The organism is Streptomyces armeniacus, assembly GCF_003355155.1.
In the GTDB taxonomy this organism is placed as follows: Bacteria; Actinomycetota; Actinomycetes; order Streptomycetales; family Streptomycetaceae; genus Streptomyces; species Streptomyces armeniacus.
This window is the reverse complement of sequence record NZ_CP031320.1, coordinates 7,593,383-7,650,537: the sequence shown is the minus strand read 5'-3', so window position 1 is coordinate 7,650,537 and position 57,155 is coordinate 7,593,383. Positions and strand designations below refer to the sequence as shown.

Annotated in this window: 47 protein-coding genes and 4 pseudogenes (1 of these 51 cut by a window edge); 22 read left to right on the top strand and 29 right to left on the bottom strand. The window is 72.1% G+C overall.

All coding sequences use genetic code 11. From position 1 onward, the window contains the following. The 3 genes from DVA86_RS33220 to DVA86_RS33210 all read right to left on the bottom strand — a co-directional run. Positions 1-1,346 carry the 5' portion of an SPFH domain-containing protein gene (locus tag DVA86_RS33220; protein ID WP_245997815.1) on the bottom strand. It extends 229 nt beyond the left edge of the window, so only the first 1,346 of its 1,575 coding nucleotides appear in the window; the start codon lies at positions 1,344-1,346; the stop codon falls past the left edge of the window. A gap of 738 nt (positions 1,347-2,084) precedes the next feature. Next, the gene (locus tag DVA86_RS33215; protein WP_208883863.1) at positions 2,085-2,855 is read right to left on the bottom strand and encodes an ABC transporter; all 771 of its coding nucleotides are present in this window, start codon (positions 2,853-2,855) and stop codon (positions 2,085-2,087) included. Then, positions 2,852-4,255 (bottom strand): ABC transporter permease, encoded by a 1,404-nt coding sequence (locus DVA86_RS33210; RefSeq protein ID WP_208883862.1) that lies wholly within the window; start codon positions 4,253-4,255, stop codon positions 2,852-2,854. Before DVA86_RS33210 ends, DVA86_RS33215 begins: the two co-directional genes overlap by 4 nt. 157 nt (positions 4,256-4,412) lie before the next feature. Between DVA86_RS33210 and DVA86_RS33205 the strand changes: the two genes are divergently transcribed. Genes DVA86_RS33205 through DVA86_RS33190 form a run of 4 tightly spaced genes read left to right on the top strand, consistent with a single transcriptional unit; the run spans position 4,413 to position 6,340 of the window. Beyond that, a complete protein-coding gene (locus DVA86_RS33205; RefSeq protein WP_208883861.1) occupies positions 4,413-4,829 on the top strand; it encodes a roadblock/LC7 domain-containing protein in 417 nt (138 codons plus the stop codon). 3 nt (positions 4,830-4,832) lie between these two features. Then, positions 4,833-5,213, top strand: coding sequence for a DUF742 domain-containing protein (locus tag DVA86_RS33200; protein ID WP_208883860.1), 381 nt, complete (start codon positions 4,833-4,835; stop codon positions 5,211-5,213). Then, a complete protein-coding gene (locus DVA86_RS33195) occupies positions 5,191-5,781 on the top strand; it encodes a GTP-binding protein (protein WP_208883859.1) in 591 nt (196 codons plus the stop codon). Before DVA86_RS33200 ends, DVA86_RS33195 begins: the two co-directional genes overlap by 23 nt. Continuing rightward, entirely contained in the window at positions 5,771-6,340 is a 570-nt protein-coding gene (locus DVA86_RS33190) for a GAF domain-containing protein (RefSeq protein WP_208883858.1), read from the top strand. Before DVA86_RS33195 ends, DVA86_RS33190 begins: the two co-directional genes overlap by 11 nt. Before the next feature lie 227 nt (positions 6,341-6,567). On the opposite strand, the gene DVA86_RS33185 is transcribed toward DVA86_RS33190, so the two are convergent. Further along, positions 6,568-7,770: an acyl-CoA dehydrogenase family protein gene (locus DVA86_RS33185; RefSeq protein ID WP_208883857.1), complete on the bottom strand. Its 1,203-nt coding sequence runs from the start codon at positions 7,768-7,770 to the stop codon at positions 6,568-6,570. A 502-nt stretch (positions 7,771-8,272) separates the two neighbouring features. On the opposite strand from DVA86_RS33185, the gene DVA86_RS33180 reads away from it, so the two are divergent. Then, complete coding sequence (locus tag DVA86_RS33180) at positions 8,273-9,247, top strand: alpha/beta fold hydrolase (protein ID WP_425471014.1); 975 nt, start codon at positions 8,273-8,275, stop codon at positions 9,245-9,247. Positions 9,248-9,290: 43 nt separating this feature from the next. Here the strand turns inward: DVA86_RS33180 and DVA86_RS33175 are convergent, their stop codons facing one another. The 5 genes and pseudogenes from DVA86_RS33175 to DVA86_RS33155 all read right to left on the bottom strand — a co-directional run. Then, entirely contained in the window at positions 9,291-10,184 is an 894-nt protein-coding gene (locus DVA86_RS33175; RefSeq protein WP_208883854.1) for a transketolase family protein, read from the bottom strand. 84 nt (positions 10,185-10,268) lie between these two features. Beyond that, positions 10,269-10,973 carry a thiamine pyrophosphate-dependent enzyme gene (locus DVA86_RS33170; protein ID WP_208883853.1) on the bottom strand — a complete coding sequence of 235 codons (705 nt, stop codon included), beginning with the start codon at positions 10,971-10,973 and terminating at the stop codon, positions 10,269-10,271. A gap of 368 nt (positions 10,974-11,341) precedes the next feature. Next, positions 11,342-13,513: a putative bifunctional diguanylate cyclase/phosphodiesterase gene (locus tag DVA86_RS33165; RefSeq protein ID WP_281279341.1), complete on the bottom strand. Its 2,172-nt coding sequence runs from the start codon at positions 13,511-13,513 to the stop codon at positions 11,342-11,344. Further along, positions 13,510-14,331: an SAM-dependent methyltransferase gene (locus DVA86_RS33160; protein ID WP_208883851.1), complete on the bottom strand. Its 822-nt coding sequence runs from the start codon at positions 14,329-14,331 to the stop codon at positions 13,510-13,512. The genes DVA86_RS33165 and DVA86_RS33160 overlap by 4 nt, the downstream gene beginning before the upstream one ends. 639 nt (positions 14,332-14,970) lie before the next feature. Further along, positions 14,971-15,339: pseudogene (locus DVA86_RS33155) on the bottom strand (PHP domain-containing protein); the annotation flags it as partial. Positions 15,340-15,682: 343 nt separating this feature from the next. Here DVA86_RS33155 and DVA86_RS33150 point away from each other — a divergent pair. Then, positions 15,683-16,246 (top strand): dihydrofolate reductase family protein, encoded by a 564-nt coding sequence (locus DVA86_RS33150; RefSeq protein ID WP_208883849.1) that lies wholly within the window; start codon positions 15,683-15,685, stop codon positions 16,244-16,246. Between the two features lie 254 nt (positions 16,247-16,500). Continuing rightward, entirely contained in the window at positions 16,501-17,916 is a 1,416-nt protein-coding gene (locus DVA86_RS33145; RefSeq protein ID WP_208883848.1) for a VanZ family protein, read from the top strand. On the opposite strand, the gene DVA86_RS33140 is transcribed toward DVA86_RS33145, so the two are convergent. Then, positions 17,888-18,751, bottom strand: coding sequence for a helix-turn-helix transcriptional regulator (locus DVA86_RS33140; protein ID WP_208883846.1), 864 nt, complete (start codon positions 18,749-18,751; stop codon positions 17,888-17,890). The two genes, DVA86_RS33145 and DVA86_RS33140, sit on opposite strands and share 29 nt — an antisense overlap. Positions 18,752-18,998: 247 nt before the next feature. On the opposite strand from DVA86_RS33140, the gene DVA86_RS33135 reads away from it, so the two are divergent. The 3 genes from DVA86_RS33135 to DVA86_RS33125 all read left to right on the top strand — a co-directional run bounded on the left by DVA86_RS33135 (position 18,999) and on the right by DVA86_RS33125 (position 22,821). Continuing rightward, positions 18,999-19,691, top strand: coding sequence for a type 1 glutamine amidotransferase domain-containing protein (locus DVA86_RS33135; RefSeq protein WP_208883844.1), 693 nt, complete (start codon positions 18,999-19,001; stop codon positions 19,689-19,691). A 245-nt stretch (positions 19,692-19,936) separates the two neighbouring features. After that, positions 19,937-21,460 carry an NAD-dependent succinate-semialdehyde dehydrogenase gene (locus tag DVA86_RS33130; RefSeq protein ID WP_208883842.1) on the top strand — a complete coding sequence of 508 codons (1,524 nt, stop codon included), beginning with the start codon at positions 19,937-19,939 and terminating at the stop codon, positions 21,458-21,460. Next, entirely contained in the window at positions 21,457-22,821 is a 1,365-nt protein-coding gene (locus DVA86_RS33125) for a class-II fumarase/aspartase family protein (protein WP_208883840.1), read from the top strand. Before DVA86_RS33130 ends, DVA86_RS33125 begins: the two co-directional genes overlap by 4 nt. Before the next feature lie 55 nt (positions 22,822-22,876). Here DVA86_RS33125 and DVA86_RS33120 read toward each other — a convergent pair whose 3' ends face one another. From DVA86_RS33120 to kdpF, 11 genes and pseudogenes are all read right to left on the bottom strand, one after another. Continuing rightward, on the bottom strand, positions 22,877-23,785 hold the full coding sequence (locus DVA86_RS33120) for a Vgb family protein (RefSeq protein WP_208883838.1): 909 nt from the start codon (positions 23,783-23,785) through the stop codon (positions 22,877-22,879). 153 nt (positions 23,786-23,938) lie between these two features. Beyond that, a complete protein-coding gene (locus DVA86_RS33115; protein ID WP_245997455.1) occupies positions 23,939-25,192 on the bottom strand; it encodes an MFS transporter in 1,254 nt (417 codons plus the stop codon). 113 nt (positions 25,193-25,305) lie between these two features. After that, positions 25,306-25,491 (bottom strand): annotated as a pseudogene (locus tag DVA86_RS33110) (flavodoxin-dependent (E)-4-hydroxy-3-methylbut-2-enyl-diphosphate synthase); the annotation flags it as partial. Continuing rightward, complete coding sequence (locus tag DVA86_RS33105) at positions 25,488-27,329, bottom strand: 1-deoxy-D-xylulose-5-phosphate synthase N-terminal domain-containing protein (RefSeq protein ID WP_208883836.1); 1,842 nt, start codon at positions 27,327-27,329, stop codon at positions 25,488-25,490. The pseudogene DVA86_RS33110 and the gene DVA86_RS33105, both read right to left, overlap by 4 nt. Positions 27,330-27,438: 109 nt before the next feature. Further along, complete coding sequence (locus tag DVA86_RS33100; protein ID WP_208883834.1) at positions 27,439-28,956, bottom strand: ABC1 kinase family protein; 1,518 nt, start codon at positions 28,954-28,956, stop codon at positions 27,439-27,441. Between the two features lie 9 nt (positions 28,957-28,965). Then, positions 28,966-29,352: a hypothetical protein gene (locus DVA86_RS33095; RefSeq protein WP_208883832.1), complete on the bottom strand. Its 387-nt coding sequence runs from the start codon at positions 29,350-29,352 to the stop codon at positions 28,966-28,968. A 143-nt stretch (positions 29,353-29,495) separates the two neighbouring features. Then, positions 29,496-31,040 (bottom strand): NsdA family TPR-like regulatory protein, encoded by a 1,545-nt coding sequence (locus DVA86_RS33090; RefSeq protein WP_208883830.1) that lies wholly within the window; start codon positions 31,038-31,040, stop codon positions 29,496-29,498. Positions 31,041-31,185: 145 nt separating this feature from the next. Continuing rightward, entirely contained in the window at positions 31,186-31,794 is a 609-nt protein-coding gene (gene kdpC / locus DVA86_RS33085; protein WP_208885499.1) for a potassium-transporting ATPase subunit KdpC, read from the bottom strand. 5 nt (positions 31,795-31,799) lie between these two features. Next, positions 31,800-33,914 carry a potassium-transporting ATPase subunit KdpB gene (kdpB, locus tag DVA86_RS33080; protein ID WP_208883828.1) on the bottom strand — a complete coding sequence of 705 codons (2,115 nt, stop codon included), beginning with the start codon at positions 33,912-33,914 and terminating at the stop codon, positions 31,800-31,802. Then, positions 33,914-35,575: a potassium-transporting ATPase subunit KdpA gene (kdpA, locus tag DVA86_RS33075; RefSeq protein WP_208883826.1), complete on the bottom strand. Its 1,662-nt coding sequence runs from the start codon at positions 35,573-35,575 to the stop codon at positions 33,914-33,916. The genes kdpB and kdpA overlap by 1 nt, the downstream gene beginning before the upstream one ends. A gap of 6 nt (positions 35,576-35,581) precedes the next feature. Further along, positions 35,582-35,680 (bottom strand): K(+)-transporting ATPase subunit F, encoded by a 99-nt coding sequence (gene kdpF / locus DVA86_RS33070; protein ID WP_208883824.1) that lies wholly within the window; start codon positions 35,678-35,680, stop codon positions 35,582-35,584. A gap of 472 nt (positions 35,681-36,152) precedes the next feature. On the opposite strand from kdpF, the gene DVA86_RS33065 reads away from it, so the two are divergent. The 8 genes and pseudogenes from DVA86_RS33065 to DVA86_RS33035 all read left to right on the top strand — a co-directional run bounded on the left by DVA86_RS33065 (position 36,153) and on the right by DVA86_RS33035 (position 42,282). Next, positions 36,153-36,791, top strand: coding sequence for a TetR/AcrR family transcriptional regulator (locus DVA86_RS33065; protein WP_208883822.1), 639 nt, complete (start codon positions 36,153-36,155; stop codon positions 36,789-36,791). Between the two features lie 33 nt (positions 36,792-36,824). Continuing rightward, positions 36,825-36,923 (top strand): annotated as a pseudogene (locus DVA86_RS36370) (RNA polymerase subunit sigma-24); the annotation flags it as partial. 138 nt (positions 36,924-37,061) lie between these two features. Next, positions 37,062-38,216 (top strand): LmeA family phospholipid-binding protein, encoded by a 1,155-nt coding sequence (locus DVA86_RS33060; protein ID WP_245997454.1) that lies wholly within the window; start codon positions 37,062-37,064, stop codon positions 38,214-38,216. After that, a complete protein-coding gene (locus DVA86_RS33055) occupies positions 38,105-38,644 on the top strand; it encodes a flavoprotein (protein WP_208883820.1) in 540 nt (179 codons plus the stop codon). The genes DVA86_RS33060 and DVA86_RS33055 overlap by 112 nt, the downstream gene beginning before the upstream one ends. A 62-nt stretch (positions 38,645-38,706) precedes the next feature. Continuing rightward, complete coding sequence (locus DVA86_RS33050) at positions 38,707-39,261, top strand: hypothetical protein (RefSeq protein WP_208883819.1); 555 nt, start codon at positions 38,707-38,709, stop codon at positions 39,259-39,261. Positions 39,262-39,344: 83 nt separating this feature from the next. Beyond that, complete coding sequence (locus DVA86_RS33045) at positions 39,345-39,893, top strand: hypothetical protein (protein WP_208883817.1); 549 nt, start codon at positions 39,345-39,347, stop codon at positions 39,891-39,893. Positions 39,894-39,902: 9 nt separating this feature from the next. Further along, positions 39,903-41,738, top strand: coding sequence for an alpha/beta hydrolase (locus DVA86_RS33040; RefSeq protein ID WP_208883815.1), 1,836 nt, complete (start codon positions 39,903-39,905; stop codon positions 41,736-41,738). 52 nt (positions 41,739-41,790) lie between these two features. Then, positions 41,791-42,282, top strand: coding sequence for a hypothetical protein (locus DVA86_RS33035; RefSeq protein ID WP_208883813.1), 492 nt, complete (start codon positions 41,791-41,793; stop codon positions 42,280-42,282). Between the two features lie 21 nt (positions 42,283-42,303). Here DVA86_RS33035 and DVA86_RS33030 read toward each other — a convergent pair whose 3' ends face one another. The 5 genes from DVA86_RS33030 to DVA86_RS33010 form a co-directional block, all read right to left on the bottom strand. Then, positions 42,304-44,226: an Hsp70 family protein gene (locus tag DVA86_RS33030; protein ID WP_208883811.1), complete on the bottom strand. Its 1,923-nt coding sequence runs from the start codon at positions 44,224-44,226 to the stop codon at positions 42,304-42,306. Positions 44,227-44,231: 5 nt separating this feature from the next. Continuing rightward, positions 44,232-46,367 (bottom strand): Hsp70 family protein, encoded by a 2,136-nt coding sequence (locus DVA86_RS33025; RefSeq protein ID WP_208883809.1) that lies wholly within the window; start codon positions 46,365-46,367, stop codon positions 44,232-44,234. A gap of 811 nt (positions 46,368-47,178) precedes the next feature. Further along, positions 47,179-47,487: a hypothetical protein gene (locus DVA86_RS33020; RefSeq protein WP_208883808.1), complete on the bottom strand. Its 309-nt coding sequence runs from the start codon at positions 47,485-47,487 to the stop codon at positions 47,179-47,181. Positions 47,488-47,722: 235 nt separating this feature from the next. After that, positions 47,723-48,298 carry a transcriptional regulator gene (locus tag DVA86_RS33015; protein WP_208883806.1) on the bottom strand — a complete coding sequence of 192 codons (576 nt, stop codon included), beginning with the start codon at positions 48,296-48,298 and terminating at the stop codon, positions 47,723-47,725. Continuing rightward, the gene (locus tag DVA86_RS33010; protein ID WP_208883804.1) at positions 48,298-49,716 is read right to left on the bottom strand and encodes a helix-turn-helix domain-containing protein; all 1,419 of its coding nucleotides are present in this window, start codon (positions 49,714-49,716) and stop codon (positions 48,298-48,300) included. The genes DVA86_RS33015 and DVA86_RS33010 overlap by 1 nt, the downstream gene beginning before the upstream one ends. 198 nt (positions 49,717-49,914) lie before the next feature. Here DVA86_RS33010 and DVA86_RS33005 point away from each other — a divergent pair, with 198 nt between their 5' ends. The 3 genes from DVA86_RS33005 (at position 49,915) to DVA86_RS32995 (ending at position 52,984) form a co-directional block, all read left to right on the top strand. After that, positions 49,915-51,186 (top strand): M24 family metallopeptidase, encoded by a 1,272-nt coding sequence (locus DVA86_RS33005; RefSeq protein ID WP_208883802.1) that lies wholly within the window; start codon positions 49,915-49,917, stop codon positions 51,184-51,186. A 136-nt stretch (positions 51,187-51,322) separates the two neighbouring features. Next, positions 51,323-52,702, top strand: coding sequence for a Gfo/Idh/MocA family protein (locus DVA86_RS33000; protein WP_208883801.1), 1,380 nt, complete (start codon positions 51,323-51,325; stop codon positions 52,700-52,702). 138 nt (positions 52,703-52,840) lie between these two features. After that, positions 52,841-52,984 (top strand): hypothetical protein, encoded by a 144-nt coding sequence (locus DVA86_RS32995; RefSeq protein ID WP_208883800.1) that lies wholly within the window; start codon positions 52,841-52,843, stop codon positions 52,982-52,984. 96 nt (positions 52,985-53,080) lie between these two features. Here the strand turns inward: DVA86_RS32995 and polX are convergent, their stop codons facing one another. The 3 genes and pseudogenes from polX to DVA86_RS32980 all read right to left on the bottom strand — a co-directional run. Then, positions 53,081-54,817 carry a DNA polymerase/3'-5' exonuclease PolX gene (gene polX, locus DVA86_RS32990; RefSeq protein ID WP_208883798.1) on the bottom strand — a complete coding sequence of 579 codons (1,737 nt, stop codon included), beginning with the start codon at positions 54,815-54,817 and terminating at the stop codon, positions 53,081-53,083. A gap of 43 nt (positions 54,818-54,860) precedes the next feature. Then, on the bottom strand, positions 54,861-55,274 hold the full coding sequence (locus DVA86_RS32985; RefSeq protein ID WP_222623394.1) for an HIT family protein: 414 nt from the start codon (positions 55,272-55,274) through the stop codon (positions 54,861-54,863). A 95-nt stretch (positions 55,275-55,369) separates the two neighbouring features. Further along, positions 55,370-56,434 (bottom strand): annotated as a pseudogene (locus DVA86_RS32980) (N-acetylmuramoyl-L-alanine amidase); the annotation flags it as partial. Positions 56,435-56,804: 370 nt separating this feature from the next. Between DVA86_RS32980 and DVA86_RS32975 the strand changes: the two are divergent. Then, positions 56,805-57,041 carry a hypothetical protein gene (locus DVA86_RS32975; RefSeq protein WP_208883795.1) on the top strand — a complete coding sequence of 79 codons (237 nt, stop codon included), beginning with the start codon at positions 56,805-56,807 and terminating at the stop codon, positions 57,039-57,041. Positions 57,042-57,155: the final 114 nt, after the last annotated feature.

Sequence of the window (57,155 nt, the reverse complement as noted above, 5' to 3'; positions counted from 1 at the left end):
GCCGAGAACAGCTCCGCGCCGTGCTCGCCGACGAGTTCGCGGGCGAGCGCGAGGAAGTCCACCCCGGCCGCACCGGCACCCGTACCAGCGGCACCCGTACCGGCAACGGCGGCGTTCCCGTCGCCGGCTCCGCCGATGCGTACGACGCGCGGCAGGTGCCCGGCCATCTCCTCCAGCGTGTCCAGCACCTGCTGCTGGTAGCGGTACTCGAGGATCTCCGGCGCCTCGGCCGCCGTCACCGCGCGGATGTCCAGCGCCTGGGCCTCCAGCAGCGCCGCGTTGGCCTTCGCCTCGGACTCGGCCTGTACGTAGCGCTGGCGGGCGAGCGCCTGTGCGCGGTTGGTCTCGCGCTCCACGGCGGTGTCCATGCGCGCCTGGTGCTGGGCGATGTCCGCCTGGATCGACGACAGGGTCTCCTGCCGGGTGGCCAGCTCCTTGCTGAGGTCGCCCTCGTCCTGCTCCTTGCGCAGCTGGAGCGCGTACTCGTGGGTGTACGCCTCCTTGGCGAGCCGCACCATCTCCGGGGCGGCCAGGTCCATGCGGTAGTTGCGGTCGGCGGGCTCGGCGTGCGTGATGTTGGCGTTGGTCAGCTCGACGGCGGGCCGGAACTGCTGGTTCAGCTGCTCCAGCAGCCGTCCGGTGTCCTCGCCCACCATGTCGTAGATCGTCGCGGCCTCCTGCTCGTAGATGAGGCTGCGGATCGTCTCGCTGACGGCGTTGCTGAGCTTCTCCTGGAAGCCGCGCACGGCGCCCAGCGTGTAGACGAACTCGACCGGGTCGCTGATCCGGAACTGGATGAACAGATCGATCGACGCCTTCACGCCGCCCTTCGTCGGGGCCTCCCGTACGGGCGCGTTGAAGGGGTACTCGCGCGTGGTGTTGATGATGTACGACACCCGCTTCCACGGGTTCAGCAGGATCACCCGGCCCGGGCCCACCACCTGCTCCAGCTTCCCGAAGCGGGTGATCAGCGCGTGGCAGCCGTCGGGGACCATCACCATGCCCTGCCGCCACCACACGAAGCCGACCGCGAGCAGCGACATCAGCCAGTAGTGCCAGCCGAACAGCGGGTTGGTGAAGGCGCTGCCGGACGAGACGGCCGCGACCGACGCCGTACCGATGACGCCGACCACGAGCAGCAGCGACACCGGCAGCATGCTTAGGAACGAGCGTCCGCGCGGGATCACCATCGGGCAGATGGCGTGCACCTTCTGGCCGTCCTCGCGGCGCTGTTCGCTGCGGTTGAGCGTTTCGCCCGCCTCGTCCAGCGGGACGGTCTGCTCCGACATCACCGTGTCGATGTCGCCGCCCTGCTCCTTGGCGGCCGGGAAGTCGGACGGGTCCATGCCGTCCTCCTGGGGCTCCCGTTGCTGGCCGCCGTCGCCGGCGGAACCACCCCTGTCTGATCCGCCCGATCCGCCCGATCCGCTGCCTGCCGCTCCGACGCCCGTACGGCGGCGGATTTCCTCCTCGGCCACCTTCCGCGGGTCGGCTCCTCCGGCCACCGCGCGGGCGGCTCGCCTTACGTCCTGGGTACGTGCCACACGATCCCCCTGTTGCCGCTGTTCTGCCGTACGTGCGTGCCTGCCGTGACCGGCGTACGCACCGTACGTGCCGTCGTTCTCTGCGTGCGGTACGCGGAACGGGCGCGCGTCGGCTGCGACTCCGCCCCCGCCCTCCGTACGGCTTCCTGCCGCACGCGGCGTCGTACCGCATGGGCACCACAGGGGCTTACGGAGGGCGCCCGGCCGAGCCGCTCTCCCACGGCTTCCGGCCCGGTGCCCGCTGCCTGCTCAGGGGTGCCCGGCAGGAGTCATCGTGTCAGCGGCGTGACGCGGGGCACAGTGCCCGAACCTGGCAGACATGTGCATGACGGGGCTGCCGGATCGTACGCACGTCGTACGCGCGGGGCGAGGCGGTTTCCGGCCTCGTTCCGGGCCCTCTTCCGGCCCCGGACGGGCCTGTCCGGGCCTGTCCGGGCCCACGGCGGCGCGGCTCAGCGGCGGTTCAGCTGCGGCTCCCGCGCGGCTCAGCGGCGGTTCAGGCGCGTCTCAGCGGCAGCGCAGGCGCGGCTCCCGTGCGGTTCAGGCGCCGGAGCGGCGCGCGCGGGGGCCGCGGCCGAGCCGCCCGAACGGGCGCGCGCCCCCCGCGCGCAGCGGCTCCGGGCCGCAGGCGGCCCACGCCGCGGCGGCCAGGACCAGCAGCGCGGCCCACAACGCGTGGGCGCGGTCCCAGCGTTCGTCGCCGAGCGGCACGAACAGCGCGACGCCGTCCGGCAGCAGCGTGAGGCCCGCCACCGCGGCCGCCAGTACGGCGCCCACGACGGCGGGGCCCGGAGCGGTCACCCCCGTGAACCGCACCACCCCCGCCGCCAGTCCGAGCGCGAGCGCGGACAGCGCGGCGCCCTCCAGCGTCACGTCCGCCAGCGGTACGCCCGTACTGCCGCCGGCCATGCCGCCCGCCCGCGCCAGGCCGAGCACGGCCAGCCACCACGCGGCGGCCGGCGGCAGCAGCAGGCACAGCCGCAGCTGCTGCCGCAGCGGGCGCGGCACCGGCAGCACACCCGTGGTGTGCCGGGCCGGGTCGTCCAGCGCGAACGAGACGGCCATCGCGCCGCACAACGCCGCCACCCGCAGCAGGTTGACGCCCACGCCCGGCCCGGCGTCCAGCGAGAACACCAGCGGTACGGACACGAGCAGCAGCCCGAGGACGGCGCCCGTCGCCATAGGCCCCCAGGGCAGCGCACGCGCCTCCGGCCGCAGCAGGCCGCGGACCACGATCCGCCTCCGTACGATCCGCCTCCCTACGGAGCCGCCTCTCGCCACTTCCGCCTCCGCGCGCGCGGGCGCCGTCACGCGCAGTTCCACTCGCGGTCGGCGGCGGTCTCCGCCGGGGCCTTGACGCCGAGCAGTCCTGCGGCGCGTTCCGTGGAGGTGCCGGGGCGTACGAGCTCCGCCCAGGAGTCCTTGACCCGCTGCGCCACGTCCTCCCGCGGCCTGTCCAACAGCGCCCGCAGGACGCCGTGTTCACGGTCCCGCATCTTGACCGCGTTGACCGGGGACAGGATGGTCGCGCCGCCGCCGGACACGTTCGACTGCGTGGTCTCGAACGCGTCCTCGCCGTCCGGTGTCCCGTTGACCGCCAGCCACATGATGAGGACCGACCGCGCGTCGCAGTACACCGCGCGCTCCGACTCGTCGTCCGCCACCAGCCCGCGTGCGTAGCTCGCCGCGAACTCCAGGGAGCGTTCGCCGCCCCACGTCGTGTCCGCCGTCACCTCGCCCGGCGGTCCCGGCAGGAGTTCGCGGCCCGGACCGCTCTCGTCCAGCGCGTACACCCGCTGCCGTACGGTCACGTGCCGCTCCGCGGCCTCGCCGCCCGCCAGCGCCCGTACGCCGTCCGCCACCTTCCGCCACTCGCCGGTCCAGGACGTGAACTCGGGGAACGCGCAGTACGTCGTCACCCCGTGCCGTACGCACTCCTGCTGCGCCGCCGCCGGATCGCGCGTCGCCCGCTCGCGTTCCGCCGTCAACTCGTCCGAGGGGCCCACGCCCTGCCCGACCGCGCCCACCACCGTGAGCACCAGCGCACCGGCGGTGGCCCGTACGACCGCCGTACGGCCGCCGCTCAGCAGCAGCGCGCCGGCCGCGGCGAGCAGCGTCAGGCCCAGCAGATACAGCACGTGCCAGTCCGCCGGGCGGCCCAGCAGATCGGACGGGAGCGGGCCCGCCTCGCGCTCGTCCGCGGTGAGCGGCGTCAGCCACCGCGCGGCACCCGACGTCGGCATGATCACGAACGTCAGCGAGATGACCACCATCGCCGCCATCGGCGCCGCGTACGCCGAACGCACCAGCTTCCCCAGCAGCACCCCGAGCGCGCCGAAGCACAGCACCAGCACCGGCCCGGTGGCCAGTTCGAAGAACGAACCGTTCCCCACCGCGTGCGGACGCGCCGCCTCCCGTGCGTACTGGCCCGCCACCACCACCGCGACCAGCAGCGCCAGCGGCACGACGGACAGCGCGTGCGCCGCCGTACGCCGCCACTCCGCCAGGACGAGCACCCCGAAGTGCGCCTCCGTGCCGTGCCGGCGGGCGCGCAGGACCGCGTAGTTGGCCGCGAGCAGACCGGCGAGGCCGATCAGCAGCGCGCCGAGCTGCGTCTCCTGGTCGGCCTGCTGCAGCACCGGGTAGTCGTCCTCCGGGCCGCCGCCCGGCCACACCAGGAACGCGAGGTAGCCGAGCAGCGCGAGGAGCACCAGCGGGTGCAGCAGGAGACGGCGCGCCTCGACGCGCGCCAGCTGTCTCTTATACTCATATTACCCTGCCCACTTATGCCGAGGGGTAGACAGCGCGGGTAGCCCCCCGGGGACACCCCCTAGCGGCCCCTCGCCCCTCAAGGAGAAGAACGCGATCATGGTGAGCGAAGCGCCCATCGGCCAAACTCCGGATCTGTCCTGGCTGCTGACCGGACTCGTCCAGCGCGTACCGCACTCGCGGAGCGCGCTCCTACTGTCGTCCGACGGCCTGGTGAAGGCCGCGCACGGACTGGAGCCGGACACCGCTGACCACATGGCGGCCCTCGCTTCCGGTCTCTACTCGCTGGCCCGCAGCGCCGGAGTCCGCTTCGGTGACGGCGGCGAAGTACGGCAGGTGGTGGTCGAACTGGACACCTCGCTGCTCTTCGTCTCCACCGCCGGCCAGGGCGCGTGCCTCGCGGTGCTCGCCGGAAGCGAGGCGGACGCCGCCGTCCTCGGCTACGAGATGGCGATGCTCGTCAAGAGCGTCCGCCCGTATCTGGCCACCCCCGCGCGGCAGCCGGCAGGGCACTAAGGGATGACAGAACCCGTGGAGGGCCCGTGGCTCGACGGTGACGCGGGACGACTGGTGCGCCCGTACACGGTGAGCGACGGGCGCACCAAACCCTCGGCACACTTCGACTTACTCACCCTGGTGATGGCGACCGGCAACCGGCCGCACAGCTACCTGGGCCCGGATCACACCCATGTGCTCGGACTGTGCGGCGGCCCGCTCTCAGTGGCCGAGATCGCCGCACACATACGTCAGCCCGCGGTGGTGACCAAGGTGCTGCTGTCCGACCTCGTGGACTGCGGTGCCATCACCGCACGGGCGCCCGAACGCGCACCGCTGGGGCAACACGCGACCGACCGAGACCTGCTGGAGGCGGTGCTGGATGGGCTCCGTAAACGACTCTGATCCTTTTCCGACCGCGCTGAAGATCCTGATCGCCGGAGGCTTCGGCGTCGGGAAGACCACCCTGGTCGGCGCGGTCAGCGAGATCGAGCCGCTGAGTACCGAGGAGCTGCTGACGCAGGTAAGCGCGGGCACGGACAGCCTCGAGGGGGTGGAGGACAAGACCACCACCACCGTCGCCATGGACTTCGGCCGCATCTCGCTGAGCGCCGCCCATGTGCTCTACCTCTTCGGCACGCCGGGGCAGGAGCGCTTCTGGTTCATGTGGGACGAGCTCTCGGCGGGCGCGCTGGGAGCCGTGGTCCTGGCCGACACGCGCCGCCTCGAGGACTGCTTCGCGGCGGTGGACTTCTTCGAGCGGCGCGGCATCGGATTCATCGTGGCCGTCAACGAGTTCGACGGTTCGTTCCACTACGACCCGGAGGAGGTGCGCGCCGCCATAGACCTCAAGCCAGAGGTGCCGGTGGTGCTCTGTGACGCCCGGCAGGCCAGTTCCAGCACCCAGGTCCTGGTCGCTCTTGTACAGCATCTGATCGACTCGAGGAGTCAGCATGTCACCGATGTCATATGACCCAACCTCCCACCTGCTCCTGACTCCTGAGGACGGAGACGCGCCGAACCGCGTGGTCAGGCTGCGCGAGCTGGGGATCGGGGATGCGCCTGTCCCCGAGTTCGACGACTTCGCGCGGAAGCTCGCGAACGTGACGGGCGCGCCGTACGCGATGGTGAACTTCATCGACGAGGACCGCCAGTACTTCGCGGGCCTCTACGCGCCGGGCGCCGACCACGCCGTCGAACTCGGCACCTCGGGAAACCAGTCCAGCGGTGTGGGCCGGGTGATGGCACGCGACCACGGCTACTGCCCGCACGTCGTCGTACGGCGCAAGGCGCTGGTGCTGGAGGACGTGTGCGACTATCCGCGGTTCGCCGGCAATCCCGTCGTGGACGAGATCGGCATCCGCTCGTATCTGGGCGCCCCGCTCATCGACCGTACGGGCATGGCGCTGGGCACCGTCTGCGTGGTGGACCAGGAGCCTCGGCCGTGGGGACGCCAGGGTCTGGAGACGATCAAAACCCTGGCCGCCGAGCTCGTGGACCAGATCCACCGCCGGGAGCACGAGCGCTCCTGACGCTCCCGAACGCGTACTGAACACTTCCAGGTGCCGTGGCGGGCGTCCGTGGGCGCTGCCGCGGCGGCACGTACGCCTCGCGCCCGAGGCCGTACGTTCCGGGCACGTGCGCGGGGGCACGTGCGTGCCGGGAGCCGTACCTCGAGGGTGGCCGCGTGCCGCGGCCGGCGAGACGCTCAGCCGGTGGCGCGGTCGCGCTCAGCCGGTGGGGTCGGCCGAACGCGCCCTCAGACCGCGGGGGTCGGCTCCATCTGCACCAGATCGGAGAGCTTGTGCGACCACGAGCCCTTCGCGCTGCCCATCGCCACCTCGCCGAGCCGCAGGCGCTGGATGTCGGAGGTGCCGGCGGGCGCGAAGATGTGGTGGGCGTCCCGCAGGTAGCGCTCCACGGGACGGTCGGTGAAGAGTCCGGCCGCCGCGTGGATCTCCATGGCGGTACGGGCGGAGTCCAGCGCGTACTCGACGTTGACGAGCTTGGCGTTCATCAGCTCCGCGTCGCACGGCAGGCCCCGGTCGAGGAGGTGCACGGCGTGGTACGCCGCCAGCCGGGCGGTCATCAGCCGTGACTGCATCTGGCCGAGTTTCAGCTTGACAGCGCCCAGATCGGCCAACGGCGCGCCGTAGCGGTGCCGTTCGGCGCAGAACGCGGTGGTCTCGTCGAGCACCGCCTGGTGTATGCCGAGGGAGACGGCGGTGAGGTTGGCGCGGCCGTAGAGCACGCTCGAGGAGTACGCGACGGACAGCCCGTCGCCCTCGGCGCCGAGCAGATTTGACGCCGGCACACGGCAGTTGTCGAACCGCAGCTCGCCGAAGCTGAAGCCGTGCAGCCCCATCGAGGGCTTCTGCTCGCCCAGGCTGAAGCCGGGCCGGTCGGACTCGACGAGGAACGCGGAGAGCCCCTTGGAGCCGGGGCCCGTACGGACCACGACGCCGTGCAGGTCGCCGACGTGGCTGTTGCCGACGAAGACCTTGCTGCCGTTGAGGATGTAGTCGTCCCCGTCGCGGACCGCGGTGCTCGTCATGCCGAGGACATGACCGCCGGACTCGGGCTCGGTCACGGCGATGGTGGGGAGGCAGTCACCGGAGGCAATTGCCGGCAACCAGGCCTTCTTCTGCTCCTCGTTGCCGAAGTGAACGATTTTGGCGACGCCCAGCTGGGACGCCTGCACCATGGCGCCCATGGCGCCGCTCTCGCGGGACAGTTCCTCGATGATCACGGTCTTGGCGAGGTGACCTGCGCCCATGCCGCCGTACGCGCGCGGGACGGTCACTCCGATCCAGCCTTGACGGGCTATCAGACGGGACAGCGCGTGGGAGACGGTGCGAGCCGACTCCATCTGCGGTATCCGTGGCCTGACCTCCCGTTCTGCGAACTCTCGCACTTCGAGACGCAGCTGCTTGTGCCGCTGGTCCGTGAAGTAGCGATCCATGACGAGCCCTCCTCCGCGGGGTCCTCCGCTCGCGCACCGAGCGGGGGTCGTGCTTCGGCAGCGGTCCCGTCCCCACCGTGCCCGACGAGAATATCGTCTACGGTCATACAAATAGTTCAAGATCGTTCCGCTAGGTTGACTCAAATTCTCTCGTTGCAATCTCGTCCGGGCTGTGCGGGGCGGGTGCTGGCACTGTGCGAGTCAGGGGTGAACGGGCGTACCCCCTCAGCATTACCCAATGGCATAGACGCACTACCTTCCGGAGTCGTCAAGTATCGGTGCACTTTGGGCAGTTGATGTGAGGGTCGAGATTCGGACACCAGTCCGCCCGGCGCGCGCGCCGTGCGAAAGGTTGCGCCCGAAGCGAACGCGCTCGCTCTTGCCTCCTTCACGCCGCCTGTGCGTGCCTATACGGTTACCGGCTGCGGACGCCTGATCCACGAGGCGGAAGCCTGATCCACGAGGGAACGGCACGGGAACGACGAGAGGCGGACAAGTGGGCCTGCGCAAGGACTTCACCACGGGTGCGGCCGGCACGCCGGTGGCCACCTGCACCTGGCTGCCGGGCGATGACACGGGCGGGGAGGCGCCGGGGGAGCGGGCCGCGGAACCGAGAGCGCTGGTCCAGATCGCGCACGGCGCGGCCGAACACGCCCAGCGCTACGACCGGTTCGCCCGCACCCTCACCGCCCGCGGCTACGCCGTCCTCGCCTCCGACAACCGCGGCCACGGCGGCACCGCGCAGCACACCGGCGGCTACGGCGCCGTCGGCGCGGGCGACGGCTGGCGGGCGACCGTGGCGGATCTGAAGGCCGTGGGCGACCGCGTACGGGCCGAACTGCCCGCCGGGACACCGCACTTCCTCCTCGGCCACAGCATGGGCTCGCAGCTCGCCCGCGACTGCGCGCAGGAGTACGGCGCGGAGCTGTCCGGGCTGATCCTCTCCGGCACCTTCCGCTCGCTGCCCGGCTGCGAGCCGGAGACCGCCGTACGGCAGCTGGAGACGGAGATCGAGAAGGGCGGCCGGGACGCGCTGTCGGACTTCGTGCCGGACCTGTTCGGCGCGTTCAACAACCCGTACCCGCACCGTACGGGCTTCGAGTGGCTGTCCCGCGACGAGACCGAGGTGGACCTCTACGTCGCCGACGAGCGCTGCGGGTTCCCGTTCAGCGCGGGGCTCTCGCTGGACTGGGTGCGGGGCGTACGGAAGATCAACGACCCGGCGCAGCTGGACCGCATCCCGCGCGGGCTGCCGGTCCACGTCGCCGTCGGCGACCAGGACCCGTGTCACAGCGGGATGTCGCTGGTGTACGAACTCCTGGAGGACTTCCGGTACCTGGGCATCCGGGACCTGACCTGGCGGGCGTACGAAGACGCGCGGCACGAGATCCTCAACGAGACCAACCGCGACGAGGTCGAGGCCGACCTGGTGGCCTGGCTGGACGAACGGGTACGGGCGGCACCGCCCGTACCCTGACGCGGGGCCAGCGCCTGACGCGGGCTCACCGGGTGCTGCCGGCTCACCGGGTGAAGGCCGCGATCCGCTCCCGCAGCGACGCCGCGTCCAGCCCGTGTGCCTTCAGGTGCTCGTCCCGAGTGCCGTAGCGGCGCAGCTCCGCGCGCCCCGTGCCGAGGGCCAGCACCCGGTGCGGTACGTCGGCCAGCGCCTCGTTGGCCGCCGCCGACGACGTGCCCGCCAGATACGGCTCGACCAGCACCACGTCCGTGGCGCCTGTCGCGCGCAGCCCCGCCGCGTCGAACGGGCGCGGCGTCGTCGCGTACAGCACGGTCACGTCGAGCCCCTCCGTGGCGGCCAGTACGGCGTCCAGCATCGGCCCGACGGCGACTACGGCCGGTGCGCCGGGCCCGCCCTGCCGTACGGTGCCGAAGCTCCGCCCGTCGACCGGCTGCGGCGCCCTGTTGGACTGCTCCGACAGCCGTACGTACACGCGGTCGTCGTCCGCTGCCGCCGCGTGCCGCAGCAGCGTCTCGGCCTCGTCCGGGTGGCCCGGCACGTGCACGGTCCAGCCGTCCAGGGTGTCCAGCAGGGCGACGTCGCCCGGTGACATGTGGGTGAAGCCGCCCGCGGGCCAGTCGTACGAGCCGTACGCGCTGACCAGCACGCCGCCGACGTCCTGGTGCCCGAAGTCCAGCTTCACCTGCTCGAAAGGGCGTTCCACGAGGAAGCTGGCGAAGGTGTGCACGATCGGCCGCAGGCCGGTGAGGGCGAGCCCGGCGCCCGTACCGACCAGCAACTGCTCCCGGATTCCGACGTTCACCACCCTGTCCGGGTGTTGTGTACGGGCTTCCTCGAAGCCCGCCGCGCCGATCTCGGCCAGTACGACGGCGAGTCGCGGGTCCTCGTCCAGCAGGCGGGTGGTGACGCCGGTGAAGCGCTCGCGCATGGTGTCCATGACGGTGTCCTTCCGGTGCTCTTGTGGCTGTGGTGTGGGTGTGCTGCGGCTGTGTTGTGGCAGCGTTCGGCAGTGCCGCGGCTGTCAGTTCTTCGGTTCGACGCGGGCGACGACCGCGTGCGGGCGCCCGGGGTGCGGCCGCGTGTACGCCGCGTGGAGCGCGTCGTGGTCCCGGCCGTCGACGGTGACGGTGGACCAGCCCGCGGCCTTGAAGCGGGCGGCGATGCCGCCCGGAAGCCCGTACGTGGACGAGGAGTTGTCGATCACGAGGGTGTGCAGCCGCTCCAGCCCGTACGAGCCCGCGAAGGCGATCGCCTCGTGGTTGCTGCCCTCGTCGAGCTCGGCGTCGCCGACGAGCACCCACACGGCGGGATCCGTCAGCCCCTGCGCCCGCAGTCCCAGCGCGCTGCCGACGGCGAGCGGCAGCCCGTGCCCGAGCGAGCCGCTGCCGATCTCCACGCCGGGCACGAGGGTGCGGTCGGGGTGGTGACCGAGCGGCGAGTCGTACGAGCCGAAGCCGACGAGGGTCGCGGGGTCGAGGAAGCCCTTCGCGGCGAGGATGGCGTAGTAGGCCATCGGGCCGTGGCCCTTGGAGAGCAGGAAGCGGTCGCGGTCGGGGGAGTCGGCCGTCCCGGGGCTGACGCGCAGCACCCGGTCGTAGAGCACCCACAGCGCGTCGAGCGTGGAGGTGGCGGCGGGGCCGTGCTTCTCGGCGCCGGTCATGCGGGCCATGAGGGCGGGGAGCTCGGTGTAGCCGTACGTCTGTGTCTCTGTCTGTGTCTGCGTCATGCCGACAGCGTGCAACTTGAAGCGAGCTTCAAGTCAAGCCCGGTTTCCCGGCCCCGGCCGCGTCCGTCCCGAGCTGCGCACAGTCCAGCCCGTCCGGCGCTTGGGGGAGACCTCAGGCAAATCAGCCCGTCCGGCAATTGAGGACGGCCCTCAGCCACGGCCGTGGGGGCAGCCGCCGGTGGCGGGTCACTGCTTCGTACGCAGGCGCGGGCCCGGGAACGGGCGGGGGTCCGTCCTCAATCGCCGGACGGGCTTGATGTGGTGCGGGCTTGCTTCCAGGCGCGCCGGACAGCCCTGATGTGGTGCGGGCCCGTCCCCAGCGACAGCTGGTCGCGGGCCGAGGCGCCGGACGGGCTTGATGTGGTGGCTCAGGCCGAGTCCGCCCAGCAGGCCGGGATGTCCTTCGGGGCCGCGGGCCGCGCGTAGTACCAGCCCTGTGCCGTGTCGCAGTCCAGCTGCCGCAACTGGTGCGCCTGCGCCTCAGTCTCCACGCCCTCGACCGTCACGCGCAGCCCGAGCGCGTGCGCCAGCGAGATGATCCCGCCGACGAACGTCACGTCCACCGGGTCGGCCGGGTGCCGTTGCAGCCCCTGGGTGAAGGAACGGTCCAGCTTGAGCGTCGTGGCGGGCAGCCGGCGGAGGTTGGCCAGGTTCGAGTAGCCGGTGCCGAAGTCGTCCAGCGCGATGTCCACGCCCAGCTCGGCGAGCTGCCGCAGCGGCTTGAGCTCGTCCTCGTCGGCTCCTATGAGGGCGCTCTCCGTCACTTCCAGGCACAGCGAGTCGGGCGAGACGCCCGCGGCCTCCAGGACGGCGACCGTGTCCGGTACGAGGTCGGGGTGGTGCAGCTGGCGCGGGGACAGGTTGACGTTCACCCGCAGCGGTTCCTTGAGGGACCGCTCGATGCCCGCCTCCTTGAGCTCCCGCTGCCAGCGCCGCGCCTGCTCCACGGCCTGCTCCAGCACCCAGCGGCCGAGCGGCACTATCAGCCCGGTGTGCTCGGCGAGCGGGATGAAGCGGTCCGGGCCGAGCCGCCCGTGTACCGGGTGCCGCCACCGGACCAGCGCCTCGGCGCCGTCCACGCGGCCGTCGCTCATCCGGATCAGCGGCTGGTACTCGAGGAAGAACTCGTCCCGCTCCAGCGCGCCCGGCAGGTGGTTGGTGAGGCTGTGCCGGTCTATGGCGCGGGCGTCGGAGTCCGGGTCGGCCAGCTCGTAGCGGTTGCCGCCGCCGTCCTTCGCCCGGTACATGGTGATGTCCGCGCTGCGCATCACCTCCGCCGGGCCCAGCTCGCCGCTGGGGCCCTCGACGATGCCGATGCTCGCCCGTACGGACAGCTCGCGGCCGTCGATCGTGATGGGCGTCGCCAGCGCGGCGAGCGCCTGCCGGGCCAGCTCGGTGACCTCGTCACGGCCCGACGGGTCGGTGATCAGCGCCACGAACTCGTCGCCGCCTATGCGCGCCACGAGATGGTCGGGGGAGGTGGCGCAGGACTGGAGCCGTTCGGCCACCGAGATCAGCAACTGGTCGCCGACGGCGTGCCCGAGACTGTCGTTGACGGCCTTGAAGCCGTCGATGTCGAGGTAGCAGAGGCCGAACCGGCCGCTGCCCTCGCCCGCCGCCAGCACCCGCTCCAGGCGCTCGGCGAACAGGGTGCGGTTGGGCAGTCCGGTGAGTTCGTCGTGGGTGGCCTCGTAGCGCAGCCGCAGATGCAGCAGCCGGCGCTCGGTGATGTCCTCCATCAGAGCCAGCTGGTAACGCGGTTCGCCCTCCGCGCCACGCAGCAGCGACACCGTGAGGTTCGTCCACAGGACGGTGCCGTCGGGGCGCGGGTACGGCTTCTCCACCCGGAAGTGGTCGCGTTCGCCGCGGACCAGCTCGCGGTGCATGCGCCACACCTCCGGCGCGTCGCCCGGGTGCACCCAGTCGTTGACGCTGCGCCGCCGCAGCTCGTCCTCGGAGCGGCCGAACATCCGCGCCAGCGCGCCGTTCACGTCCCGTATCCGGCCGTCCATGTCGGCGATGCCTATGCCGATGGTGGCGTCCTTGAACACGGCGCGGAACCGCGTCTCGCTCGTGTGCAGCGCCTCCTCCACGGCGGTCTGCGCGGCCAGCGCGGCGCGCGACAGCGCCTCCTGCTCGGACCGCGTACGCTCGCGCAGCGCGCGCGAGAAGCCCGCCGCGATCGCGTGCTGGAGGCGTGAGCAGCGGGCGCGGCCCTCGTCGACCGGCAGCGGGTCGGACTCCGTGCTGTACAGCACGAGATACGACTCCACGACCCCGAGGATCTGCGGCAGCGCCTCCGGGTCGGTGCAGTGCGCGGCCACCAGCGCCTCGCCGACCTCGCGTCCGGCCGCGGGCGAGAAGGGGTGCGAGTGCAGGGCGTCGCCGAGGAGTTCGGCCAGCGGGTGGAGGTGGTCCTCGAACTCCGCGCGGGTCATGGACGTCGCGGTCACCGGATAGACCGCGCGACTCCAGATCGTCGCGAAGCGCCGGAGCCCGTCTCTTGCGGCTCCCTTCAGGTCCTGCGCGGCGGAGTTCACCCGGTGAGTCCCGACTTGCGGCCCACACCTGCGTACCCGTGGAACGTCACCGGCTCCTCCTGCTCGGGCGGACTGTCGGGGCGCCAGCGGGGCATCGAGACCAGGCCGGGCTCGACCAGTTCGCAGCCGTCGAAGAACCGCAGCACCTCGTCGCGCGAGCGCAGCAGCAGCGGGGAGCCGATGTTGCGGTAGACGTTCACGGTCTCCTCCGCGCCCGCGGGCTTGCGGGTCTCGCCCTCACCGGCGTGCGTCAGCACGACGAGACTGCCCGGGGCAAGTGCGTCGACGAACTCGCCGACCGTCTTCCACGGGTCGTCCTTGTCCTCGATGAAGTGCAGCAGCGCGACCAGCATCAGGGCGACCGGCTTCTCGAGGTCCAGCAGCCGTTCGACCTCAACGCTCAGCAGCACGTCCTGCGGGGAGCGGAAGTCCGCGGAGACGACGTCCGCCTGCTCGCAGTCCTGCAGGACGGCCTGGCTGTGGGCGACGGCGACCGGGTCGTTGTCGACGTAGACGACGCGGGCGTCCGGGGTGGCGGCGAGCGCGACCTCGTGTACGTTGCCGAACGTCGGTATGCCGGAGCCGATGTCGAGGAACTGGGTGACGCCCTCACCCACCGCGTAGTCGATGGCGCGCCGCATGAAGGCACGGTTCGCCTGCATGATCTTGGGGAGTCCCGGCCAGCCCTCGATCGCCTTCCGTCCGGCCTCGCGGTCGACCTCGAAGTTGTGCGACCCGCCGAGGTAGTAGTCGTAGATGCGCGACACACTCGGAACGGTCAGATCTATGCCCTGTGGGGCCCAGGCGGGACGTTCCATCAAGGTCTCCAGCTTTTCATCGGCTTGCCGGTCGGGTCCGAGGTTACTGACCCCGGGGCGGCAGGGGTGAGGAAACAGCGACTCAACGGCTGGATCTTGTCACGAAGTCAGGGCCTTCGAACCCGTGTGGGGGGAAACTCCTTGCGACGCTTGTCCCTTGTCTTCCGTTTTTCCCTCCTGAAGCCCCACGCACTCGTACAGGACGGATAACCGAGTCGTCCGATTGTGGCCCATTGTGGAACACCGGGCGGCAACAGGCGGCGAACGAGGCCGAGTTCCGGCCCTCGGATGGTCAAGTGCTGGTCAAGCAGGGGTCATACGAGCGTACGCCGTGCCCGCACGGTCGTCGCACGCGGCGTGCCGGGCGGCGCACGCGCCGCGCGCCGGACCCGGTGGACGGGGCCCGGCGGGCGGGCCCGCGGGCGAGGGCCGGGGGCTGTCGCTGCTCCCTAGCTCCAGCGCACGCCGAAGGCCGGGGTGCAAGTCCCGTCGGGCAGGGTGGGCGTGCGGCGCGGGGGCACCGGTGGCGGCGGGTGCGCGTACGGGGTCGGCGTGCGCCGGGTCGGCATGGGCCGGGTGGGCGTGCGCCGGGTGCGTGTGCGTCGGGTCGGCGTGGACCGGGTGCGCGTGCGCCGGGTCGGCGTGGGCGGCGGTCACCAGGCGGCACAGCTCCGCCCACCCGGCGGCGCCGTCCCGCGCCAGGAAGACGGCGCGCTGTGCCGACTCGTCGACAAACGCACCGCCCCTCACGGGCGTACGGCGGCGCCGTACGGCGCTCCGCGCCTCCGCCCGCTCCCCCACGGCCAACTCCACTCCGTACAGAGGGCGCACACCGGCCCGCGCGGTCGCCTTCGCGAACCGCACCGCTCCGGCGAGGGTGTCCCGGTCGGTCAGCGCGACCGCGTCCATCCCGCGCTCGGCCGCCCGCTGCGCCAGCAGATCAGGGGGCGAAGCGCCGTAGCGCATCGAAAACCCGGAGGTGACGTGCAGATGTGTAAAGCCACCCATCCGCTGCTCCTCGCCACTCGGCCACCCCCTGACCGTTCCGGTCCGTCCGTCTTCCTCCTCTCACCATAGACCAGAACTCGAATATCCGTTCGATCAGCAGAGCACTCCCGACGCCCCGGCACACGGTCACGGAACGTGACGGAAAAGGGTCGGGGCGGGCCCTGCACCGGCGGATCGCGGAGCTCGCCCAGGAGTACGCGGGCACCGAGCCGCGGAACGTGTTCGTCACCCTGACGCCGCCGTGCGCACGGCACTGGATCGGCAGACCGCGGAGCGATGAGTCCTGCGGCGTCCGGCAGTCGTACTGTCGAACCCGTCACCGAGGAGCCGAGGAGGACTTCTCATGCGCAGCGTGACCTATTCGATGAACGTCTCACTGGACGGCTACATCGTCGGACCGGACGGCAGCTTCGACTGGTCGGCACCCGACGAGGACGTCTTCCGCTTCTGGATCGAGGACACCCGGCAGCTCGGCGTCCACCTGCTGGGCCGACGGCTGTACGAGACGATGCTGTACTGGGAGACCGCCGACCAGGACCCCTCGCTCGGCGACGCGGAGCTCGAGTTCGCCGCGCTCTGGAATCCGCTTCCCAAGGTGGTGTTCTCCACCACGCTGTCGGAGGTGCAGGGCAACGCCCGCCTGGCCGCCGGGAGCCTGGCCGAGGAGATCGAACGGCTGCGAGCCGAGCCGGGCGACGGCGAAATCGCGATCGGCGGCGCGACGCTCGCCGCCGAGGCGGCCGCGTCGGGACTGATCGACGAGTACCGGGCCATGGTCTACCCGGTGCTGGTCGGCGGCGGCATTCCGTTCTTCCCCCGACACGAGCGCCGGGTGGACCTCGAACTCGTCGAGACCCGCACCTTCAGCTCGAGGTTCGTCTACCTCCGCCACCGCGTGGCGCGCTAGACGTACGGCACGCACCAGCCGAGCCGTGGCCGAGGTGCGCGTTGACGGGCGGCCGTGCGTCCCGTACCGCCGCAGCGGTCTCCGGCCCCCAGCAGGCGGTCGTACGACTGCGCGAACAGCGCCAGTTCGGCCGCGGGCGCCCGACCGAGGCTCACCCCGGGGCGGCTGGCGTCGCAGCGATCCGGGTACGCGCGCCCGTCAGCGCAGCGCGTTCTATACACCCCCTGTATACACGCCGTGTATAGTGACGCCGCATGACCGAGACGTATCTGCTGTCGATGCGTACGGCGGCGGTCCTCTTCCCGGTGCTCGCGCTGCTGACCTTCGTACCGACGGCAATCGCCCTCTACCGGCGGCACGGCATCATGACCCGCTGGCGGGTGCTGTCGCTGTACGGCGGCGCGTACTACGCGCTGTCCGCCTTCTGCATGACGGTCGTGCCGCTGCCGTCCCGCGCCGTGGACGTGTGCGCGAAGTACCCGACGTTCGCCGAGCCGCAGTTGACGCCGGGTGTGGCCGTCGCCGACGTCTGGAAGGAGGCCGGTCACCGCGTCACCCTCGACGCGCTCGTGCTGCACAACTCCGCCGTGTGGCAGACCGCGTTCAACCTCGTCCTGCTGCTGCCGCTCGGTGTCTTCGTACGGTTCTACTTCCGCCGGAGCCTGCCCGCCGCCGTCGCGGCCGGGGCCGCGTGCTCCCTCTTCTTCGAGCTGACCCAGTACACCGGGCTGTGGGGCCTGTACACGTGCCCGTACCGCCTCTTCGCCGTGGACGACCTCCTCGTCAACACGGCGGGCGCCGCCCTCGGCTGGGCCGCCGCGGGGCCGTTGGCGCGGGCGCTGCCCGATCTGGAGACACTCGACGACCGCGCGCTCGTACCCGGCAAGGTCCCCTTCGGGCGGCGGCTGATCGCGCTGCTGCTGGACATGACGGGGGTGGCGCTGCTGACCGCCGTGCTCGCGGTCATGGCTCCCTTCGTGCTCGGCACGGAGGGGGTGGTGTGGGCTCCGCCGGCGGCGTTCGCGTTCTGGTACGTGCTCGTGCCCTGGCGTACGGGGGCGACCCCGGGCAAGCACGCCCTGCTGCTCCGCCTGGTCACGACGGCGGACGGCGGACGGCCGCGCCTCGCCGGGCTCACGCTGCGGGCGGCCGTGCTCGGACTGCCGCAGCTGGTCATCTGGTTCGCGGCCGTGCTGTTCCTGACGTTCTTCCCCGAGGGGGCGGCGGGCGCGGTAGAGGTCGCCGTCGAGGGCGACACGGGCCAGGCGGTCGAGGGCGCGAGCCGCATCGGCTACGAGGGCCTCACCTACACCCTGGCGGACGACCCGGTCGGCGGCCTCCTGCTGCTCCTCGCCCTGGCCGCCGGTCCCGCGCTCGTGGCGGCGTACGCGTGGGCCGTACACCGGCACTCGCAGGGGCTTGCCCTGCACGACATCCTGTCGGGCGTACGGAACGTGGCCCTGCCGCACACGCGTGCCCGCGGCGGCACGCCGACCCCTCGCGGGCCGGGGACCCCTCGCGGGCCGGAGGCCGCTCGCAGGCCGGAGACCGCTCGCAGGCCGGAGGCCGCTCACGGGCCGGAGACCGCCGCCCCGGAGCGGCCACGCACCGACCCCGGACCGCACGCGGCGGCGGGCTCCGTCAGGACTGAAGTCCGGCGGACCTGGTGAGAGTCCAGCTCGCGAGGAGATCGAGGGCGCGCTTCGAGGCGGAGTCGGGCTCGGCTGTGTAGACGTACAGGGTCGTGCCGGGGTCTCCGGGGAGCGTCAGGGTCTCGTACTCGACGGTGAGTTCACCGACGAGTGGGTGGCGGAGGCGCTTGGAGCCGTGGGTGCGCTGATGGACGCGATGCTGCTCCCACCATTCGTCGAACGCGTGACTGTGTTCCCGCAGGTCGGCGATGAGGGCGGCGGTGGCCTGGTCGTCCGGGTCGCGGCCGGCGTCGAGGCGCAGGCTCTCGACGGCGGCGCGTGCCTGGTCCTCCCAGTCCCTGAACAGCGCGCGGGCGTCGTCGTCGAGGAACATCCAGCGCGCGTAATTGCGCTCGCGGGGCGGCAGCTGCTCGAAGTCGGCGAACAGGGCGCGCGCCATACGGTTGGCGGCGAGGATCTCGGTACGGCGGCCGAGGACGAGGGCGGGCTCGCCGTCGAGGGCGTCGAGCAACTGGTAGAGGCCGGGGCGTACGCGCTGGACGCTGCCGGGGTGCCTGCGGGCCGGGGCAGCGGTCACGCCGATGAGGTCGCGCAGGTGGGCCCTGCCCGCCTCGTCCAGTGCCAGGGCACGGCCGACCGCCTCGATCACGGCGGGCGAGGGCATGATGTTCCTGCCCTGTTCGAGGCGGGTGTAGTAGTCGGTCGACACTCCGGCCAGGCGTGCCACCTCTTCTCGGCGCAGGCCCGGAACGCGGCGTACACGGCCGTCTGACGGCAGGCCGGACCTGGCCGGGTCGCCCTGCCCGCGCGCCCGTTTCAGGAAATCGGCGAGTTCGTGATTCTTGTCGGCCACACCTCCAGTGTCACGGACGGCGACGGATTACGGCTGGCCCTGTGCGTCCCAGGTTCGCCGGTCCGCGGTTCCACAGGGCGTGATATGCGCCCCCACCGGCGCTGATCGCGGCCCAAGGTGGATGCATGCCGCCGACCGCCGGCTCACTCGCCGTGCACGGCAACGCCGATGCCACCACACCGGCCGCGCCGCCCGCCGCGGGCTGACCCCGGCCATCGGCCCCGCCATCGAGAGGAACCGCATCCCCATGAGCAAGATCCTGATCGTCATGTCCGCCGCCGGCATCTGGGAGCGCACTGACGGCTCGGCCTACCCGACCGGCTACTGGGCCGAGGAACTGGCCGCCCCGCACGAGAAGTTCGTCGAGGCCGGCCACACGGTCGACTTCGCCTCCCCCGGCGGCGTACTGCAGCCGCTCGACCAGCACAGCGCCGACCCGGAGGTCGCCGGTGCGGACTGCGCCCGCCACGTAGCACACGCGGAGAAGGCGCTACGGGAGTTCGGCCCCCTGCTGAAGCTGAGCGAGGTCGACATCGACGGCTACGCCGCGGTCGTGCTCCCGGGTGGCCACGGTCCGGTCGTGGACCTCCACCAGGACGCCGATCTCGGCCGGCTGCTGACCGCCGCGGACGCGGCCGGGAAGCTCATCGGAGCCGTCTGCCACGGCCCGGCCGCCCTGCTCAGCGCCGTGGACGCGGAAGGCAAGTGGCTGTTCGCCGACCGTGAGATGGCCGCGTTCACCGATGAGGAGGAGGAGCTGTTCGGTACGGCGGAGGGCGCACCGTGGCTGCTCGCCGCCCGGCTCCGGGAGATGGGCGCCGTACACAGGGGCGGGCCGGCCTACCAGCAGTTCAACGTGCGTGACCGCAACCTGTTCACCGGGCAGAACCCGGCCTCCAGCGCCCGCATGGCCGAGGACATGGTCACCGCCCTCGACTGAGCGGCCCCGCCGGTCACGCGGGCCGCGTGCCGTACGCCGCGAGCCGCATGCCGTGCGCCGTACGCCGCGAGCCGCGAGCCGCATGCCATGTGCCGTACGCCGCGAGCCGCGTGCCGCGCGCCGTCACACCCCGGTGCGCTGCCGTCCCCGGATCTCGCGCAAGGCGCTCCGGGGACGGCGGCATCCCGCCCCTCGCTCCTCCCCCACCACGATCGTGATCGCCGCAGGAAGAAGGAAGAGTTCTCATGGACACGACCATGCCCAGGCTGGACGTCATCGCTCGGGTGGAGAAGGGGGTGCTGACGGGCGGCCAGTGGCGGCCGGCCGAGGGGGGCGCGACCTTCCCGGTGGAGGACCCGGCCTCCGGCCGGGCGCTGTGCGAGGTGGCCGACGCCACGGCGGCGGACGCTCGGGCCGCCCTTGACACCGCCGGCGCGGCGCAAGCCGGGTGGGCCGCTGTCCCGCCGGTGCGGCGCGCGAGGATCCTGCGCCGGGCGCACGACCTGCTGATCGAACGCACAGCGGAGTTCGCGGCACTCATCACGCTGGAGATGGGCAAGTCGCTGACCGAGTCCCGGGCTGAGGTTCTCTACGGCGCGAACTACCTGCGCTGGTTCGGCGAGGAGGCCGTCCGTATCGACGGCACCTGGAAGGTCAGTGAGGACGGCACCGCCCGCGTCCTGGTCACCCACCAGCCGGTCGGCCCCTGCCTGCTGATCACACCGTGGAACGCCCCGCTGGCCATGCCCGCGCGCAAGATCGGGCCGGCCGTGGCCGCCGGCTGCACCATGATCGTCAAACCCGCGCCGCAGACCCCGCTGACCACCGCCGCCCTCGCCGCGCTGCTGTCCGAGGCCGGGCTGCCCGACGGCGTACTCAACGTCATTCCGACCACTCAGGCCGCGGCCGTCACCGAGCCGCTCCTACGGGACGGCAGGCTGCGCAAGCTGTCCTTCACCGGTTCCACCCCCGTCGGACGGCTGCTGCTCTCGCAGGCCGCCGGCGGCGTCCTGCGGACCTCCATGGAACTCGGCGGCAACGCCCCGTTCATCGTGTTCGAGGACGCCGACCTCGACGCCGCGGTCGACGGTGCGATGACCGCCAAGCTCCGCAACATCGGCGAGGCGTGCATCGCCGCCAACCGTTTCCACGTCCACGCCGGTGTCGTCGACGCGTTCACCGACAAGCTGGTCACCCGTATGAGCAGCGTCGCCCTCGGCGCGGGCACCGACCCCACGGCCGCCCTCGGTCCGCTGATCGACGAACGCCAGCGGCGCCGGGTGGCCGGCCTCGTCGACGAAGCGGTCGCAGCCGGCGCCACGATCCGCGCGGGCGGCCGACTGCCCGACGGCCCCGGGTACTTCTATCCCCCGACCGTCCTCACCGGCATCCCCGCGGGCGCGCGGATCACCCGCGAGGAGATCTTCGGCCCGGTCGCCGCGATCCAGACGTTCACCACCGAAGACGAAGCCCTGCACGCCGCCAACGACACCGAGTTCGGCCTCGTCGGCTACGTCTACACCCGGGACCTGAACCGGGCGCTGCGCGTGAGCGAGCGGCTGGAGACCGGCATGGTCGGCCTCAACCGCGGGTACGTCTCCGACCCCAGCGCTCCCTTCGGCGGTATGAAGCAGTCCGGTGTCGGCCGCGAAGGCGGCAACACCGGCATCGACGAATACCTGGAGCAGAAGTACCTCGCCATCGACATGGCGGCCCCCGCCCGTGACAGCGCCGCAGCGCGCCCCGGGACGCCGGAGAGCGGCCGATGAGCAGCACGGTCTTCGACTCGGCGCTGTTCCGCAACATGTACGGAACGCCCCACATGCGGGCCGTCTTCAGCGACGACACCTACCTGGAGACGATCGTCCGCGTCGAAACAGCACTGGCACGGGCCCAGGCAGGCGTCGGCATCATCCCGCAGGACGCCGCCGCGGCGATCGCCGCCCGGTGCGACCCCGCACGACTCGACCGGGAACGGCTGCGCCGTGACACCGACAACGTCGGATATCCCGTTCTCCCCGTCGTCACCCAGCTCGCCGAGCAGTGCGGCGACGCGGGCGGCTACCTGCACTGGGGCGCCACCACCCAGGACATCATGGACACCACGACGGTCCTGCAGTGCGCCCACGGCCTGGACCTGATCACGTACGGCCTCGACCGGCTGCGCGAACGCCTGCGGCACTTGGCGGCCGAGCACACCGACACGGTCACCGCCGGCCGCACCCACCTCCAGCACGCTCTGCCCATCACCTTCGGATACCGCGTCGCGGTCTGGCTCTCCGCGCTGGACCGCCACGCCGAACGGCTCCACGAAGTACGGCGACGGGACCTGATGGTCCAGTTCGGCGGAGCCGCCGGCACCCTGGCCTCCCTGGGGCCCGGCCCCGAGGCCCTGAAGGTACGCGCCGGACTCGCCGCGGAACTCGGCCTGCGGGACCCGGAGATCACCTGGCACGTGGCACGGGACGGCCTCACCGCGATCGTCCAGCTCCTCGCCGCCGTCGGAGCCTCCCTCGGCAAGATCGGCACCGACCTCGCCCTGATGTGCTCCACCGAATTCGGGGAACTCGCCGAGCCCTACGCCGAGGGCCGCGGCGCAAGCTCCACCATGCCGCAGAAACGCAACCCGATCTCCAGCGAACTCGTGATCGCGTGCGCGAAACTCCTCAGGGACAAGGCCTCGGCCATGCTGGATGCCTCGGTACAGGACTTCGAGCGCGCCACCGGACCGTGGCACGTCGAATGGGCCGTCATCCCGGAGACCTTCCTCCTCCTGTCCTCCTCCCTCGGCCAGGCGACCCACACGCTGGCGAACCTCCGGATCGACACCACCCGCATGCGCGACAACCTCGGCCTGACAGGCGGACTGGTCCTCGCCGAAGCCGTCATGATGGCCCTCGCGCCCCGAACCGGCCGCCAGCGAGCCCACCACCTCGTCTACGCCGCGTGCACCCGTGCCATCGAAACGGGCACCGATCTGACCGCCCAGCTGCTCAAGACCCCGGACATCACCGCGAGCCTCGGCGAACACCGAATCCGGGAACTGAGCGACCCCTCCGCCTACCTCGGCAGCGCCCGGACCATGACACAGTCCGTCGTCACGAACCGGCCTGCCTGCCGATCCGCGTAGGACGGTGAAACACCGGGCTGGGTACGTTCGGCACGGCGGCCCGGCTCTCGGGAACTCAGGGAGCGGCCAGGCGCGCGATCGTTCCGATCTCCAGCGCGGTCCACATGGCACCGTCCGGGCCCAAGGCGATGCCGTGGGGCTCCGAGTCGGGGCTGGGCAGGCCGTGTTCGTCGATACGGCCGTCGGCCGTGATCCGTCCGATGCGGTTGGCGCCCCACTCGGTGAACCAGCAGGCCCCTCCCGCATCGGAGCCGTCGGCGGCGATGGCGTGCGGGCGCGCCGCGCGGTCGGGCAGGGGGAACTCGTCGATCCCGCCGTCCGGCGTGATCCGCCCGACCTGACCGGCGCCGATCTCGACGAACCACATGGCGCCGTCGGCGCCGCGTGCGATGCCGACAGGCGCGCCGTCGGGCGTCGGCAGCGGGTACACGGTCACGTCGCCCGCGTGCCCGATCGCGCCGATGGCGTTCGCCTGGTTCATCGTGAACCACATCCGGTCGTCCGGACCGGCGGCGATGGCCGACGGGAAGGCGCCCGGGAGCGGCAGCGGGAACTCGGTGACCTGCCCCTCAGTCGTGATCCGTCCGATCCGCCCGGCGCTGGCCTCGGTGAACCACAGCGCCCCGTCGGGCCCGGCCGCGATCCCGAACGGCCCGGCCTCCGCCGTCGGCAGCGCGTACGAGGCGATCTCACCGCCCGTACTGATGCGGCCGATCCGATGCCCGCGGAACTCGGTGAACCACAACGCGCCGTCGGGCCCCGCCGTGATGACCGTCGGCCCGCCGGAGTCCGACGCCAGCACGTACGAGGTGCTGTCGCCGCCGGTCGTAATCCGTCCGATCCGCCCGTGGTGAACCATCGTGAACCAGAGGGCGCCGTCCGGCCCGGCGGTGATCCCGTACGGCCCGGCCTCGGGGCCGGAGACGGCGAACTCCGCGACGGAGACGGTCTGATGATGCGGCATGGGCCGGGTTCCTCGCCTGGTGGGACGGTGCGGAGCGGCTGCCGATGCTATACGGGGCCGTCGCGCGCACGCTCCGGGATTTCCGTGCGCCACGGCCACGGCGGCCACCGCGGCGCACGGGCCCCGTACGCCCCCGCAGGCCCGTACGGTCGCCTACGCGTCCGCGTTCGCCTCCGCCGCCGAAGCGGGCCGCCGTCCGCGGGAGTCGGCGCCCTCTCCCGCTGCGCCCGCCGCCTCCGCCGCCGCCCGTTCCACCGCCCGCAGCCCCCGGGCCAGCGTCAGGGTCACCACGACCGAGGCCGCCGCCATCAGGGTCATCGCCGTGGCCGGGGACGTGAGCTGGGCAGCCGTGCCCGCGAGGGCCGCGCCCGCGCCCTGCATCGTGAGCATGCCCGACGAGTGCAAGCCGAGCGCGTGGCCGCTCAGTTCGTCCGGGGTCAGCTCCATCAGCCGCTCCTGGAGCAGCAGGCTCGCCGCGAAGCCGACCGCCGCGACCGTGACGGCCGCCAGCGCCAGGGGCAGCGGCGGGTGCAGCGTGAAGATCAGGAAGGGTACGGCGAGCAGCAGCCGCAGCGGTGCGCCCAGCCGCAGCCGCCAGCGCCTCGGTACGAAGCGGCCCGTCAGCGTGTCCCCCGCGAGCATCCCCAGCGCCGTGGCGGCGAAGAGCAGGCCGGCGTGCTCCGGCGCGTACGAGACGTAGAGGGATTCGCAGCCGACGATCAGGCCGTTGGGCACCCAGAGGGCGAGGTAGACGTGGCGGCGGGGTACGGAGGACCACAGCAGCGCATTGTTCCGCCACGTCTCGCGGACCGACGGGCGCCCCGTGGCGCGCGGTGACCGGTGGCTGAGGCCGGTCCGGGCAGCCGCGGCCCCCAGCGCGTACAGGGCGGCGCCCGCCAGGAGCGCGCCGCGGGCCGAGAGTGTGGCGACGAGGACGCCGCCGAGCGCGTAGCCGCAGATCTGCATGGTGCCCGCGGACATGTTCAGTACGGAGCGGCCCAGCAGGTAACCGTCCTTCGTGAGGATCTCGTTGAGCAGCCCGTAGCGCACTCCTCCGGCGAGCGCGGAGACGAAGCCGAAGACGAGCAGGAGCGCGAACGCGGCCCACACGGGCAGCCCCGGTACGGCCTGTACGGCGGTGCACAGCGCGAAGAACAGCGCGGCCCCGGTCAGCGCGGCGCGTGGCGGCAGCCGGTCGGCGGCCGAGAGCAGCGTCGTCGCACCGAGCACCTGCGCGAGGGACGGGCCGAAGACGGCGAGGGCGGACAGCAGCGGCGAGTCGGTCGACTCGTACACGAGCGTGCCCAGGGCCAGGCCGCTCACGGTCTGGCCCGCGACGTGCCCGGCGGAGGCGAGGAAGAGCGGGGTGAACTCCGGGGTGCGGAAGAGTTCGCGGTAGGTACGCATGGCGAGGAGTCTCAGCGGCGGGCGCGGCGGGCGTTACTGTTTCGCGCGGGGGCGAAACCACGTACGGCGGGCGGGAGCGGCGTCTCGGGGATGCCGAGCGTCTTGAACACGTCCGACGCCGTCAACTCCGCGATCTGCTGCAACGTCGCACCCACATCCGCGGTCTGCGTCGTCGTCATCGACTGCACGGACACCGGCGCGTCACCACCCACGGCCACCGGCCCCACCTGGATCTTCCGGCTCACGCGGCGGCGGGCGGTGGGAGGGCCTGCGGGCGTGCCGAGGTTGATGGTCGTCATCGGGCGCTCCCCGGGGTCGAAGGCGTGTGGGCCGGCGCGGTCTGCCGGGCCGCGGTGAGGGACGAGGGGGTGCCGCCGAGCGAGTAGCCGGCGCGGGCGCGCAGTACGGACTGCACGAGCCCGTCGGTGTCCAGCCCGGCGGAGCGCAGGAGTTCGGCGCGTGTGCCGTGCGGTACGAACGCGTGCGGCAGCCCGCACACCGCGACCGGGGTGTCCACCCCGGCGTCGCGGCAGGCCTGGGCGACAGCCGTACCGGCGCCGCCCGTACGGGTGTTGTCCTCCACCGTCACCACGAGCCGGTACTTCGCGGCGAGCCGTACGAGGTCCGGCGGCACCGGCAGTGCCCAGCGCGGATCCACCACGGTGGTGGGGACGCCCTGCCCGGTGAGCCGGCCGGCCGCCGCCACCGCGGAACGCGCGAACGGGCCCGCGGAGACGATCAGCACGTCCCGTACGGGCGCGCTGGTCAGCACGTCGAGCGTGCCGAACCGTTCGGCGGCGGGCGTATCGGCCGCCACGGTGCCCTTGGGGAAACGTACGGCGGTGGGGCCGTCGCTGTGCTCCACCGCCTCGCGGAGCTGCGCGCGCAGCGTCTGCGCGTCGCGCGGTACGGCGACGCGCAGGCAGGGCACCGTCGCCAGCACGGACAGGTCCCACATGCCGTGGTGGCTGGGCCCGTCGGGCCCGGTGATGCCGGCCCGGTCCAGTACGAAGGTGACCGGCAGCCCGTGCAGGGCCACGTCCATCAGCACCTGGTCGAAGGCGCGGTTGAGGAACGTGGCGTACACCGCGACCACCGGATGGCAGCCGCCCATGGCCAGTCCGGCGGCGGAGGCGACCGCGTGCTGCTCGGCGATGCCCACGTCGAAGCAGCGGCCGGGGTCGTCGGCGGCGAGCCGGGCGAGGCCGGTGGGGCCCGGCATGGCGGCGGTGATGGCCACCAGGTCGGGGCGTTCGCGGGCGAGCGTGCGCAGTTCGGCGCTGAACACCTCGGTCCAGCCGGGGCGGTCCGGCGTGTGCGCGGAGGCGCGGTCGGGCGTACGGGAAGGCGCGGGCGTACGGGCAGGAGCGGGAGTACGGGAAGGCGCGGGCGTACGGGAAGGCGCGGGCGTACGGGAAGGCGCGGCGGCGGGCCCCACCGTGTGCATGCGGTCGTCCGGTTCGGTCTCCGCGGGCTCGTACCCCTTCCCCTTCACCGTGACGGCGTGCACCACGACGGGGCGCCCGGCGTCCCGCGCGCGCCGCAGGGCGGCCTCGAGCGCCGGCAGGTCGTGGCCGTCGACAGGGCCGAGGTAGAAGAAGCCGAGCGCCTCGAAGACGTTCCCGTGCGTGTGGCCGCCGCGCGTGTCCGCGCCGCGCGTGTCCCCGCCGGGCGGCGCCCCGTCGCCGACGACAGCGACGACGCGGCGGTCGGTCTCGCCGTGCAGGGCGCGGGCCTTGGCCAGCCCGTCGGCGTACGCGAGGGCGGCGGAGGCGTGCGAGTTCTCGATGTGGTCGTGCGCGGACTCGGCGCGACTGGCGTATCCGGACAGCCCGCCGCGCGTCCGTAATCCGCGGAATCCGTTCTGGCGGCCGGTGAGGATCTTGTGTACGTAGGTCTGGTGCCCCGTGTCGAAAAGGAGGGAGTCGCGCGGCGAGTCGAATACCCGGTGCAGCGCGAGAGTGAGTTCGACCATTCCGAGATTCGGGCCGAGATGGCCGCCCGTCCGCGTCACCCGCTCGATGAGGAATGTCCGGATCTCCTCGGCCAGCCGCGCGGTCTCGGCACTGCTGCGGTCACGGAGCCGGCGGCTGGGCGGGAATTCGGGGGTGACGGTGGTAACGGATGTGACAGCCATGTCGGACGCGCTTCCCCTCGGGAACATTTCCCATCCATTCAACGGGCGCGGGCAGTTGGCCGTGAAGTACCGCCAACGGTGCCGTTGAACGGGTTGCGCACCGCCGCGGCTATTTCCGGCGTCTCTCCCGCTGCCAGAGCGCGAGCGCGCCGAGCGCCAGTACGGCCTCCGCACCGCGCAGCCGCCGCGTACGGCCGGAGGGCGCGCCCTGTCCGTTCACCGCGACGCGGAAGGCGAGTTCGCGGTGCGCCAGGTCCCGCGCGGTGCCGCGGAGCTGCTGCGACAGGACGGCGCCGCCCGCGATGACCTCCAGCGCGGTGCGTACGGCCTGCTCCTTGGAGCAGGCCTCCCGTACGAGGTCGGTGACGATCGCGGACAGCTCCCCGGAGAACACCTCGACGAGGGAGAGTTCGGGGCACAGATGCCGGATGGAGCCCTCGATATTGGCGAACGACTTTCCCAGCACCGAGACCATCGGACTGGTCCTGATGCCGCGCCGGGTCGAATACTGCAGCACCGCGGTCAGGGTGACGCCGAAATTGAGTTCCTCCAGCGAGGCGGTGGCCACCTGCGGCACGAGTGAGGCCATGTCGCCGGCGAATGCCGGGACTTCCGACCACTCCGTGGTGCTGCCCATGTCGATCCAGGCGCGCGCCGCGCCCGCGCCGTCGTTCATCGCCAGATTGAGGAGCAGCAGCAGAATGCTGTTGCTCATGGGCCTGTCGATTCTGCCGACCATCCCCCAGTCGATGAGCGTGGCCTTTCTGCCGGGGGCCACGAACACGTTTCCCGGATGCGGATCGGCGTGGAAAGTCCGGTCCAGGAAATAGCCGCGGTACATGAACGCCAGCAGGTCGCGCCCGATCGCCTCGCGCTCCCGTACGGTGAACGCGTCCCGGTCCGCCTCGCGGATCGAGCGCCCCGGCGCCAGGCTCTGTACGAGCACCCGCGGGGTCGCGAGGATCACCCGCGGCACGGTCAGGTGCTCGAACTCCCGGGCCGCTTTCCGTGCCTGTCTCATGTTGCGCGCCTCCAGTACGAAGTCGAGCTCGGGGCGCATCGCGTCGAAGATGACCCCGAGCATCGCCTCCACATCCACCACCTGGTTGAAGCGGGGCGCGCGCCGGGCGCCGAACCGCGCCGCCCTCCGCAGCAGCCGCATGTCCTCCGCCACGTCGGCCCGGATGCCGGGGCGCTGGATCTTGACCGCGACCTGCCGCCCGTCGTACAGCTCCGCGCGGTAGACCTGCGCCAGCGAGGCGGTGCCCAGCGGCCGTTCGGTGTCGATCTCGCGGAACCGGTGCCGCCAGTCCCGGCCCAGGTCCTCCGCCAGCACCGGTTCGAGCGCGCCGAACGGGAGGGTGGACGCCTGGTCGTGCAACTTCTCCAGCTCGTCGATCATCACCTGCGGCACGAAGTCCGGGCGGGTGGCGAGGATCTGCCCGATCTTGATGTAGAACGGGCCGAGCCGCTCCAGCGCCTCCCGTACGTGCCGGGCGCGCCGTTCCTCGGCCCGGTCCCGTCCGTCGCCCGCGCGGCGGCCGTGCAGGCGGGCGACGTCCGCCGCCTCGGTCCGCAGCAGGCCGCCGAACGTACGGGCCACCAGGCGGGCTCTGCCGTTGGCCATGCGCCGCCCCTACCGGGAGGCGGTCAGCCGGGCGACCTTGTCGGCCAGTTCCTCCAGTTCGGCCCGCAGCTCCTCCAGTTCACGCGGCCGCGGCTCGGCCGCGGCGGCGCGCTTGCGCGTGGCCGGCGCCGCGTCGCCGCGCCGGCCACTCCCCCGTCCGCTCCCCCGAGCGGTGCCGCCGCCCGCGCCGTCGGCCTTGGCGCCGGGGCGGCGGTCACGGCCGTCCTCGTCGTCGTCTCCGTCCGGGTCGTCCACGTCCAGGGCGTCACTGAGGGTCTGGCGTACGTCGTACTCGACGTCGTTGGCCCGGTCGAGCACGTCGTCGACCAGGTCCTCGGTGGCGTCGACGATCCTGCTCAGATACCTGGTGACTCCGGTACGGCGGTTCCTGCCCATGCGCGCACTCTCCTGAGTGTGTGGCCCCGCCTGCGCGGCGGTTCCGAATGCCGGTCTGTCACTTGAGTACGTCGGCAGCGGGGCGCGCCTTCATGCGCGCGGCGCGTGGCGCGGGTGTTGAACGTGTTGTGCGCGGCGCCCGTTCACGCGCGCCGCTCCCGGCGCGCCGCCGCGTCCGCCCGGTGCAGGAGCCGGCGCACGGAGCGGTGCGCCCGGTGCGTCCGCAGTTCGCCGCGCAGCTGCGCCAGGGCGCGGTCGGCGCGCCCGGAGTCGAGGTGGAGGTAGTCGTCGAGGAAGCGGTGCCACGCGGTGCACGCCGCCTCCAGCGCGCCCTGCCGCAGCGACAGCCGCGCGATCTCCGCCTGCGTCAGCGCCCGCGCGCAGTACGAGGTCGCCGGGCAGGTCCCCCAGGCGCGGCGCAGCGCGGCGAGTGCGCCCGTACGGTCGCCCAGCGCGGCGAGCGTACGCCCGCGGTGGAAGTGGAACGACGAGACGACGTACGCGCCGCACAGCCCCCGCCGCTCCGCGGCTCCCTTTTCCGACTCCTCCGACTTCTCCGGCTCCTCCGGCTCCTCCGGCACGCTCTCGTGGTGCCGCTCGGCGGTGCTGAGCGAGTCCGCGGCCTCCCGCGGGTCGCCGGCCGCGGCCTGCGCCAGCGCCAACTGGACGTGCAGCAGCGCCCGTACGTGTCCGGGCGCCCCGTCCGGCGCCGTGCGCGCCGCGTCCACAGCTATGCGCAGCGCCGCGCCCCCGTGCCCCACCTCGAGCGCGTGCGCGCTCATCCCGCGCAGCACGATGGCGTACGCGGTGGGGTCGCCGCCCTCGGCGGCGAGCTGGAGGGCGGTGCGGAAGTAGTGCTGCGCGACGCCGTGCTGGAGGTCGTCGGCGTACTTGAGCGCGAGCACGTGCACCAGGTGCGCGGCCTCCCCCAGCAGCTCCTGCCGGACGCTGCCGCGTGCGCCGTTGTGCAGCCGCGGCACGACGTCGTCCCTGAGGTGTGTGACGAGGGCGCTGCGGCCGTAGCGCCCGCCCAGGTCGCCCGCCCGGTGGAAGAACTCCGTGGCGGCGCGCATCCGTTCGGCCTCGCGGGCGCGCTCGCCGTCCGCCGCGCCGTCCCGTACGCCGTCCCGTACGCCGTCCCCCGCGCCCTCCGGTGCGGCGTCCGCAGCCGGAGCGTCCTCGCGGGGGCCCTGCCGGTGGTCCTGCCGGTGGCCCTGGCGGGCCGCCGCCCGCTGCTGGTCGATACGTTCCTGCCACGCCGACACGTCCAGCCCGGCGACGCTGAACAGCGACGCCCGCAGCAGCTCCCGGCGCGGCGGGTCCGCGTCCATGCCGCACAGGGCGGCCAGCCGCGTCACCACCTGCTCGGCGTCGCCCGGCGCAGCCTCGCCCGGCGGCACCTGCGCCGCGCCCTCGCCGCCGCCGGGCGCCGCGGGGCCCATCCCGAGGTCCGCAAGGGACACGGGGCGGCCCAGCCGCCGCGAGAACGCCTCGGACAGGATGGCGCGCGCCGGGGCGCGCGGCAGCGAACCCGCGAGCCAGTGCGCCACCGACGTGCGGTCGTAACGCAGTTCGACGCCGTTCTCCGCGCCCAGGGCGTTGACGGCCCTGGCCAGCGCCTCGTACGTCCAGTCGGCGGCCGAGATCAGCCTGCGCAAAGAGTCGTTCTCCGCACGGTGTTCAGGCACTCTTCGCCTCCTGCGAACGCGGAGGAGAGAGGGTCCCCCGAACGCGTTGAGTCTTCCTTCCTTCACTCTTCGCCACCGGTATGCCCGTCGTGCCTGGTAGGGAGTCGCCAGGTCACCTCTTCAAGTGACGTTTGGCGGGCGGCGGTCAGCGCCCGGCGATTCCGCGCACCGCCAGGTTCAGCTCCAGCACGTTGACGTGCGGCTGCCCCAGGAATCCGGCCGCGCGGCCCTCGGTGTGCTCCGCGACAAGCTTCCGTACGTCCGCCGCGGCCAGCCCGTTGGCCCGCGCCACCCGGTCGGCCTGGAGGCGCGCGTACTCCGGCGAGATGTGCGGGTCGATCGCCGAGGACGAGCCGGTGACGGCGTCCGCCGGCACGTCGGAGGCCCGTACCCCGTTGAACGCGGCGACCTTCGCCCGCGCTTCGCGTACGGCCGCCACCAGCCGCCGGTCGCTCGCACCGAGTTGGCTGGAACCGGTGCTCAGGGCGTCGTACGCGCTGTTCGACGGGCGGCCCTGGAACCAGCGCGGGTCGGGCTCGCCGTCCCTGCCGTTCCAGCTCTGCCCGATGAGCGACGACCCGGCCTCCCGGCCGCCGTCCGTGACGATCGAGCCGTTGGCCCTGTCGTGGAACGCGGTCTGCGCGATGCCGGTGACGGCCAGCGGGTAGAGGACGCCGGTGACGGCGGTGAGGACGAGCAGCGCGCGGAGCGCCGCCCACAGCAGCCGGCCTGAGGTGCGTACGGACGTGTGCATGGTGGTCACCCGATCCCCGGGATGAGCGAGACGAGCAGGTCGATGAGCTTGATGCCGAGGAACGGGGCGACGAGGCCGCCGAGTCCGAAGACGGCCAGGTTGCGCCGCAGCAGCCGGTCGGCGGAGAGGGCGCGGTAGCGCACGCCGCGCAGGGCGAGCGGCACGAGCGCCACAATGACCAGCGCGTTGAAGACGACCGCGGAGAGGATCGCCGACTCGGGGCTCGCGAGGCCCATGACGTTCAGCCTGTCCAGGCCGGGATGGGCCGCAGCGAACATCGCCGGGATGATCGCGAAGTACTTCGCGACGTCGTTCGCGATCGAGAACGTCGTCAACGCGCCCCGGGTGATGAGGAGTTGCTTGCCGATCTCGACGATGTCGATGAGCTTCGTCGGGTCCAAGTCGAGGTCGACCATGTTCCCGGCCTCCTTGGCGGCGGAGGTGCCGGTGTTCATGGCGACCCCGACGTCCGCCTGCGCGAGGGCGGGCGCGTCGTTCGTGCCGTCGCCGGTCATCGCCACGAGCTTGCCGCCCGCCTGCTCGCGCCGTATGAGCGCCAGCTTGTCCTCGGGCGTGGCCTCGGCGAGGAAGTCGTCGACGCCCGCCTCGGCCGCGATGGCCCGCGCCGTCAGCGGGTTGTCGCCGGTGATCATCACGGTGCGGATGCCCATGCGGCGCAGCTCGGCGAAGCGTTCACGCATGCCGTCCTTCACGACGTCCTTGAGGTGGACGGCGCCCAGCACCCGCGCGCCCGCCTCCCCCTCCGCGCGCGCGACCACCAGCGGCGTGCCACCCGCCGCCGAGATCCGGTCGCACGCGGCGCGCACCTCCTCGCCCGTACGCGCGCCCCGCTCCTCCGCCCACGCGGTGACCGCGGCGGCCGCGCCCTTGCGCACCCGTACGCCGTCCACGTCGACCCCGGACATGCGCGTACCGGCGGTAAACGGCACCCACTCCGCGTGCGCCAGTTCGCCCTCGTGCCGCTCCCGCAGCCCGTACCGCTCCTTCGCCAGCACCACCACCGAACGCCCCTCGGGCGTCTCGTCGGCGAGCGACGACAGCTGCGCGGCGTCCGCCAGTTCGGCCGCCGTGACGCCGTCGGCCGGGACGAACTCGGTGGCCTGCCGGTCCCCGAGGGTGATCGTGCCGGTCTTGTCGAGCAGCAGCGTCGACACGTCGCCCGCCGCCTCGACGGCCCGCCCGGACGTGGCCAGGACGTTGCGCTGCACGAGCCGGTCCATGCCCGCGATGCCGATGGCGGCCAGCAGCGCCCCGATCGTCGTCGGTATGAGGCACACCAACAGCGCGCACAGCACGACGAGGGACTGCCCGGCGCCCGCGTACACCGCGAAGGGCTGCAGCGTCACCACGGCCAGCAGGAAGATGACGGTGAGAGAGGCCAGCAGGATGTTCAGGGCGATCTCGTTCGGCGTCTTCTGCCGGGCAGCGCCCTCCACGAGCGCGATCATCCGGTCGAGGAACGTCTCGCCGGGCCGCGCCGTCACCCGTACGGTGATCCGGTCCGAGAGCACCTTCGTGCCGCCGGTCACCGCCGAACGGTCGCCGCCCGACTCCCGTATCACCGGGGCCGATTCGCCCGTGATGGCCGACTCGTCGACGGCGGCGACGCCCTCCACCACATCCCCGTCGCCCGGTATGACGTCGCCCGCCTCGCACACGACCCGGTCCCCGACCCGCAGTTCCGTGCCGGGCACGCGCTCCTCGCCGGCGCCGTCAGTGAGCCGCCGTGCGACCGCCTCCGTACGGGCCTGCCGCAGCGTGTCGGCCTGCGCACGGCCCCGGCCCTCCGCGACGGCCTCCGCCAGGTTCGCGAACAGGACCGTCAGCCAGAGCCAGCCCGCGATGGCCCAGCCGAACCAGTCGCCGGGGTCGCGTACGGCCAGCACCGTCGTGACCACCGAACCGGCCTCGACCACGAACATCACGGGCGACCGCACCAGCAGCCGCGGATCGAGCTTCCGGAAGGCGTCCGGCACCGACCGCAGCAGCAGCCGCGGGTCGAACAGGCCGCCGGCGACCCGGCCGTCGCCCTCGGCCGTACGGGCGCCGCCCGGACGCGTACGCTCCGGCTCCGGCCGTACGGGGGTGGTGGTGGACATCAGGCGAGACCTTCCGCGAGCGGCCCCAGCGCGAGCGCCGGGAAGAACGTGAGACCGGAGATGATCAGCGCGGCCCCCACCAGCAGCCCCGTGAACAGGGGCTTCCCGGTGCGCAGGGTGCCGGCCGTCTCCGGTACGGGCGACTGCCGGGCCAGCGACCCGGCCAGCGCCAGGACGAACACCATCGGCAGGAAGCGGCCGAGCAGCATGCACAGGCCGATCGTGGTGTTGAAGAACGGGGTGTCCGCGCCGAAGCCGGCGAAGGCGCTGCCGTTGTTGTTGGAGCCGGAGGTGTACGCGTAGAGCACCTCGGAGAAGCCGTGCGCCCCCGTGTTGGTCATCGCCCGCTCGCCGTCGGGCAGCGCCATCGCGAGCGCCGTACCCCCGAGGGCCAGGGCCGGGGTGATGAGCAGGTAGCACGCGGCGAGCTTGATCTCGCGGGTGCCGATCTTCTTGCCCAGGTACTCGGGCGTACGGCCCACCATCAGTCCCGCGACGAACACCGCGATCACGGCCAGCACCAGCATCCCGTACAGCCCGGAGCCGACACCGCCCGGCGCGATCTCGCCGAGCATCATGCCCAGCAGCAGTACGCCGCCGGAGAGGCCGCTGAACGAGTCGTGGAAGGAGTTGACGGAGCCGGTCGACGTCATCGTCGTGGACACCGCGAACAGCGACGACCCGCCCTCCCCGAAGCGCTGCTCCTTGCCCTCCATCGCACCGCCCGCCAACTGCGCGGCGGTGCCCGGGTGCGCGTACTCCGTGACCGTGACCGCGACGACGCCCGCGAACCAGATCACGCCCATCGCGGCCACGATCGCGTACCCCTGGCGCGCGCTCCCCACCAGCCTGCCGAAGGTGCGCGGCAGCGAGAACGGGATGACCAGCAGCAGGAAGATCTCCAGCAGGTTCGAGACGCCGCCGGGGTTCTCGAAGGGGTGCGAGGAGTTGGCGTTGAAGAACCCGCCGCCGTTCGTGCCCAGGTCCTTGATCGCCTCCTGCGACGCCACGGCGCCGCCGCTGACGTGCGTACTCCCGCCGGAGACGGTCTGGATCTCCTGCGGCGACGCGAAGTTCTGGACGGCGCCCGTCGCGACCAGTACGACGGCGGCCACAGCGGCGACAGGCAGCAGGATCCGTACGGTGCCGCGCACCAGGTCCGCCCAGAAGTTGCCCAGTTCGCCGGTACGGGAGCGGGCGAAGCCCCGTACGAGCGCGACGGCGACGGCCATGCCGACGGCGGCGGACAGGAAGTTCTGCACGGCCAGCCCGCCGGTCTGGACGAGATGGCCCATGGCCGACTCACCGGCGTACGACTGCCAGTTGGTGTTGGACACGAACGAGGCGGCCGTGTTGAACGCCTGGTCCGGCGAGATCGCCGCGAAGCCCAGCGACAGCGGCAGCCGGTCCTGCACGCGCTGCAGCCCGTACAGGAACAGCAGGCTCACGGCGGAGAAGGCGAGCACCCCGCGCAGATACGCGGGCCAGCGCAGCTCGGCGTCGGGATCGACGCCGACGCAGCGGTAGATCCAGCGCTCGGCACGCAGGTGCCTGGGGGAGGTGTAGACGGCGGCCATGTAGTCGCCGAACGGGCGGTGCACCAGGGCGAGCGCGGTGATCAGCGCGGACATCTGGAGCACGTCGGCGGTGGTCTGGTTCATCGCGCGCTAGAACCTCTCGGCGAAGAGGAGCGCGACGACGAGGTACACCAGCAGCGCGCCGGCCACCACGAGCCCGACGACGTTCTCGGCGGTCCCGGCGCTCACAGCCGGCCCACCCCTCTGGCGACGAGCGCCACGAGCGCGAACACCGCGACGGTGACCGCGACAAAGGCCAGGTCGGCCATCTGTACTCCCTGGGATCGGTTGTTCTGACCCGCCCAGGAAACAGCCGAAACGACCCCCCGCCCGCGTGCACGGCGCGCTGGCCGAGGTGCTCGCGGACACGGCACTGCGCGGCTGGTCAGCCGAGCCCTCCTGAGCACCCCGTCCAACCACCCACCTGGCCCTGCCACTTGCCCAAGCCCGTCCAGCCACCCACCCAAGCCCGTCCGGCGGTTGAGGACGGACGGGAGCGGCCGCTCGGGAGTGGGTGGTCGTGTGGCGGTGTGGCCACCGGCGGGTCCGTCGTGGCCGGGGGTCGTCCTCAATCGCCGGACGGGCTTGGGTGGGCGGACGGGGTCGTCGTACGGCGGTACGGTGAAAACGGGCGGCGCGCCGCCGCCCGGGAGGAGCAAAGGTGCCGAAGCGCGTCGACCACACCCAGCGCCGCGCGCACATCACCGACGCCCTGGTGCGCGTGGCCGCCCGCGAAGGGCTGCACGCGGTGACCATGCGCGGCGTCGCCGCCGAGGCGGGCATGTCGCTGAACCTCGTGCAGTACTACTTCGCCACCAAGGCCCGGCTCCTGCACGCCGCCCTCGAGCGGCTGGAGCAGCAGAGCCACCAGCGCTGGGAGGCCCGGCTGGACGCGCTGCCGAGTGCGCCGTCGGCGCAGGAGTTCATCGAGGCGTTCCTGGCGGAGGCGCTGCCGACGGACGCGGAGAGCCGGGCGTTCCACCTGGTGTGGATCTCGTACGCGGTGCTGGCCATGACCGATCCCGAACTGGCCGCGCAGCCCTTCGTCGAGGGCCCCGACCGGCTGGAACGGCAGTTGACCGACGTGCTGCGGCGGGCCCGGCGCGACGGTGCCCTGGGTCCGCGGCGGGACGCCGCGACCGAGGCCGCACGGCTGCTGAGCCTCAGCCACGGGCTGGGCACCAGCGTGCTGGTGGGGCAACGTACGGCGGACGCGGCGCGGGACGTACTGCGCGCGCACCTGGACCAGCTGTTCGAGGAGGCGCCGCGGGACGGCGTACAGCAGGACGCCCCGGGCTGACGCGCGGCGGCGGACGACGCGCTCGCGTGACGCGACGCCGACGGGCGCATCACGGCCGTCCACAACGTGGCCAACCCGGACAAGCTGCGGGCCGTCGACGGGGGTGTGACGCGCGACGTCGGGGCGCGGTAGGCGCGCGGTACGAGCCGTACGAGCCGTACGAGCCGCGGCCCCCGCACCCGTACGAGGAATCCATGCCGTATCTGCGGGCCGTCCGCAGCCGCCGCCGCTCCCGCGTCCGCAGAGCGGTGAAGCTGGGCATCGCGTGCGGTGTGCTGCTCGTTCCTCGCCGTCGGCGACCGCTGGGCCGCGCTGTACGCCGAGAACGCCGCCGCCGAGAAGGAGCAGCGCGCGCTGAAGCTGCATGCGGAACCCGAAGTGCACATCCGGGGTTTCCCGTTCCTCACGCAGCTCGCCGACAACCGCGTGGACCGCGTCGATGTCACGATCCCCGACATGCCTGCCGGGCGCGTGTCCGTGGCGCAGGTGAAGGGCCAGGTCAACGGCGTACGTCTGCTGGGCGATGCGCCCGGCTCCGTCGACGGCGCCGTGCTGGGCCGGATGAACGGGGACGTGCTGCTCGACTTCGACGACCTGGACCGGGAGTTGGGCACGCCGCAGGTGAAGTTCACGGCGGGCGGACCGCACACCGTGCTGGCGGCAGGCCAGCTGTCGGTGGCGGGTGAGAAGGTGAAGGTACGGGCGCGGGCTCAGCTCGCGCGGGCGGGGGAGCACGGCGTGGGCACGACCGTGGACCGGATGCGGCTCGTCGTGCCGGACCTCTTCTCGTACACGCCGGGCGACCGCGGCGGCCTCCGCCTCGCGCGCCCCGTGGCCGAACGGATCAGGGACAACGCACGTGTGGCCAAGGCGCTGTTCGGCGTCGCCGAGGTCGCCGAGCGCTTCGGCCTGTGTCCCGGCCGCGCCGAGCGGGTCCGGGAGAGCGAGTCCGAGCTGGACCGCGTGACCGGCGGCACGGACTTCACCGACCGGATGATGAAGGTCAACATGCTCGACGTCCTCGTCGAACACCCCTGGCTGCTCCAGCAGATCGGCATCGAACCGGCGCTGCTGGAGGGACTGAAGCGGATTGACCAGCCGGAGCTGGCCGAGAAGCTGTCCCTCGCGATGAAGCTGCCGGACGTGCCCGGCGACGTACGGCTGCGGGACGTGTCGGTGTCGAAGGACGGCGTCCGTGCCCGCCTCACCGGCACCGACGTGCCCTTCGGCAAGGCGGCCGAGCCCCCGGCGCCGCCCCCCGGGCGCGGCCGACGGGACGCGCGCCGACCGGCGCCTGTGGTGGACTGCCCGCCATGGAATCCCGCGTTCTGTACCTTTTCGGCACCGCTGCCCCGCCCGTACTCGACATTGGCCGCGTCGTACGCGACGCCCAGGCACAGGGCTGGGAGGTGTGCGTCGGACTGACCCCCACCGCCCGTGACTGGTTCGACGGACGGCTGCCCGAACTGGAGGAACTCACCGGGCGCCCCGTCCGCAGCGCTCCCCGCCGCCCCGACGACACCGACGTCTGGCCCCCGGCCCACGTCCTGGTCGTCGCCCCGGCCACCCTGAACTCGGTCAACGCCGCCGCACTCGGGCTGACCCCGAACTTCGTGACGGCCGTGGTGGCGGAGGCGATCGGGAAGCGGTGGCCGCTGGTGGTGATGCCGTGCGTGAACTCGGCGTACGCGACGCACCCCCAGTTCGGCGCCAGCATCGCCACCCTGCGCGGCGCGGGCGTGCACGTGCTGTTCGGCCCCGGCGGCTTCGTACCGAACGAGCCGGGCGAGTCCCGCCCGGAGGACTACCCGTGGCACCTGGCCCTCTCCGCGGCCCGGGAGGCGGCGGGGTAGACAGCGGAGTGGGGCCTGCCGCACGTGCGGCCGGTGTCGGTGCCCGCCGATAACGTGCGGTCATGGCTGACATACACGAGGTCATGCTGGCGATGAATCTGCGCGGCGACCTGTCCGGGACCGAACTCGCCGGGCTGCGCTGGCACCTGGGTCTGGCAGAGCGGCCCGGACACGTCACCGAGAAGACGATCGTCGTCAATGACGTGCTCGACCTGCTGGACGAAGAGCAGGAGCGGGAGCTGAACGAGGACGGCGACTGGGTGATCAAGGAGTTCCCGGAGCCGGCCTGGAACAACGGGAGCCCGTACGCCGCCTCGAAGATGCCCGGCACCGGCTTCTCGACCCTCGTACGCGGGGACGGCCACTATGGCGAACGCTGGGCGCTGACCTGCCGTTGGGAGGTCCACCCCGACGGGCACGGGGAACTGGCCGAGCTGATCGACTGGCTGGCCGCCCGGCTGCACGAGGACGAGTCCTTCTTCGGCTACCAGCGGTGGTACGAGGACGACCAGCCGGAGCTGCTCAGCCTCCGCGACGGGGGTGTAGTGGCGTGCCGCGACGGCGCGTTCGTCCCGCCGTTCTGGGAGGAGTGGTGGGACGAGTCCGACGAGGACTGAACGGGGCGTGGGCCCGGCGTGGATAATGCTCAACCGGAACGGCGGCGGTCCGGGGCGACCCGACCGCGTGGAGCGTCCCGACGGTGACCACGAGAGGACCGGGCATGGGGGAGGAGCGGGGTTCCGCGATCTGGGGGCTGGTCGAGCAGCCGGGCGCCGGGGGCGGTGACGTCCGTATGTCGCTCGCCAACGCCGAAGGCGGGCCGGGCGGCGGTGGCGCCAACGGCAACGGTGGAAACGGCAGTGGCCCCGGCGGCGGCGAGGGCGGCGACGGCGATCTGAAGACGTCGAAGAACGCCTGGACCCGGGCGGCCGGCGACGTCGACGCCATGCGCGGCAACATCAAGACCGCGCTCACCGGCCTCGAGAAGGACCAGGCCGGGCTCGGCGCCGGCCCCGGGACCGGCAGCATCCAGAGCGCGGCCGCGCAGCGCGACGTGTACGCCTCCTGGAAGCGCTACCTCGGCGACGTGAGCGCCCGGTGCGACACCCTCCAGGACCGGCTGAACAAGGCCGGGACCGACCACTACGCCAACGAGACCGCCACCAAGGGCGCGTTCGACCAGCTCAAGGGCCGGTACGAGGACACGCCCGCGGTCGGCGGCGGGGGCGACCAGAAGCAGGGTGGGTGAGCCCGCGCAGTGGACTACAAGACTCTCGACGCCCTGAAGCCCTCGGAGTTCGAGGACGCGGCGGGCGGTTACCGCAGCGCCAGCGACATGGCGAGCCAGGCCAAGGACGGCATCAACAACCAGATCAGCGTCCGGATGCGGGCAGAGCTCACGGGGCAGGCCCGGGACGCCGCCCTCGGCCAGCTCAAGGAGCTGTCCAAGAACTTCCACTACGCGCAAGTGGAATGCGGCCTGGTGAGCACGGCGCTGAACGCCCTCGCCGCCGACCTGCGCGCGGCGAAGGCGAAGCTCGACGGGGCTGTCGCGGACGCGCGCGCACAGAAGTTCACCGTGAACCCCGACGGCTCGGTGAGCTACCCGCCCGCAGGCGACAAGGTGGACGGCAAGGTCCCCGAGGGCAGCACCGTCACGGGCTCGCCGAACGGCAAGGGCGGCGGCACCACGCTCCCGATCGACCCCTCCGGCACCGCGAACGACCTGTCGGACGCGCTGGAACGGCAGGCCAGGAACGCACACCCCAACCCGAACTACGGCGCCGCCCTCGAGTACGCCAACCGCATCGCCACCGCCGTCCAGGAGGCCACGGAGGCGGACGAGAAGTGGGCGCCGAAGCTCCGCGAACTGAAAGCGGACGACGACCTGACCGTCTCCCACTCGGACTGGGCCGACGCGGGCCGGGACATGGGCGGCGTGAAGAAGAGCGCGGCGGACTACCTCGCCGACATCAAGCCCCCGCCGAAGGACGGCACTCCGAAGGAGAACGCGGAGTGGTGGAAGGGCCTGTCCGCGGAGGAGCGCGACGCGTACGTGACGCTCAACCCGTCGAGCGTCGGCGCGCTGGACGGCGTTCCGTCGGAAGTCCGCGACGAGGCGAACCGCACGGTGCTGGCGGAGGCGCGCGGCAAGTACGAGCTGGACAGGGCGGCCATTCCGCCCGAACCGAAGCGCTACATCGCGAACCCGACCGGCTCTTATCCGGCGGCGGTCGAGTCGGCGGCCTGGAAGCAGTGGAACGAGAAGTACGGCGACCGCCGGGACCAGCTCGACAAATCCCTGAACGGGATGAAGGCCATCGAGGACCGCTTCGACAAGACCGGCGTCGAAGGGCTCCCGGAGGCGTACCTCCTGGGATTCAACGCGGAAGGAAACGGGCGCGCGATCGTCGCCAACGGAAATCCCGACACGGCCGATCACACCGCTGTCTATGTCCCCGGTACGACGTCGAATCTCGGCAAGGTGGGCGGCGATATCGACCGCATGACGACGCTGTGGCAGGAATCCAGCGCCATGGTTCCGGGACAGCAGGTCTCCACGGTCACCTGGCTCGGTTACGACGCCCCGCAGAGCATCGTCAAGGACGCTCCGTTCAGCCATTACGCCGACGACGGCGCCCCGGCCTTCAACTCGTTCATGGACGGCCTGAACGCGACGAACACCACGGAGGGCGGCGGCCACCACACAGCCGTCGGCCACTCGTACGGCACGACGCTCATCGGTTCGGCGGCCCGGCAGGGCGACCTCAACGCGGACGACATAGTGTTCGCCGGAAGCCCCGGCGTGCAGGTCGGCGAGGCCTCGGAGCTGGACGTGCCGAAAGGGCACGTCTGGAACGAGGAGGCCGACGGCGACAAGGTGCCGGACATCGGCCGCTGGGGCCACGGCGGTGAACAGTGGAGACTCGGTGGCGGTGTCGCCATCATCCCGAGCGACGACTTGTTCGGAGCGAACCAGATGAGCACGGATACGGAAGGCCACAGCGCGTACTGGGACGAGGGGACCGAGAGTCTGAAGAACCAGGCGGCCGTCGTTGCAGGCCAGTACGGGAAGGCGACTCTTGAAGATTAGGATCCCAGCTCTCCTGCTCGCAGCAGCACTCACAGCACTCTCAGGTTGCGGAATGAATGACTCAGACGACTCAGGCAGCAAGGACAGCAGCGGGGGCGAACCCGTTGGCGTAAGGTCCGTTGACGCATCGACCTCCGCCACCAAGAAGATCTCCAGCGAGCTCCTCGAAATCATCGCTCTGAAGGGCGAGGTGTCGAAGCCCGGCCCGCGCGTCAACCGCTGTCCTGCGGATTCGGACACCACGTACAAAATGCTGCACCCGTGGAGCATCACCGGGCCCTCGGAAGCAGAGCTCGGCAAGGCGATGGAGCGGCTGCGGGACGAACTGCCCAAGAAGGGCTGGAAGATCAAGCACTACGGGCGGAACAACAGCCGGGCAAAGAGCCTGGAGCTGACCGCCGACGACGACAAGCGCAAGTTCGGCGTCAACGTGGAATTCTGGGAGAAGAACAGTGGCGGGGACAAAAATCGCGCGCTGCTCCTCGTGAACGTCGTGTCCGCCTGCTACGAGGTGCCCGAGGGGCAGAAGGTCGACACGTACTGACGGTCCCGGCCGTCACCGCCGTCACGCCCGGCCCGGGCGGCGCGTGAGGCGGGTGAGGAGGTCGCGGGACGCGCGGTGTTCCGGGCCCCAGGACAGGGACTTCTTCAGCGCCTCGACCGCCTCGCGGTGTTCGCCCTGCCGGTGGAGTTCGACGGCGTGGGCGTACGTGCGCTCGGCGAGCAGGTCGCGGATGCGGGTGTTCGTGGCGTCGTGGCCGTAGGCGCAGCGGAGCCAGCGTTCGGCGTCCTCGAAGCGCGCGCCGCCGCCGTCCTCCGCCATGGCCGCGGCGCAGTGGACCTCGATCATGCCCTCGAACACGTCGGGGTGCGTGGGCTCCTCCGCCCACGCGGCGTGGGAGGCGCGTACGGCCTGCTCGTACTGGCGCTTCTCCAGCAGCGCGTGGGCCGGGGCGAGAGGCGACGGGCGGTCGCGTTCCGTGCCGTTGCGGGCAGCGGTGGCGGCGTCCGGGAGGGCGGGTTCCGGGAGCGGGTCCGGCGGCGACGGCCACGGCGCTTGCGTCTTCGCGCCGTCGATCTCCTCCAGCAACGTGCGTGCCTCGGCGACCAGTTGGTGCAGCTGCGCCGAGGCGTCCTCCGTACGGCCCTCCGCCAGCAGCCGCCGCGCCTCCGCCAGTGACGGCTCGGGCGGCTCGGGCCCATCCGGCGGTTCGGGCCGCCCCGGCGGTTCAGTGCGCTCGGACGGCTTGGCCGCCGTCCCCGCCCGCACCGTCGCCACCAGCGGTGGCCCGTCCGTGTCCGCGCCCAGCGCGTCGTCGGTGACGACCGGTACGCCGCGGTCGTCCGGTGCCGCGACCGGCGTACGGCTCAGGAACTCCGCGTGCAGTGCCGCCCCGTACGCCAGCAGTTCCGGCCGTGCCGCCACGCACGTGTCGCCGAGCGGCTCGGCGAGGGCGCGTACGGCGGGCATGGCCGTGCTGCCGCCGACCAGCAACACCGTCTCCACGTCGGCCACGGTCAGCCCCGTCTGGTCGAGCAGCGCGGTGGCGCTGCGCCGTACGGGGGCCAGTTGGGGCCCGAGGTACGCGGCGAAGTCGGCGCGTCTGATCTCCATGCGCATACGGGCGCCGGAGTCGAGGGTCAGGGCGACGGCGGCGCGGGAGGCGGGCCCGGGGGCGGCCGCGAGTTCCTCCTTGGCGCGTTCCGCGCGGGTGCGGAGCCGCTGCCAGTCGGTCTCGTCCCAGCGTGTGGTGTCGGCCAGTTCGGGGTGTACGCGGGCGAGGTGGAGGGCGGCGGCCAGGATCTCCCGGTCGAAGGCGGCGCCGCAGGGCGCGGCGGGGGCGGCACCGCTCTCGTACCCGAGGGCGCGGAAGTGGCCGCGGGCGCTGCGGACGAGGCCGAGTTCGAAGCCGCCGTAGCCCATGCCGAAAACGAGCACCGTACTGCTGCTGTTCTTCTCGGTGTGGCCGACGACGGCGGCGACGGAGTCGGTGACGAGTCGGACCTGTTCCAGCCCGGCGGCGGCCGCGGCGTCGCGCAGGGCGATGCGGCGGGCGGACTCGTAGCGCGCGGGGACGCTGATCACCGTCTGCCCGACCGTACGGGACGCCTCCGCCTCCGCACGCTCCCGTACGGTGCGCAGCGCGCGGGTCACCGCCTCCTGTGGGGTGACGGATTCGCCGCCGACGGTCACCGTACGGGTGTCGCCGAGCATGTTCTTCAAGCTGCCGAAGGCGACGGGCAGTTCAGGAGAGTGGGAACGGGATTGGGAACGGGAACGGGCACCGGCCCGTGTCCGTGTGCCCGCGCCGGGCCCCCGGCCCTCCCACAGCGGCCACGGCCACGGCCCTTCCGGCACCTCGACCGTACGCGGCGCCCTGCCGACCGCACCGTCGGTGCCGCCGCCACCGCCCGGTGCCGCGTACGCCGCGCGCAGCCCGGTGCTGCCCAGGTCGATGCCCAGGCTCAGCGTCTCCTCCTCCGCCATGGAACTCATTCGTCGAGCAGCCGGAGCAGACCGCCGTGTGCCTCTTCGTCCGGCACCTCCGCCACGTCACGCGCCTGGAACGCGCGGGCGATCAGCATCTTCAGGATGCGGGCCTGCTCGCTGGCGGCCTCGCGCTGACCGCTGAGGTAGGAGCGGCGTACGTTGCCGACCGCCTCGTTGATCTTCCGGGCCTCCTCGGGCGGCGCGCCGTCGGCGGCCCGTTCGGCCAGCAGGAACTGCGAGGCGATGCCGGAGCCGAAGAGGTCCGAGCTGAGCACGTTGGTCATACGGCGGCACTCGGCGTTGTCGGAGAAGTTCAGCGCCTGCTGCGCCTGATCCAGGTCCCGGCGGATCTTCATGGCCTGCGCGGGCTCGATGAACTGCTCGTGCGTCTGCAGGAAGCGCCGCGTCTCGGCCTCCGTCCGCACGAGCTCCTCGCGCCAGCCCGCCTCGTCGTCCGCGGTGGTCTCCGGCTCGGGCGGCGGCGTGCGGTGGGTGTCGGTGCGCAGCGTCGACTCCTTCACCATGTCGGTGCCCGGCACGCTGATGCGGACCATGACGATCCGGTCGGCGTCGTAGTTGAACGTGACGTCGACGCGGCTGTTCACGTCGACCTGCTTGGGCAACTCGTACTCGACGACGCCCTGTTCGTTGTTCTGGCTGGCCACCGCGCTGTCCCCCTCGTACACGGGGACGCGGATGAACCGCCCGTCCGTCGTGTGGAAGGACCGGCGCATCGGCTCCGGCAGCGGGTACGGGGTGCCGCGCGGGATGATCGGCACGAACGTGTCCTGCTGCGTGCCCTTCACCGCCGCGATGCCCAGCGCCATGCCCGTCACCTCGTAGATCACGGGCGCGTCCAGCGGGCGGGCCGAGGCCAGGCCCTCGCCGCAGGCGGCGCAGGCGGTGGCGTCCTCCTCGTTGGACTTGCGGCACTTGGGGCTCGGGCACTCGACGCCCTGCATGGTCCCGGCGAGGATGCCGGCGCCGAGCGCGACGCACTCCATGGGGTTGATGTTGCGGCGGACCTTGGCCTTGCCGAAGAACCGCTCGACGGTCTCGTAGACCTTGGGGGTGAGGGTGGAGCCGCCGACGAGGAGGACGTCGGAGATGTCCTCGGCGGACAGGTTCTGGCGGCTCAGCGCCTCCTGTACGAGGGCCATGGTGCGGTCGACGTACGGCTCGATCATCGCGTCGTACTCCTCCCGCGTGACCGTCATCTCCACGTCGACCAGCGGCCCGCCGGTGTCCGGGCGGAACGCCGCGGGGATCAGGATGTCCGCCTCCGGCAGCTGGCTGAGCTGGCGCTTGGCCGCTTCGGCGTGGTTCTTGGCGAGGAAGAGGAACTTCTTGTCGGCGGCCGGATCCACGCCGCACTTCTCCTTGATGTCCTCGATGACGCGGCCGACGATGGTGTTGTCGAAGTCGTCGCCGCCGAGCCAGCTGTCGCCCGTGTAGTCGAGGACCTGGAAGTGGGCGTTCCCCTCCTTGTCCTTCGCCGTGTGCAGGATGGAGATGTCGAACGTGCCGCCGCCGAGGTCGTAGACGAGGACGCGGCGGCGGTCCTGCTGGTCCAGCTCCAGGCCGAACGCGACGGCGGCGGCGGTCGGTTCGTCGATGATCTTCTTCACGACGAGGTTGGCCTGCGTGCCCGCGTCCCGGGTGGCCGCGCGCTGCGAGTCGTGGAAGTACGCGGGCACGGTGATCACCGCGTGCGTGACCTCCTCGCTGAGCGAACGGGACGCGTCCTTCTTCAGCTTCTTCAGGATCATGCTGGAGATCTCGGCGGGCGAGTGCGTACGGCCGCCCATCACCACGTGCGCGCGCGGGTCGTCGTCGGAGCCCGCCACGATCTCGTAGTTGAGCCTGCTTCGTGCCTGCGCGACGACCTGGTCGGCGAAGTCCCGGCCCATCAGGCGCTTCACGGACAGGATGGTGTCCTGCGGCTGGCGGGGCGCGAAGTTCACCGCCGTACGGCCGACGAGCAGCGACTCGTCGCCGTCGCGCCGGCGGAGTGCCACCACGGAGGGGGTGAGCGTCTCGCCCTCGCCGTTGGCCAGCACGGCGGCGGTGGCACGGGCCTCGTCGTAGCGGGTGACGGCGCAGTTGGTGGTGCCGAGGTCGATCCCGATTGCCTTCATCTTCACTCCCTGGGGTTTCCGTGCCGGGGGCCCTGGGGGGCGGCGGCGGGGTGGTCTTGGGGCCGGAGGTCGTGGGGCGGGGCGTCGGGGCGGCGTGGGGGCGAGCAGGGGTGGGGGGGGGGGCGGGGGGGCGTTCGACCAGGATCCTCCTGCCGTGAACGGTCAGCCGGGCATTACGGTGGGACACGAAGACCTCCGTGTGCGGTGAAGCCTAGACACCTCCACCACACCGGAGGTCTTCGCCGTGATCAAGACCGACCAGTGTCAACAACGCTCATGATCAATACACCTAGCGGCCGCCGGAGGGAGACGACCTGATCGACGCCCACGCCCGCGGAATCGTCGGGCCGTTCGTCCGGCTGCCCGCTTGGCGATTCGCTGAAGACGAGCACAGTTCGAGCCGGTTTGGCTCGCCCGGGACGCTAGTCGGTGCGCATATACCGGAAGCAAACGTAGGTGACACCCCATATCGCGGCGAGCAATCCCAGGATGCCCCAACCACCGGCGTCCCCGGAGACGATGAACCCGACGGCAAGGATGACCCCGAGAACCGACAACACCTTGCCGAAGAATAAAAGCCTCCGTATGGCTACTTCCTGATCGGCGGACCACCCGTATCGGTTCACGAATCACCCTTTGTGATTGGTTATGTTGGTGGGGAGGACGGTATACCGTCCTCCCCACGGCGGTTATCCGCCGACTAACTTGGATGTGCTTTCACTGGCGGCCCATGCTCCTGCGAAGCGGATCGGCTGCCCCCGGATCAGCGACGAGCCCCCGGTCGCGGACGGTTTCGGCCCCAGAGCGGGCGTCAGCCCGAGGCCATCGCCGCCGTCAGCACCACCATGAGCAGCAGCGGGAGAACCGCGCACCCGAAGCCGATCGTGGCGGCCGACAGGCGCAGCCACTGCGTAGACGGACGCCACGGCGGGGCCCAGGCGAGCGCGAACGAGCCCACCCCCAGCCAGATCATGTACTCGACCGGAGCCGTGAAGTCGTCGCCCCCAAAAAGGCTGTACTCCCACAGCAGGATCGGCACACCGGGGATAGACAACGCCAGCGGCGCCGTCCACCAACGCCGGTGAGTAGCACCGGGCTTGAGCACGTCGTTGTGGGTCATGTCATCCACTCCAGCAGCGTCGGCCCTTGCGGAGCATCAGGGCGCGTACTCATCCGCCCAAGCGGAACTACTCACGCATGGGGAAGCGGGAAAGGGCCCGCCAGCACTCGCGTACGGCAGCGGTGCCTCTGACCGAGGCCGTCACTTCCAAACGCCGCCGCCCCCGGTCCCGCGTAAGGACCGAGGGCGGAGGACTGAGGCGGGAAGACGCAGGGAGGCGTGCCCCGTCGGGTGGTCAGGCGGCCCAGCCGATGGAGGAGACGTAGGCGTAGGAGTCGTACTCGCTGCCCAGTTCGACGATGAGGTCGTCCCAGATCCCGTCCATCGCCGTCTCGTCGTCCGCCAGCCACGCGTCGACGGCCGCCGACCAGTGGCGGGGGCGTACGGTCATGCGGCGTACGGGCAGGGTCCGGCGGTGGGCCGGGGCGACCGCGGTCTGGTCCACCGGGTCGATCTCGATACGGGTGCCGCCCCGGGCGGTCAGGCGGCGTTTGAGGTCGGCGGCGACGTTGTGGCGGCGCAGGTCCCAGTAAGCGTCGTCCAGCCGGGCCCGGTTCACGGCGCTGGGCCGGCGTTCCTCGGCCAGCCACGCGTACAGGGTGCGGGGGGTCACGCTGATCCCGGCGCGGTCCATCGCCGCGTACCCGGCGTCGGAGGCGGTCACGTAGCGCAGGCGGGCGGCGATGCCCCGGCCGGAGTCCGGTGAGGAGGCGAGCCCGGTGACCATGCGCTCGATGCCGTTGCCGAGGGCCTGGGCGCCCGGGACGCCGCGGGCGTTGTACTGGCCGAAGTCGGCCCAGCGGCCGGCCATCAGCCGGCCTCGGTGACGGTGTAGCGGACCGGCGCCCCGTTACGGTCGGTCTTGATCTTCATCTCGGCCAGGCCGCGGCCTTCGTCCCACACCTGCCGCCACTCGCCCGCGACGTGGAGTTCGTCGGTGCCGAGTGCGGAGATGACGGTGAGACCCGCCTGATACGCCTTGAAGGCGCGGTTCCACAGGTTGCCGAATGCCTGGGAGCGGATCAGGTGCATCCAGTCCGGGCGGACCATCTCCCGGTTGTGGGACGACTCCCCCATCGTCGAGACGAACTTGGAGTACATGGCCTTCACGTAGCCCGCGGTGACATCGTCGCCGGCGGCGAGGGCGTCGGCGCGGGCGGAGGCGAGCAGTTGGCGGAGGCTGTCGAGGAACGTCTCCGTCGCCGAACTGGTCCAGGACTCGTGGATGACGGGCGGCGCGAGGAGGCTGTGCTTCGGCCCCGACAGCCGCAGCAGGAGGCGCAGGGTGGGCTCGGTGATCCACAGCGGCCCCTCCTCTTCGCGGTCTCCCAACGGGCTGGGCAGGTGCGGGTGTTCCCAGGGCGTGGGGGTGATCAGGTGTACTCCGGCGCGTTTCCGGTCGTGCTCGCCGCCACGGGAGTGCTCCAGCTTCCCGATCGGCAACCACGTCTTGAGCGCGGAGAGGTAGGCCGCGTTCACGTCCAGCGCGGTCACCCCGAGGCCGCCGTCGGGGTGGCGGCGGTAGCCGGGGTGGCGCCAGGAGGGGCGGCCCTCCCAGATCAGGTCAGGGTCGGTCTTGCTGGGCTTGCGCAGGATGTCGGGGAGGGCGGGGTAGGCGGTGTATTCGTACCGGGCACCGGCCCTGGTACGGGTGAACAGCGCCATCACGTCCGGGATCGCCCGCTTGGTCAACGCAGCGGATGCCGCGTCCGCGTCCCCGCCGGCCTTCTCCAGCTCCTGGTCCACGGCGGCGGCGATCGTCTCCCGCAGCTGTGCGCGGACGTCGTCCGCGGAGCCCGTACGGCGCTGTGCCCGGTGCCGGGCGTGCCCCGCGCGGGCCTCCCGCGCGGCCGGGCTCTCCGCGGACTCGCTTTCGCCGCGCCCGGCTTGGGCCGGTGCGGGCGCGGCTGCTTGGGCCGGTGCGGGCGCGGCTTCGCCTTCGGCTTCGGCCCGTGGGGCGGGGTGGATCTGCGCGAGGCCCTCCAGCAGCCGCAGATACCTGCCGAACGCCGGGGACGACGACGTGCCGCCGCTCTCCCAGTTCGCGATCGTCTGCCGGCCGACGCCCTTGCTGCCGTCGGGCTCGGCGACAGCCCTGGCGAACTGCTCCAGCGAGAACCCCGCGGCCTTCCGCAGCCGGGCACGCTCCCCCGGATCGCTGAAGGCCGCCGCCAGCCTTGCCTCCGCCAGCAGAGCAGCGACCCCGTCCTCACCGCGTTCACCGTGCATGGCACCAAACTACACGGGCTCTGGACGGAAAACTGACGGAAAGCAGCGGTGCGTTGGCAGTCGGGGCACCCGCCCCGAGCACGCCGCCGGACAGCCTGGGACGGGCGCTCCCAGCCTGGGGCCTGCCTGGATAGCTCCCCCGGCACCGACCACAGTCGAGGCAGGTAACGCATTCCGAAGGACCCGGAGGACAACGCCATGACCGACCCGGAAGTACCCGCATACTCCACCGCCGAACGCGACCGCCGCTGGAACCTCGCGCGCACCTTCATGGCTCGCGAAGGCCTCGACGCGCTCCTCGTCTTCGGCGAGCACGAAGACGCCGGCCCCGCTCCGTTCGCCTACGACACCTGGTTCACCAACGGCAGGGCCGGCACGACGGTCGTCTTCCCCCGTGACGGGCACCCGGTCTCGCTGTTCCCCATGGAGATGTTCGCGAAGGATCATCTCGAAACGGCCCGCAGGGGCGACGCCGTGTGGTTTCCGCCCCGGCACGTACGGGCCTCCCGCGACTCCCGCGCGATCGCCGCCACGCTGGGCGAACTCGGCCTGGCCGGCGGGACCGTCGGCGTCGTCGGGCTGGAGCCCGCTCCCCCGTGGCACCCCGAGGGGATCGTTCCGTACGGCCTGTGGAGCAGCGTTCTGGAGAGGTTCCCCGGTACGGAGTTCAGGCCTGTCGGCATGGCGCTGGCCCGGCTCATGATGCCGCTCAGCGACGAGGAGACCGCCGTCGTACGCCGCTCGGCGCGCATCGGCGACGCCATGGCGCGGGCCATGGTGGGCGCCGCCGCTGCCGGGGTGCCGGAGAGCGAGGTGTACGCGGCGGGGATGGCCGCCGGATACGCGCGCGGGACGACCCCCGCGGCCATGCACTTCTGGTCGGGGCCCGATCCGCTCGCCAGCGGTCTGCCGCCGTGGTCCTACCGCCCGCAGGCCCCTCGTACCCTGCGGGACGGCGATGTCATCTCCGCCGAGGTCTTCAGCAACGTCGCCGGACGCCACACCCAGCACCAGGTCACCATCAGCATCGGCGAGCCGCACCCGGACCTGCGGCGCGCCGCCGGCGTCGCCCGCGCGGTCTACGACGCGTGCCTGCGGGCGCTGCGTCCCGGCCGTACGTTCGGCGAGGCCGTCGACGCCATGCGCGAGCCCCTGGAGGCCGCCGACGGCTGGGAGTTCGGCCCGGCGATACACGCCCTCAACCCGATGATCGCGCTGAGCGGCTTCCCCTCGTACGCCGCCGAGCATCTGCCCGGTGCCGGGGCCTATCCGCCCGAGGCCCGCCACCCCACCCTCTGCGGCGACATGGAACTCGCGCCCGGGATGACCTTCGCCCTCGAACCCAACTTCGTCTGCGGGCGCCACCTCGCCTACCTCGGCGGCACGGTCATCGTCGGCGAGGACGAACCCGTCGAGCTCAACCCGTACACGGCACGGATCCTGCAGGCGGCCGGAACGCCCCGGCCGTGAGTCCGCGGCGGGCGGAAAAGTCCAAGAGGCCCGCGCCGAGAGTCCATGCCCGCCTTCTTGCGCCGCGGCCGCCGCGGCGGAAGGGTCCTGATCGTACCGGCGCACCCGGCACCACCCCGCGACACCGGGAGAGTTGATGAACGATCAGGGAATCAGCCGCCGTTCCGTCCTGCACACCACCGGCGCCGCAGGCGCCGCGCTCGGCATCGGCGCACTGGGCACCACGTCCGCCGAGGCCGCCGCCGCGACCGGCACGGACGCGCCCCCGCGCAGCGCGCCCACCATGGTCGGCGTGCCCTTCGAGCCGCGCTCGGCCGTACGCGTCGCACTGGTCGGGCTGGGCAACCGCGGCGCCGGCATGCTGGAGCTGTTCCTCACGCTGAAGGGCGTACGGGTGGTCGCCCTGTGCGATTCCGTACGGGACAAGGCCGCCGCCGCGGCGGAGAAGGTCACGAAGGCGGGGCAGCCCGCTCCCGCCCTGTACACCAAGGGCGAACGCGATTACGAGAACCTCTGCCGCCGCGGCGACATCGACCTCGTCTACATCGCCACCCCCTGGGAGTGGCACCATCCCATGGCCAAGTCCGCGCTCTCCAACGGCAAGCACACGGGGGTGGAGTGCCCTCTGGCGATGACGCTGGAGCAGCTGTGGGAGCTGGTCGATCTGAGCGAGCGCAGCCGGCGGCACTGCATGCAGCTGGAGAACTGCGCCTACGGGCGGAACGAGATGCGCGTCCTGCGCATGGCCCACGCGGGCCTGTTCGGTGATCTCCTGCATGGCGCCGGGGCGTATCTGCACGATCTCCGGGAGCTGATGTTCGACCCCGAGTACTACGAGGGCCCCTGGCGGCGGAAGTGGCACACCCGGCTGAAGGGGGACCTGTACCCGAACCACGGTTTCGGACCGGTGGCGAACTACATGGACCTCAACCGGGGCGACCGTGCCGTACGCATCAGCAGCGTCGGTTCACCCGCGCTCGGGCTGGCGGCGTACCGGAAGGAGCACATGCCGCCGGGAGACGAGAGCTGGAAGGAGAGCTACGTCTCGGCGGACCTGTCCGTCAGTCTCGTCCAGACCGCGAAGGGCCGCGTCATACGCCTGGAACACGACGTGTCCAACCCGCGCCCGTACAGCCGGATCAACACGCTGGGCGGCACGCGCGGGGTGTTCGAGGACTATCCCCCGCGCATCTACCTCGAGCCGGACCGGGACGACCACGAGTGGGGCGACTTCGAGGACTACGCGTCCTGGGACCACTGGCTGTGGAAGGAGCACCCCGACCCGCCGGGCGGCCACGACGGCATGGACTACCTCATGCTCTACCGGCTCGTGCAGTGCATGCGTCTCGGTCTCACCCCCGACTTCGACGTGTACGACGCCGCCACGTGGACCGCGCCGGTCCCGCTGAGCCACGCGTCGATCCGGGCCCACGGTGCCCCGCAGGACTTCCCCGACTTCACCCGCGGCCACTGGCGCACCCCGCGCCCCGGCACGGACTCGCCCCGGCCGGACTGACCGCGTGACCCGGCGCGCGGCGGTGCCCCCGGCGGCCGCAGCCGCGGGCGCCTGGGGCGGTGGGCGTGTCACGATGGCAGCACGGCCGACGCCGGAACGAGGCGTCCCGAGGCACCGCAGGTCCCCGAAGGAGAAGACATGCCCGGACTGATCGCACGGATCAAGGAGTTCACCCGCAGCCCGCAGGGGCAGAAGGCGATCAACTCGGCACGGCAGGCAGCCCGCGACCCCAAGAAGCAGGCCCAGGCGCGGAAGCTCCTCGGCAAGCTCCGCAAGCGCTGAGCCGTCGGGGTCCCCGCGCGGGGACGCCGGTACGGGACGTACGGCCGGCGCGGCGGTGGGAGCCGCGCGCCGGCGCGTCACCCGCGCGGGTGACGCCTAACGGGCCCTCGTCCCCGCCCTCTTCCGCAGGAAGTGCCGCAGCCGCGTCAGCGGCCAGGTGGTGATGACGTCCTCCGGGGTCAGCCAGCCGCGCTGCGCGACGCCCACGCCGTAGCGCAGGTATCCGAGGTCGGGCACCGAGTGGGCGTCCGTGTCGACCGCGAACTTCACTCCATGGTCCCGGGCGCGCAGGACGAGTTCGTCGGTGAGGTCGAGCCGGTTCGGGTGGGCGTTCACCTCCAGGGCGGTGCCCGTACGGGCGCACGCGGCGAACACGGCGTCCCAGTCCGCGTCCATGCTCTGCCGTTTGCCGAGGATACGGGTGGTGGGGTGGCCGATGACGTGGACGTACGGGTGCTCGCAGGCAGCGAGCAGCCGCCGCGTCTGCGCGTCCCGGTCCAGCCCGAAGTGTGAGTGGACCGAGGCGACGCAGACGTCGAAGTCCGCGAGGAACTCCGGCGGCCAGTCCACCTCGCCGTCGGGGCCGATGTTCAGTTCCGTGCCGTGCAGCAGTCGCAGCCCGCGGTGGGTGCGGTCGAGCGCCCGCACGCGTTCGCGCTGCGCGAGCATCTTGTCCCGCGTCATGCGCTGCATGTGCAGATCCGGGGCGTGGTCGGTGACCGCGTAGTAGCGCAGGCCGCGTTCGGCGGCGGCCGCGACCATGTCCTCCAGGGGTGCCAGCCCGTCGGTGAGGTCGGTGTGGGTGTGCAGGTCGCCGCGGATGTCGCGCTCGGTGATCAGCTGCGGCAGTTCGTCGCGCAGGCCGGCGGCGATCTCGCCGCGGTCCTCGCGCAGCGGCGGCGGGATCCAGGGCAGGCCGAGCCGGGAGTACACCTTCTCCTCGGTGCGGGAGACGATCTTGCGGCCGCTCTCGGTGTGGAAGAGGCCGTACTCGGACAGCTTCAGTTTGCCGCGTACGGCCATCTCGCGGATCCGGATGTTGTGCGCCTTCGAGCCGGTGAAGTACAGCAGGGCGGCGCCCCACGAGTCGGGCGGCACGACCCGCAGGTCGACCTGCGTTCCCTTGGCGGTGCGTACGGAGGTCTTCTTCTCGCCCCGCGCGATCACCTCGGCGACGAACGGCAGCGCCGTGAACGCCTCCATGAAGGGTTCGGAACGGCGCGCCGCCACCAGTACGTCGACGTCCCCGACGGTCTCCCGCATGCGCCGCAGCGAGCCGGCCCAGGCGCAGTCCACGCAGCCGGGGACGGCCGAGAGCGCCGCCACGATCTCCTCGGCCAGCTCCGTCGCGGCGTGTACGGGGATGCGTTCGCCGGAGGCTTCGAGGAGTCCGATGCCGTGGAGGATGTTCTCCTCGCTGCGCGGCCCGAAGCCCTTGAGGTCGCGGAGCCGCTCCTGTTCGACGGCTTCGCGGAGTTCGCCGACGGAGGAGACGCCGAGCTCCTCGTAGAGGGTGAGGGCCTTCTTGGGGCCGAGGGCGGGGATCTCCATGAGGCGGCGTACGCCGGCCGGGATGCGGGCGCGCTCCTCCTCGACGGCGGGCATGCTGCCGGTGCGCAGGTACTCGACGACCTTGTCGGCGATGGACTTCCCGACGCCGGGGATCTCGCGCAGGCCCTTGGCGTCGAGGGTGGAGACGTCGGCGTGGCAGCCGCCGATGGCGCGTGCGGCCTTTTCGTATGCGCGGGCCTTGTACGCGTCCTTGCCGGTGATGAGGAGGAGCTCGGCGTACTCCTGGAGGAGCGCCCGCACGTCCTCGTTGGGCCGGGCCACGCTGCCCATTTTAGTGCGCCGGGCGCTGTCCGGCCTGCCGTGGTCAGTCCTCGAGGGCGGCGCGCAGGCGGGCTGCGACGTCCTCGGCGTGGGCGTCGTCGGTGTAGCGGCCGCGGGGCCAGAAGAAGCCGCGGAGGCCGTCCTTGCGGTTGCGCGGGACGACGTGCACGTGGAAGTGCGGCACGGACTGGCTGACCCGGTTGTTGGCCGCCACGAACGAGCCCGCCGCCTCCATGGCCCGCTCCACGGCGCCCGTGATCCGCTGGACGCGCCCGAAGAAGGGGCCCACGTCGCTGTCGGGCAGGTCGGTGAGGGTCTCGGCGTGCCGCCGCGGGACCACGAGCACGTGGCCGGGGAACAGCGGCCGGGTGTCGAGGAAGGCGACGGCCCGCTCGTCCTCGTACACGCGGTGGCTGGGCGTCTCACCGGCCACGATGGCGCAGAAGGTGCAGTTCACCACTCCACGGTACGGGGAGGGGTGGCGGCCGCCGCCGGACGGTTCCTCCGGCGGCGGCCGCTGGGCCCGGGGCGGTGCCTCGGGGGTGTGCCTCAGCCGTTGACGTAGCCCATGTACGTGTCCCAGTTCCAGTTCGGGCCGGGGTCGGTGTGGTCGTTTCCGGGCACCTCGCTGTGGCCGACGATGTGCTCGCGGTCCTTGGGGATGCCGTGGGTGTCGCACAGGTGCTTGGTCAGGGCCGCGGACGAGCGGTACATGGCGTCCGTGAACCACGACGGGTCGTCGATGAAGCCCTCGTGCTCGATGCCCAGCGCGGAGGAGTTCGCGTCCCGCGCGTGCCAGGCGGTGTCGCCGTCGCGGACCATCTGGGTGATCTCGCCGTCGGCGGAACGGATCACGTAGTGGGCGCTGACCTCGGCCTCGGGGTTCTGGAACCAGCTGATGCTGCCGGCGTACGACCCCTGTGTGACGTGGACGACGACCTGGCTGATGGCGGCGGAGCGGCCCGCCGCGTAGTTGGCCTCGTGGGCGGGCACCCACAGCGCGGGCGGGTAGTCGGGGCTCCGCGTGCCGAGGTCGGGCACGTCGGCGTAGCCGCCGCGGTCCGGTGCGACGTCGCGGGCCCGGGTGCGTACGCGGTCGCCGCCGTCCGTGCCACCGCGTACGCCGTCGGCGAGGATCTCGTACGCGCTATCCGCGTAGAACTTGGCGAGCTGCTTGTTCTCGGCGCCGCCGTAGCGGGCCACGGCCGGGTACCACTTGCCGAGTTCGTCCCGTTCGGCGGCGTCGAGGCCCAGGGCGTCGGCGTGTGCGCGGAGGACGGCGGCGCCGCCGAGGATGTTCGCGCGTGTCTCGCGCTTCAGGTCGGTCTCCGACTCACCGGTGATCTTCGAGGCGCGTCCGAGGGAGTCCCGGTCGGGGTTGCTCACCAGGTGCATGACGCCGAAGCCGTTGTCCTGGCTCGGCTCGCCGTTGTGGCCGTCGAGGTGGGTCTCGCCGTATCCGACGGCGACGAGGAGATCGCGCGGGACGTCGTACTCCTCGGCGGCGTCCGTGAACGCGTCGGCCATCGAGTCCCCTTCGGGGGCGTTCGTGGCGGTCGCGGGCTGGACGGTGAGGGTGATCGCTGCGGCGGCCGCGGTGCCGCAGAGCACCGCCATGCCGCGTCGCCATGTGCGCTTCCTGGCTCCTGACTTCATCGCTTTCCCTTCTGGTGTCCGGCGCGTGTGGGGGGAGTCGTGCGGGCCGCCGCTCCACCCCTGGCGTCGGCCGGTGCGCCGGAACGGGCCTGCCGCCAGGGGTGGTTCAGCGCGGCGGCGGATACGGGGGGCCGGCCGGGGTGCGGGACATCCGTACTCCTTCGGTGGGGGCCGGCGGCTGGTCCTCCGTCCGCGTCAAGCCCGGCAAGGAAAGCAGCCGAGCCATGTACGCGACAAGATCTGGTACCTGACAACAGGACAATTTCCCAGTGACGCGGTCGGGACCGGGACCGACACGGCACGGGCGGGCCGCAGGGGCCAGGATGGAGGGATGAGCACTGAACCAGCGGAGGAACCGGACGGCCGCGGGGCCCGAATCCCGCGTGACCCGCCGGACCAGCAGGCGGGAGCCGCCGGCGAGACGCCGGACGAGGAACTCGTCCCGGGCGGCGAGGAGGAGGACGCGGAGCTGCCGGACACCGACGAGACGGGGTCGGGCCCGCGCGGCACCCCGCAGACGGAGTACGAGCACCCGGACAGGCCCGAGCCGTACGAGTCGACGGACTGACCGGGGGTCCGTACGGGCGCGGCGCGTGCGGGCGCGGTCGTACGGGCGGCGCGTGTGTGCGGTCCTACGGGCGCGGGCGGGCGCGGCCGTAACGGCTGCCCTTTATACACATCT

Bases quoted from the DNA above. Each gene is read 5' to 3' on its own strand.
- DVA86_RS33185 (WP_208883857.1), bottom strand. From the start codon at position 7,770: ATGGATCGCTACTTCACGGACCAGCGGCACAAGCAGCTGCGTCTCGAA.
- DVA86_RS32975 (WP_208883795.1), top strand. From the start codon at position 56,805: ATGAGCACTGAACCAGCGGAGGAACCGGACGGCCGCGGGGCCCGAATC.
- kdpB (WP_208883828.1), bottom strand. From the start codon at position 33,914: ATGTCCACCACCACCCCCGTACGGCCGGAGCCGGAGCGTACGCGTCCG.
- DVA86_RS32995 (WP_208883800.1), top strand. From the start codon at position 52,841: ATGCCCGGACTGATCGCACGGATCAAGGAGTTCACCCGCAGCCCGCAG.
- DVA86_RS33000 (WP_208883801.1), top strand. From the start codon at position 51,323: ATGAACGATCAGGGAATCAGCCGCCGTTCCGTCCTGCACACCACCGGC.
- DVA86_RS33025 (WP_208883809.1), bottom strand. From the start codon at position 46,367: ATGAAGGCAATCGGGATCGACCTCGGCACCACCAACTGCGCCGTCACC.
- DVA86_RS33205 (WP_208883861.1), top strand. From the start codon at position 4,413: ATGGTGAGCGAAGCGCCCATCGGCCAAACTCCGGATCTGTCCTGGCTG.
- DVA86_RS33050 (WP_208883819.1), top strand. From the start codon at position 38,707: ATGGCTGACATACACGAGGTCATGCTGGCGATGAATCTGCGCGGCGAC.
- DVA86_RS33015 (WP_208883806.1), bottom strand. From the start codon at position 48,298: ATGGCCGGCCGCTGGGCCGACTTCGGCCAGTACAACGCCCGCGGCGTC.
- DVA86_RS33175 (WP_208883854.1), bottom strand. From the start codon at position 10,184: ATGGACACCATGCGCGAGCGCTTCACCGGCGTCACCACCCGCCTGCTG.
- DVA86_RS33170 (WP_208883853.1), bottom strand. From the start codon at position 10,973: ATGACGCAGACACAGACAGAGACACAGACGTACGGCTACACCGAGCTC.
- DVA86_RS33145 (WP_208883848.1), top strand. From the start codon at position 16,501: ATGACCGAGACGTATCTGCTGTCGATGCGTACGGCGGCGGTCCTCTTC.
- DVA86_RS33010 (WP_208883804.1), bottom strand. From the start codon at position 49,716: ATGCACGGTGAACGCGGTGAGGACGGGGTCGCTGCTCTGCTGGCGGAG.
- kdpA (WP_208883826.1), bottom strand. From the start codon at position 35,575: ATGAACCAGACCACCGCCGACGTGCTCCAGATGTCCGCGCTGATCACC.
- DVA86_RS33030 (WP_208883811.1), bottom strand. From the start codon at position 44,226: ATGGCGGAGGAGGAGACGCTGAGCCTGGGCATCGACCTGGGCAGCACC.
- DVA86_RS33055 (WP_208883820.1), top strand. From the start codon at position 38,105: ATGGAATCCCGCGTTCTGTACCTTTTCGGCACCGCTGCCCCGCCCGTA.
- DVA86_RS33160 (WP_208883851.1), bottom strand. From the start codon at position 14,331: ATGGAACGTCCCGCCTGGGCCCCACAGGGCATAGATCTGACCGTTCCG.
- DVA86_RS33130 (WP_208883842.1), top strand. From the start codon at position 19,937: ATGGACACGACCATGCCCAGGCTGGACGTCATCGCTCGGGTGGAGAAG.
- DVA86_RS33035 (WP_208883813.1), top strand. From the start codon at position 41,791: ATGAATGACTCAGACGACTCAGGCAGCAAGGACAGCAGCGGGGGCGAA.
- DVA86_RS33095 (WP_208883832.1), bottom strand. From the start codon at position 29,352: ATGGGCAGGAACCGCCGTACCGGAGTCACCAGGTATCTGAGCAGGATC.
- DVA86_RS33105 (WP_208883836.1), bottom strand. From the start codon at position 27,329: ATGGCTGTCACATCCGTTACCACCGTCACCCCCGAATTCCCGCCCAGC.
- DVA86_RS33200 (WP_208883860.1), top strand. From the start codon at position 4,833: ATGACAGAACCCGTGGAGGGCCCGTGGCTCGACGGTGACGCGGGACGA.
- DVA86_RS33150 (WP_208883849.1), top strand. From the start codon at position 15,683: ATGCGCAGCGTGACCTATTCGATGAACGTCTCACTGGACGGCTACATC.
- DVA86_RS33005 (WP_208883802.1), top strand. From the start codon at position 49,915: ATGACCGACCCGGAAGTACCCGCATACTCCACCGCCGAACGCGACCGC.
- DVA86_RS33135 (WP_208883844.1), top strand. From the start codon at position 18,999: ATGAGCAAGATCCTGATCGTCATGTCCGCCGCCGGCATCTGGGAGCGC.
- DVA86_RS33195 (WP_208883859.1), top strand. From the start codon at position 5,191: ATGGGCTCCGTAAACGACTCTGATCCTTTTCCGACCGCGCTGAAGATC.
- DVA86_RS33120 (WP_208883838.1), bottom strand. From the start codon at position 23,785: ATGCCGCATCATCAGACCGTCTCCGTCGCGGAGTTCGCCGTCTCCGGC.
- DVA86_RS33100 (WP_208883834.1), bottom strand. From the start codon at position 28,956: ATGGCCAACGGCAGAGCCCGCCTGGTGGCCCGTACGTTCGGCGGCCTG.
- kdpC (WP_208885499.1), bottom strand. From the start codon at position 31,794: ATGCACACGTCCGTACGCACCTCAGGCCGGCTGCTGTGGGCGGCGCTC.
- DVA86_RS33020 (WP_208883808.1), bottom strand. From the start codon at position 47,487: ATGACCCACAACGACGTGCTCAAGCCCGGTGCTACTCACCGGCGTTGG.
- DVA86_RS33115 (WP_245997455.1), bottom strand. From the start codon at position 25,192: ATGCGTACCTACCGCGAACTCTTCCGCACCCCGGAGTTCACCCCGCTC.
- DVA86_RS33125 (WP_208883840.1), top strand. From the start codon at position 21,457: ATGAGCAGCACGGTCTTCGACTCGGCGCTGTTCCGCAACATGTACGGA.
- DVA86_RS33190 (WP_208883858.1), top strand. From the start codon at position 5,771: ATGTCATATGACCCAACCTCCCACCTGCTCCTGACTCCTGAGGACGGA.